Origin of the sequence: Aphanizomenon flos-aquae FACHB-1287 (assembly GCF_014698755.1) — a bacterium.
Taxonomy (GTDB): domain Bacteria; phylum Cyanobacteriota; class Cyanobacteriia; order Cyanobacteriales; family Nostocaceae; genus Dolichospermum; species Dolichospermum flosaquae.
In genome coordinates this window covers 1-57,671 of sequence record NZ_JACJTO010000015.1, presented here as the reverse complement: position 1 = coordinate 57,671, position 57,671 = coordinate 1, and the positions used below count along the sequence as shown (strand labels likewise).

Here is a 57,671-nt window from a genome sequence, read left to right as displayed (position 1 = left end):
TTTTCAGGTATAAAACCATTATATTCAGGAGAGATTCAGCAAAAATTCTCAGTTTTAGATTTGGGTAACTAAAATTAATTAAATTTATGTCTTACCTCATGAGTGTAAAATAAATAGAAATCTGAAATTTAACATCCTAAATCCCCAATTGTCCAACTCTGGAAGTGAAAAATAAGGAATGAGGAATTATGGCTCAATTTCCAACTTCTAGCGATTACGCCCATAGCACCGATAATAAAGGCTATGTCAGCGGTGAACGTAGAAATTATCAAGTATCTGCTAATACTCAATTTTGGCACAACCTGAAATATGCGATTTCTGCTAGTTCGGGTTTTCAAAGATGGCAATTAGAATGTAACGCTCAATTACAAAGTTTACGTTTAGATCAACAAGTACAAATGTATTTAAGAGAGACTTTAGAAACTTTAGCTTATTAACCATTTGGTAAATATAGCAGGAGTCACTGAGTTAGAAGTAAAATCTTCTTTTCAATTCTATAAGCAATTGGTTTCAGCGGAGAAGTTGAGGGTAAGAGATCTTATCCTCAATTTTTATGTGTATCCTCGACTGAATTCTATTCTAACTCTATTATTTGAATAAATTAAGTCACTTATTCACCTAAAACTCGCCCTTCCACGCGCTCATATTCATCCTCAAGTAGCCAAAGTTTTGCTTTTTTATACCTGGAACAAGCAAAAACTATTTTGTATTTTTCCGTAGCGTTATTTATCCAACACACCACGTAAAGGTTAAAAAACATTTCGCTATGTTGTAAGTAGAGAAAATTAGATTGTAGTTTAAGTTAATTGTAAGTATTAGTATACTAAAACAATTCCCCCTGTTCTCCTATATCTTGATTTTCCCTTTGTGCTTTCTTAAATGTCAATTCTCCCTGTTTCATATCAAAAAATTCTGGTCGCTTCTGTCCTGTCAATAATTCTTCAATAGTTAAAATTTGCACTTTCGCGTAATTTCTGCCATTTCCAGCTTTATAAAAACCTGAAGATACTGCTTCTTTAATCATTGGTTGACTGGGAGGTGTGAGAGTCACAAACAATCCTATTTCTGCCTTATTTGTCTCCATTGTACCGCGTAAATCTCTAATCATCGCTGGGTTAAGATTTTTCCCACCTTTAACACTGACAATAATCTTTTTCACAGCAGTTTTATTTGATTTTTTGATATCAATAACATCTTCAAAAAATATCAATCCATCAATACCACCATCTGCACCTTTCTTTTGATCTTTATAGGGTTGTGCATTAACTAAAGAACAAGCCCACCATTGAAATTGATAGGGGTCACGAGCAAATAAATCTTCGGCTGCTGCTAAATCTTGGGGTGTACCTTCTACTTCAAATTCAATCCCTGGAACTAACTTTTGATTTTTATTTTCATCTTCAATAAATTTGTTAGGAAAAGCATCTCTTAATCGTTTTTCTATTAAAGCAATTGCTAAATGAGTAATATCAATACCGATCCAATTTCTACCTAAATTTTCTGCTGCGTGTATTGCTGTTCCACATCCACAAAATGGATCAAGTACAATATCACCTTTATTACTACTAGCTTGGATAATTCTTTCTAATAAAGATAAAGGTTTTTGAGTAGGATATCCTAACCGTTCTTTAGCTTGAGAAGAAACAGGTTTAATATCACTAATTATATCTTGAATCTGTGTACCTGGAGCTTCATCTAAATATCTCTTATATTGTGGTACTTGCCCTTTCACTGGCCAGTAGATTAGATTATTAGCATCTAGAATATCTAGTTTTTCTTGTGTTGATAGTGACTTAGAATTACCATTAATTAAGCTTTCAATTGCTTTGACAGGTAATGCCCAGTGACGACCAACATCTGTAGGGTTAATACCACGCCAAGGTTTACCTGAATCACCTTTTCTGATACCTGCTGCTGTTAATGTTACAAGCCGATAAAACCCTTTATCATCTTCAAATCTATAAAAGTCTTTAATATAGTTTTCGTCGTAGTCTTGATAGACTTTATGCCATGTATAATCTTTCGTTTTTGTGTATAACAAAATAGTATCGTGAACAGGTCCCCACCTTTTAGCACCTCCATGAGAACCAGTCCTTTTCCAGATAATTTCATTTCTAAATTTATCCGCTCCAAAAATCAAATCTAAAATCATTTTTAAATAATGACTTGCTGTAGGATCGCAATGTAAATATAAACTACCTGTAGATTTGAGAACTCGATGTAATTCTATTAATCGAATGGACATCATTACCAAATAAGCTGATAATGAATTTTTACCTAAAGTTCTCACTAATAAATCTAATAATTGATACAATTCACCTTTTATATCTTGAATTTCATCCAAAAATCGTTCTGATTCAATTCCCCATGTCCAAGTATCTTCAAAAGCTGTAATTTGAGCTTCTGAACCTTTACCAGTAGAATTTTTGAAGAAAATATTATAATTAGCTTGAGAATTAAAAGGCGGATCAAGATAGATTAAATCAATACATTCATCAGGAATATTTTCTCTGAGGACTTGTAAGTTATCACCGTAGTAAAGACGTTTCATAGATGTTGACATAACTAATTTATAAATATTTTCAACTAAATATTATAACATATCTCCATAAAAATCCTCATCTAGTAACTGTTCTAAAGTAAAAGGTAAATCAAGAGGATATTCAGATTCATCTGGTTTTCTCACTCCCAAATTAGCATTTTTACTTTCTTTAATTGCCAGTTTTCTAGCATTAGCATAAGCAATAAAAATTACCTCATGAATATAATTTTTTAAAGAAGGATTTTCTTGTAAATCTTTTTTAATTCTAAAGCGATGTTAAGCAATAGAACTGTACCAACTTCTTTTCATTATTTCAGTAATCATCTTTTATCAATCATAATGATATTTACAAGACAGAATAATCAATAAATCTTCTTCTATCTTGTAAACTAATCTATGTTCATCTGTAATTCGTCTTGACCAGTAACCTTGCAATTCATATTTTAGTCGTTCTGGTTTACCTATCCCAGAAAATGGTTCTCTTTGGATATCTTTAATTAATTCCAAGATTTTTTTAAAGACTTTTTTATCTTCCTTTCCCACTCACCCAATTGTTCAAAAGCTTCTGGTTCAAATGCTACTTTTTTCATATTCATCTAAATCAACATAAATTAGGTTGCCTTTGTCTACATTTTCCATAGCTTTGAGTAGATGTTGTTTGTTAGCTTCTGATTTGAGAAGATAGGTAGTTTCATCTTCTTCAATAGGTGATTCAACTAGGATAATAACTTCTACAACTGTCCCTGCTGGTAATTCAGTGGTAGATAGTTCGATTTTGCCATCTTTACCGACAATAGCCTTTTGTTTAATTCCACTGAGCATAATTTTTAATTACTCTGATAATGTTTATTATTCCTTCTCAACCTTTAGAATTACCTGGTTAAAACTGTTCCCCAAACCAACCAACTATTCAACTATATCTCCATAAAAATCTTCATCTAATAACTGTTCTAAAGTAAAAGGTAAATCAAGAGGATATTCTGATTCATCTGGTTTTCTAACTCCTAACTTAGCATTTTTACTTTCTTTAATTGCCAGTTTTCTAGCATCAGCATAAGCGATAAAAATTACTTCATGCAGATAATTTTTAAAAGAAGGATTTTCTTGTAAATCTTTTTTAATTCTAAAGCGATGTTCAGTAACAGAACTGTACCAACTTACTTTCATCATTTCAGGAGCATCAGATTGAACAGTTAATTTGAGTAAGTGAGCAATTAAAATTGTTAAATTACTCAAAAAAGACCGTTTTTCCGATTTACCCATATCATCCAGTTCTAATAGTAAATGTTCCCAATCAATATGATGAAAATGTTTTTCTTTGATTTGTGTAATAAGAGTTTCTCGCCACAGATTAAAATCTTGTTCATAGAGTTGATGGTTCATATATACCCCCAAATAAGTTAAGTTACCTGTTCTGCTAAAACTCGACCTTCCACACGCTCATATTCATCCTCAAGTAGCCAAAGTTTTGCTTCTTCATAGCTGGAACAAGCAAAAACTATTTTGTATTTTTCCGTAGGATCTAAAATACAATAATTATTTTTATCGTCACCAAGCAACATCAAAATATAGGGAGGTACAGAGGTAGGGTCAACCCATATTTCTGTAAACTGCCAGTTATTGGCTAGGTCGAGTGCGGGGAATGACATGATATTTATCTCCAGTGAGTTTTATTTCACCATAATGCAGAGGAATTTGACTGCCATTAATATCTATTCTATAGCCAATTGCGCTGGCAAGATAGAGCCCATATAGTTCATGATTACGAATGATAGCTGTTTGTATAATTTGATGATACATTAAAAAATGATATTTATGCGGATTTTAAATTTGCAAAATATAATGTATAATGTATTGTCAATTTACATTTCAATAATACAAATGTGTTATTAGGTCTACAATTTTACTTATGGAAAAACTAACAATTAAAAACTTTCTCAACATCAATGATATTGAATTTAATTTATCCAAGATAAATATTATTATTGGGCAGCAAGCGAGTGGTAAAAGCGTAATTGCCAAATTAGTTTATTTCTTTAAAGATTTTTTTATTAAATATCGTTCTTCAATCCAGAATAAGCAAAAGAAAGCAGAATTTGATAGAAATATAATTATAACTTTTAAAATCATATTTCCTGAATATTCTTGGAAAAATCAGGAGTTTCAAATTTTATATGAATTTGATAGTTATTCCGTAGCTTTAAACAACAAAAAATCAGATGATAAAAAGTTTAAATTATGTCTGACATATTCTGAATATTTAGTTAAAATTCGCAGAAAACTCCTGAGTGAATATGATAAAAAAACTATTGAATATGCAGAGAATAATCCTGAAAAAATAATTGAAGAATATTACAACACAATCTTTCCTGAATATGTTCTGAGAAATAATCATGTTAATAGTCTTGATTTAGTAACTTTTATCCCTGCTGGCAGGTCATTTTTTGCTAACTTACAAAATAATATTTTTTCCTTTTTATCAGAAAATATAGTCATAGATTATTTTCTAAAAGAATTTGGTTCAGCTTATGAAAGAGTAAAAAATTTGTATCATCTTAGAAAATTTATTCATCTGTTAAAACCAAATGATTCAATTGATGAATTAATTAATCAGATAATAGTTGGTAATTATTCCTATGAAAAAGATCAGGACTGGATATTATACACTAACGAAACGAACAAAAACAGAAGGACTAATTTATCATATTCATCTTCTGGACAACAAGAGGCTCTACCTATGACACTTATATTAGCTATTTTGCCTTTTATTAGCTCAACAACACGCCTTTTCATTATAGAAGAACCTGAAGCACATTTATTTCCTACATCACAAAAACATATTGTAAGTTTAATCAGCCAGGTTTTTAATATAACTGAAAAAAAGCATAAATTTTTCATTACTACTCACAGCCCTTACATATTAACAGCTTTTAATAACCTCATTCAAGCAGGAAATACCCTTAAAGTATTAAAAGAAAAACCTGAACAAAATGATTTACTCAGAGAATTATTTAAAATAGTTCCAGAAAATCAAATGTTAGATATTAATGATATTGCTGCTTACACTATCAAAAATGGCATGATTGAAAGTTTAATTAATGAAGAAAACCATTTAATTGATACAAATATAATTGATGATGTATCGAACGAATTTAGTAGAGTTTTTGAAAAATTAATAGAACTTGAATTTGGAGAATAAAATCAGTGAATTTAGATAAATGTTCTGAAAAAATTACCCATAAAAATATTTTAATAGAAGAAAAGAAAAGTAGTAAAATAATTTTTGGTAATGAAAACTTAATAGAAGTTACGAAAGTTCAAGTAGACGGCTGTTTAGATATTCAAGGTGTTAAATGTGATTGGTTATTAATTATCTATGAACCTTATATTGAAATATATATAGAGTTAAAAGGTTCTGATGTAGAACACGCATTTATACAAATTGAAAATACAATTAAAGTTGTATCCCAAGATTATAAAAATGTTCCTAAATATTGCTATATAATTACCACTAGATGCCCTCTGGACTCTACACAAATTCAAGTCAAGAAAAAATCGTTTAAAAGTAAATATAATGCAGTCCTAAAAGTTAAAAAAACAGGATGTAATGAAAATATTAATGTCTTCATTCCTCAATCAAACTAATCAACATTAAAGTATATCCATAAAATTCAAACCTTCAAAATATAACACTAATCTACTAATCTAAAATTCCTGTTCTCTTCCTTTGCGTCTCTGCGTGAGATAAAAACAAAAAAAGGACGAACCCAAAAGCCCGTCCTGAATATTTCCGAAAAAACCTAAATCTTCGCTTCTTCTCTTACCAACTTATCCCAACCCAAATCCTTCAAATTATTATTCCTTCTTAAAGGACGAGTTACCAACTCCAAAACATCACGCGCATTACCAAAACCGTGAATTTGAGCAAAAGTAAACTCCACAGACCACTTAGTATTAATACCTCGTGCTTCCAGAGGATTAGCATGAGCCATACCAGTAATTACCAAATCTGGTTTTAACTCATAAATTCGTTGCACTTGATTGTAATTATCTGGCTTTTCGACAATAGTTGGTAAAGGTGAACCCATTTCCTGACAAGTCTTTTCTAACAAAGCTAATTCCGCAGCTTGATAGCGTTTATCCATGTAAGGAATCCCAATTTCTTGAACAGTCATACCACAACGAACCAAGAACCGGGCTAGGGAAATTTCTAATAAATTATCGCCCATGAAAAACACAGATTTACCGCGAATTAATTGCACGTATTCTTCTAAATTTTCCCACATTTGCGCTTCTCTTGCATCTAAACCCTGGGGAGTAATTCCAAACACAGAGCAGATTTTTTCTACCCAAGCCCGTGTTCCGTCAGGACCAATGGGGAATGGTGCGCCTATGAGTTTACACTTGCGACGACGCATCAAAGTTGTAGCGGTACGGCTGAGGAAAGGATTAACACCAGCAACATAATACCCTTCTTCAATTACCGGTAATTCTGTAAACCGTTTTGCCGGTAGCCACCCAGAAACCTTTATACCTTGCTTCTTCAATTCCAAAGTTAATTGTGTAACTACTGGGTCAGGTAAAGAACCAAACAGCACCAAAGGTGTATGATTTACATACTCAGATTCATCTTGGGCTACATCTTCTTTTTTCTTACCGAAATTCATCAGCTTCTGAATGGCGTTACGCTCGCCTTTTTCAGTTTCCGATATAGGAGACTTTTCAGGACAACGATGAGCCATAGCGGCTAACACAGTGTCCTCTCCTTGGGTAAATGCGTAGTCGAGGCCGTTAGCACGAGCCACAACAATAGGAATACCAATTTCCGCTTCTAACTTAGGTGCTAAACCTTCCAAATCGGTTTTAATAATTTCCGTAGTGCAAGTACCAATCCAGACAATTACACTAGGATTGCGATCGCGTTTAATTTGCTGGCACAATCGTTTTAATTCTTCATAATCATTCAACTGTGCCGAAATATCCCCCTCTTCTAATTCAGCCATAGCATAGCGAGGTTCAGCAAAAATCATCACCCCCATGGCATTTTGCAGGAAGTAACCGCAGGTTTTTGTGCCAATAACTAAAAAGAAACTATCTTCAATCTTTTGATATAACCAAGCCACACAACTAATCGGGCAAAAAGTGTGATAATTTCCGGTTTCACATTCAAAATTTAAAGCTTCTGGCTGTTGAGCAACAGTCATATTAATATTCTCCTCTGAAATTTTTTTAGCTTGTAAAGCAGATGATTGGTGATTGGTAACCCCCATCTGTCACCTGTCACCTGTCACCTGTCACCTGTTTTCAACAATTAATGGTTAGGGAAGAGACGATCCATTTCTGATTCATCAAAAACCTCAGATGTCAGTCCTTCCAAACTTTCCTCACCAGTCAGCAACGAATTTTCATCGCCCCATACATCCGAAACTAAATTATCAAATCCAGTTTCTTCAGATAGATTCAGCCTACTAAAATCACTTTCATCTATTTCCTCAAAAGAACTTTCACCCACTAAATTTAAGCTATCAAATCCCTGATTATCGCTTTCATCAGTTAAATCATTAACATTAAAAGAGACATGACCGAAATCACCTATTACCTCTGGACTAGATAACACTTCTGAGTCACTAGCAATATCTTGAGATAAAGAAACATCATCAAAGCCATAATTATCTTCTACTGCGGCCCAACTAGCTTCTGACTTGTTTTTCTCGTTCAAGTCACTAGAATTGGTAGCTGGTGTTGGTTCAGAGACATCTGCCTTAACCACAGACATTTCACCGGAGTAAATTTCTGGCTCTACAGTGGGGCTAAGACGATTACCCAAGGCAATATCGGGGTCAAAATGTAAATTCAGAACTTCAATCAAAGTATCCGCATCAGGATTCAATTTAGCAAAGGGGAACATTAGCTGGGCTAATTTCGGTTCTAGAGCATTGATGACTCCCAGGATGAGGTAAGAAGAGGGACGCTTGCCACCATCAGGCGTATAAACTGATTCAACAGTCATCTGGAGTACAATCCATTCACGATTTGCCTGAAAGAATTGCAACCACTTTTGTTTGATCGAATCTGTAAAACTATCAAAGAAAGCCATAAATCCATCCTGAGAGGTAAAAGGTTTTATACAATCATCAAGTCTAATTCCTCTTCTGCATTTGTGGCCTTAACTTTTACTGGATTGAGATAAAAATCTGATAATAGTGAGAAAAGTTCACGGTCAGGAGAGTCATTGGGAACAACACCTTCCGGTTGAGCGAGAATTTGATCAGCAATATTCAGGTAATAGTCGCAAACATAGCTCAGAGAAGGATCTGACTCTGCCATTTCAAATAAAGTTTTACCTTTAACCCGCGAAACGCGGATATCCTCAATCAAAGGTAATACCTCTAAAACAGGCATGGGCACTGCTTCTATATACTTCTCAATCAGGTCGCGCTTGGAAGTACGATTACCGATTAACCCTGCTAAACGCAAGGGGTGAGTCCGAGCTTTTTCCCGCACAGAAGCCGCAATCCTGTTAGCAGCGAATAGGGCATCAAAGCCATTATCTGTAACAATTAGGCAATAATCCGCATAATTCAACGGTGCTGCAAAGCCACCACAAACAACGTCACCAAGTACATCAAATAAAATTACATCGTATTCATCAAAAGCATTAAGTTCTTTTAATAATTTGACTGTTTCCCCAACTACATAACCACCACAACCAGCACCTGCTGGAGGTCCACCTGCTTCAACGCAATCAACACCACCATAGCCTTTGTAAATTACGTCCTCTGGCCAAACATCTTCGTAGTGATAATCTTTTTCTTGCAAGGTATCAATGATGGTAGGAATCAAAAACCCGGTCAAAGTAAAGGTACTGTCATGTTTGGGGTCACAACCAATTTGTAGCACCTTCTTACCCCGTTTAGCTAGAGCCACAGAGATATTACAACTGGTTGTAGATTTGCCAATTCCACCTTTTCCGTAAACTGCTAGTTTCATTTTTTTTCCTCTCTTATAGTTTCTTTACAAACCCTTTGTTTCCAAATTGATTCGGCAACTTGTGAGCTATGTAAGTGCAATTATTGTCTAAATCCCCTCAAAAGAAAAGGGGTCTATAATCTGAAAAATGGTGATATCAGCCATTTATGGAAATAAATCTACTATTTTTAATCTATTAACCTAATAATTCTTCTAAAAAAAACTAAAAAATTATATTTTTAAGGTTTTATAAAACCATTTTTATAAAAATAGTTTCAAAAGACAAAAAAATATAATAAATAAAAATTTATTGATTCCATAATATTTGCTTATGGCGTTGTTATTGAGGATATTGGGAGTATTTAGGGTATTTGCAACCAGAAAACCCTTGTCAGCAATAGGTTGTAAGTAAAGATGAGATATTGGAATGCAGATCGATCAGCAGTTTTAATCAAGGAGTAAAATTGGCAATAAAGGAATTTTATTAGAGATCCCTCTTCCCATAGTTATCCTTACCTATTGATTAGTAAATATTTATTAAATTATAAAATCCCTGATATAAAACTTAATAGGAATTGGTAGCTAACAACTAACCACTGACAAATGACCATTGACAAATGACCACCGACTACTGACCACCGACCACTGACAAATGACTAAAAAACAAAAATTTCCCTACTTATTAGGTTCTAAATGGACAGCACAACAGAAAGTTGATGGCTGGAGACATTTTCAGGTTGTTAACCGTAAAAATCAGGGTAAATGGGTATATGCGGAAATGGTAGCAGCTTGTGATCCCCAAGTACGCTTTTGGTTAAATGCTAAATTATTACAAGATAATTCCCAGTGGTACGCTGGGTGGCAAACTTTACAAGAAATTAATTCTATTGATAGCCATTAATTCCCCATTCCCCCAAATTTTAACCCATCAATGGTTTTTGATACAGTGATTTAATCATTCCACTCACCACGGGGGGGAACAGGTGTCCGTAGAGGAGCCCGTGTTAACTCATCATCTCTGGTGAAATCACCCCGTAACCACTGACGGACAGCCACCTCAATCACCTTACTAGGATCATTAGTGAGATGTTGAATTTGCTCTATTAATTCTGAATCTAGATTGAGAGCGATTTCTGTCTTGTCAGCGCGTTTGTTATCTGTACTTTTAGGTTGTTCTTGCATATTCATGGGTTTAAATACTCTGAAATAGTTTTATTGAAAGTGCCGTCAAGCAGTTATGATATTTATAGTTCGGTCTATTTAATTGTAAGCTGCTAAGTCATAAATACCGGGAGTTGGAAATAGATTTTAAATAATAACGTAAGTTGTGATCACAGCAATACCCGCACCAAAATCCTCAAACCCTATTACCCTATTAGTGTTCTCACGATTTTATACTGAACAGAAAACAGAAAAATAACCAGTATAATTAATTTTATCTGATTACCTCTTCCTTGCCCTTTGCCTTATTACCGCAGAAAGCATTAAAATACATGAAGTAAATAGCTTTCATTTTGGCTTGCTTTAGAGCAAAGATAGTATATGACTGACGTTCCCGCAGCTCGCATTCGCAATTTTTGTATTATTGCTCACATTGATCACGGGAAATCAACTCTCGCAGATCGTTTACTACAGGCGACTGGGACTGTAGAAGATAGACAGATGAAAGAGCAGTTTCTTGATAACATGGATTTAGAACGGGAGCGCGGCATTACAATTAAGCTGCAAGCTGCCCGGATGAATTATACTGCTAAAGATGGTCAGCAGTACGTTCTTAATTTAATTGATACTCCCGGTCACGTAGATTTTTCCTATGAAGTCTCCCGTTCCCTTTTAGCTTGTGAAGGAGCGTTATTGGTTGTGGATGCGTCCCAAGGTGTAGAGGCGCAAACATTAGCAAATGTCTATTTAGCCCTAGAAAGTAATCTGGAAATTATCCCTGTTTTAAATAAAATTGATTTGCCAGGAGCAGAACCAGAACGAGTAATTGGCGAAATTGAAGAAATTATTGGTTTAGATTGTAGTGGGGCAATTTTAGCCTCAGCGAAAGAGGGAATTGGCATTAGTGAGATATTAGAAACAATTGTCGAACGAGTTCCCCCACCAGCCAACACCATCAATGATAGCTTGCGAGCCTTGATTTTTGATAGTTACTATGATAGTTACAGAGGTGTAATTGTTTATTTCCGTGTCATGGATGGCACTGTAAAAAAAGGCGATCGCGTCTACTTAATGGCCTCAGAGAAAGAATATGTCATTGATGAATTAGGCATTCTCTGTCCCACTCAAAAGCAAGTTGAAGAACTTCATGCTGGAGAAGTAGGTTATTTTGCCGCAGCCATTAAAGCCGTAGGTGATGCTAGAGTAGGAGACACCATTACCCTATGCAAAAACAAAGCCACAGAAGCTTTACCAGGTTATGCCGAAGCTAACCCCATGGTATTTTGTGGGATGTTCCCCATAGACGCGGACCAGTTTGAAGACTTGCGGGAAGCTTTAGAAAAACTGGAACTCAATGATGCTGCATTACAGTATGAACCAGAAACCTCTAGCGCCATGGGTTTTGGATTCCGTTGCGGGTTTTTGGGATTGCTGCACATGGAAATTGTCCAGGAGCGTCTAGAACGTGAGTATAACCTAGATTTAATCATTACCGCCCCCTCAGTGGTTTACAAAGTTGTCACCAACAAGGGTGAAGAACTCTACATTGATAATCCTAGTCGCTTACCCGGACCCAATGAGCGCGATAGAATTGAAGAGCCCTATGTCAAAGTAGAAATGATTACTCCAGAAATCTACGTTGGTTCTTTAATGGAGTTGTCTCAAAACCGACGGGGAATCTTCAAAGATATGAAATATCTCACCCAAGGACGGACGACACTCACTTATGAGTTACCCCTAGCGGAAGTTGTCACTGACTTTTTTGATCAAATGAAATCCCGTTCTCGCGGTTATGCCAGTATGGAATATCATCTAATTGGCTACCGAGAAAATCCTTTGGTAAAATTGGATATTCTCATTAACGGTGATCCTGTGGATTCCTTAGCCATGATTGTCCATAGGGATAAAGCCTACAATGTCGGTAGAGCAATGGCGGAAAAACTCAAAGAACTCATTCCCCGTCATCAATTCAAAGTCCCGATTCAAGCTGCTATTGGTGCAAAAGTCATTGCTAGTGAACAGATACCAGCAATGCGGAAGGATGTCCTCGCTAAGTGCTATGGTGGGGACATTAGCCGGAAGAAAAAACTATTGCAGAAGCAAGCTAAGGGTAAAAAACGGATGAAGGCCGTGGGGACTGTAGATGTACCCCAGGAGGCTTTTATGGCTGTATTGAAGTTAGATCAAAGCTAATTAGTGGTTAGGACAAGTTACGTGAAGATTTGTTAAAAATATCATGCGTTGGGGAAACCATCTGATTATGTGTTCTCTGACGCATAGACTTTGTTAATGCTAAATCTGCAATAATTTAGCTAGAAATTGAGGTAATGGTAAAATAATTAATAATAACAAAGCCATGGACATTAATCCCATAAAATCCCGTTGATTATCTAATTCCGTGACATCATTTAAAGCAGGTTCATCAACTAAGGGAATGAATAATAAAATAATTGCCCATAGTAAAAATTCTTCCCTGATAAACGTAAGTATGAGTAATAATAATCTGGTAATTTGACCAATGAAAACAGCAGTACGTTGTCCAAACATAGCATGAATAATGTGACCACCATCTAATTGTCCCACGGGCATCAAATTTAAAGCTGTGACGATTAATCCTAGGAACCCTGCTATAGCAATTGGATGTAAATCAATAGCAGATTTTGCAGTTAATTCACTTCCTAAAGCTAATTTTGAGAGTAAAGCTAATAAAATCGAATATTTAGGATTAAGTGCATTAAGATTTAAAATTTCAACTTTCTCCGGTAAAGCCACTATTTGTGAATGAGCTAAACCCCATATCAATAAAGGTATAGTTACTATAAATCCCGCTAGAGGTCCAGCAATACTCACATCAAATAAAGCTTTGCGGTGAGGTATGGGACTGCGTATTTTAATAAAAGCCCCAAATGTTCCTAAGAAAAAAGGTACGGGAATAAAATAAGGTAAAGTGGAGCGAATTTTATAAAATCTTGCTGTTAAATAATGACCTAGTTCATGAGAACCTAAAATAGTCATTAAACCTAAAGCATAGGGTAAACCATGGAAAAATAATCTGAAATCAGATTCCAGTTGTGTAAATTGAAGACCCGCAAATTTCCAGCCCACAAAAGTAGTGCTAAATAAAGTTGCTACTAACAATAGTAATGCTAACCCTGGTTGAGTAATTTTTTCCGATTCCTGTTGGTTATTTTGTTTAACTGCTTGAGGATTGGGAACTAAAACAAAAAAGGGTTTACCATTTATTCCTTCTTGAAATATGACTAAAAAGCGATCGCCAAATTGCCTCTCAATATTAACCTTAATTTGCTCGTAAGCATTACTAGAAGTAGTTCGTAACTGTCCCCGAAAAATTATCGCTTGGGGGCGATATTCAATATTTTGAACGTAATATACAGACCAGGGAAAACAATTTCGTAGTTGGGTTTCTTCTGCTAAGTTAATAGGGCGGATTGGTGTTTCGACCGTCGAATTATTATTTAATTGTCCTTGATTTTCTTCAGATTGATTTTGTGAATCTATAGGCAATTCTCGTCCCCTATTAAACAATAACCAATATAATAATAAACAGCCCGCTGAAACCACTGCTACCAAAGGAATTAGGGCTGATGGAGGAGCTTGTTTGACACCATATATCAGTGTCAAACCAGTTAAGATAAATGCAGGTGTCATTAAAACCAACCACAACAACCACACAGGGGTTCTTGTTGCTCGTGCAACACTGTATTGCATCATTAAATAAGTCAATAACCCCAGAAAAAGGAGAAACCAAAATTCCATATTATTTTCACTATATTTGATAGGATGCCTTACCTGTAATTTCTGTTACAGATTTTGATCATAAACAAGAGTGTACACCTTAACTTTTCTATCACAGTTCACAGTCATAGTAAATACACTGTAACCTGATTGTTTACCATTGCTATTACCTTAGTTTTTTCATTTATGTCGTTTTTGCCTCAACAGTCCATTCACAAAACTAAACCACCGCGTTCTATATTGGCAAAAACCACGTCAACGGCGGAAAATCCTCTGATTTTGACACCTAACAGTATTTTTGCCTTTCCACCGAATCGGGACACTTTAGGAGGGACATCCTACTTCATTGTTAGAAATGAAGGGAATGTTCTCATAGATTGCCCAGCTTTAGAACAGACAAACCGGGATTTTTTGTCCTTGTATGGGGGAGTCAAATGGTTTTTTATCAGTCATCGTGGTGCTATTGGTAAGGCCGCAGAATATCAACAGATCTTAAATTGCGAAATTTTGATTCAAGAACAAGAGGCTTATTTATTGCCGGGTTTAACTCTTACCACTTTTACTGATCAGTTTACTCTTGATGACACAATAGAAATAATTTGGACACCCGGCCATTCTCCAGGCTCATCATGTCTATACTATCGTGAATTTGAAGGCGTGTTATTTTCTGGACGGCATTTACTTCCTAACCAATATGGTGAACCTGTGCCAATACGTACGTATAAAACTTTTCATTGGCCACGACAACTTAAAAGCATTCAGTCTTTGAGCGATCGCTTTACAACACAAACTTTAACTTATTTATGCCCCGGTGCTAATACAGGCTACCTCAGAGGTAAAACCTGTATAGACCACGCTTACGAAAAAATCAACAATTTGAATTTAGGTGACAGGTGACAGTTAAGAGGGAATAGGGAATAGGGAAAGAAATTCCTACCAATTACCAATTACCAATTACCAATTACCCATTACCAATTACCAATTACCAATTACCCATTACCCATTACCCATTACCCATTACCCATTACCCATTACCCATTGCCAAATTCTTACTCAAAAGTTCTATAGCCCCTTGATATTGAACATCTGCCTTTGTGCCGATTTGTTCACGGTTAATTGCTGGTTGGGGAATAATTTGATCTGGCTTAATTCCCAATTTGTTAATATCTCGATGGTTGGGAGTTTCATATTTAGCAATTGTCACCGCCAAACCAGAACCATCGGATAATTCAAACAAAGATTGAATTAAACCTTTACCAAAGGTAGTTTCCCCAACTAACTGGCCACGATGATTATCTTGCAATGCACCGGCTAGAATTTCGCTGGCGCTGGCAGTTCCTTGATTAACTAGAATTACTAAAGGATCTTTTGTGAGAGCCGGATCAAAAGCCTCATAAGTGCCTTGAATACCTTGACGATTGGCAGTATAAACGATTGTGCCTGATTCTAGCCATAAACGAGAGATCTCAATTCCGGCTTGCAAGAGGCCACCCGGATTATTTCTTAAATCAAGAATATAGGCAGACGCGCCTTTTTTTTCTAAAATAGAAATAGCCTGAGCCAATTCAGTAACCGCATTGGCATTAAATTGACTCAGACGAAGATAGCCAATTTTGTCACCTTGGGAGGATAATCGTAAATCAGATACAACAGGATTAAGAGTAATGCGATCGCGCACCAAAATAACTTCTATATCCTTTTCTCCTTCTCTGCCAATTAAAAGCGTAACAACGCTGCCCAGGGGTCCCCTTAGCCGTGTTGCTGCTTCATCAAGAGTTAGATTCTCTGTGGATAAACCCTCAATCTTCAAAATGCGATCGCGTGGTTTTAAACCCGCTTTCTCGGCTGGAGAATTTTCAATAGGTGTAATTACTTCCAGCCCACCACGGGAATTGAGAGCAATTTGTAAACCCACACCAATTAATTCTCCAGAAGTGCTAACCTGCAAACTGCGGTATTTCTCAGGTTCAAGAAAACGAGTAAAAGGATCATCCAAGGTCTTAAGCATATCCTGAATTGTGGTATAAGCGGCTTCCTGGTTGGGAAAACGACTTTTTAGCGCCTTTTGTCGGACATCAAGCCAGTTTTGATGGTTAAAAGTCCCATCCAGATAAGAACGGTTAACAATTCGCCACACTTCATAAACTAGCTTCTGTTCCCGCGTTAAAGCTGAAGCTGGAGAAATATATCCTCCAAATACCAGGGAAAAAAGCAATAGTAGTAAACATCCTAGCCGCCAAACCCGCTTGTTAACGAACCCTAATTTTAGTGCCATCTCAGACTCAAATTCCCTAAAACTTTCTGTAATGCTCAGTTGCTGATGAAATCTATCTCTCGACTATGTTACTTTTTTTATAGAAGAAGTGCATTCTTCTCATAAAGTTGCCAGTCCAAATTTATGAGGACTAGCATTTAAACTCAAACAAAATTTGGAGTCATCCAACTACGGTAGGGCATACCGGAAGTTAAAGCTTGAGGAGAGAACCACCTCTAAACTAGATACCGTAAGGGGTTTAGTTTAAGTGGACTCGTTGAACCAAGAATCTCCGCGTCCTTAGACCGGAGAGTGTCAAGAGATGTCCATTCTTCCTGATCAACGATAAAATCTTCTTTGGAGTCAACATTGTTAGCGTTGACTAGCAAAGACGAAAAACAGGAAGATTTCCTAAAAATAGGGTGAGTTACACCCAAATTGACGCTCGTGGACAAATAGAAACCCATTTGGACGAAGCGAGAAGCAAACCCTCTAACTGAGGTTAGTTGAGTAGTCATAATTGACTACAGTTCGCATAACAAAACTTATCAACCGCAATCTATTTTTAGGACCTTAAGATTGTATGGCTAACGTCTATGACTGGTTTGAGGAACGCTTGGATCTCCAAGAAATTGCTGATGATATCACCACCAAATATGTTCCTCCCCACGTTAACATCTTCTACTGTTTAGGTGGAATTACCCTAGTATGTTTCCTGATCCAATTCGCCACTGGATTTGCGATGACATTCTACTACAAACCTACAGTTGCTGAAGCTTTCTCCTCTGTCGAGTACATCATGAATGAAGTCAACTTCGGTTGGTTAATTCGCTCCATTCACCGCTGGTCAGCCAGCATGATGGTATTAATGATGATTCTCCACACATTCCGCGTTTATCTAACCGGTGGCTTCAAAAAGCCCCGTGAATTAACCTGGATCAGTGGTGTAATTCTCGCCGTAATCACCGTTTCCTTTGGTGTAACAGGCTACTCTCTTCCTTGGGATCAAGTTGGTTACTGGGCTGTAAAAATTGTTAGTGGTGTACCAGAAGCAATTCCCGTAGTCGGTGTTCTCATCTCCGATTTACTCCGTGGAGGTTCTAGTGTTGGTCAAGCGACACTTACCCGCTACTATAGTGCCCACACCTTTGTTCTTCCTTGGTTAATTGCTGTCTTCATGTTGTTCCACTTCTTGATGATTCGCAAACAAGGTATTTCTGGACCTTTGTAATCAAAGTTATTAGCAAACAGGCATAACTTGTGTTTCCAGATCATCGTAGTTTGTTTTAAACTGAGAGAACATAAATTGTAAGTTGTAGACCTAAACTACTAACGGAAACTTGAGCTAGTTGTATAGCTGATAGCTTTCACCAATGCTTTAACTTCACTTCAGCCGGAGAGCGCATTTAGAAATGTCAACGCAAAAAAAACCGGATCTGAGCGATCCCAAATTAAGAGCTAAACTTGCCCAAGGTATGGGTCACAATTACTATGGTGAACCTGCTTGGCCCAATGATTTACTCTATATATTCCCAGTTGTAATTATGGGTTCTTTCGCCTGTATTGTCGCTCTAGCAGTTCTAGACCCCGCGATGATTGGTGAACCCGCTAATCCTTTTGCTACTCCTTTGGAAATTTTGCCAGAGTGGTACTTGTATCCTGTATTCCAAATTCTTCGCTCACTACCCAATAAATTATTAGGTGTGTTAGCAATGGCTTCCGTACCCTTGGGATTAATTCTCGTTCCCTTTTTGGAAAATGTGAATAAGTTCCAAAATCCTTTCCGTCGCCCTGTAGCAACAACAGTATTTTTGTTTGGTACTCTTGTTACTATTTGGCTAGGTATTGGTGCTGCTCTCCCATTAGACAAATCCTTGACTTTAGGATTGTTCTAAGGTAGTTACAGTTAAAATTAAATCTGGTAACGTCTGTGATTTTCAAGAGTGTATGCAGGACAATATCTAATCAGCAAATAGCCGCAATTATTGATGGTCTAATTGCTACTGATATTTTAAAGGAGATATACTTTTGAAGATCAACAGACGTTAACTAAACGGGAATTGCGGAAAGATATCCAACCTCATCATGACTATTTCCGGATGTGAAATTCTCAAATTACAAAAAAACTACTTTCTATTCGAGTTAAGGTCAATGCGTAGCATAGTGCAGCAAGACCATCGGACAGTAAGGAGCGATCTTAAGCTCTTAAGCCCAGTGCAACAATGGTTTGAAGAATTCTGTCAGCAATATTTACCGAAATATGGCTGGTCAGACAGCCAACTTTATCGTCTCAATCTAGCATTAGCAGAAGGCTTTACCAATGCAGTCCGTCATGCTCATCATGCTTTACCACCGGAAACAACTATAGAAATTCAAGTCAGTTTATGGATTGATAAACTGGAAATAAGAATTTGGGATTATGGAAAACCATTTAATCCTGATGTCATTACTGAACCAGAACCAGGGACTCTACAAGTCGGTGGATATGGATGGTTTTTACTCCGTCGCTTGGCTGATAAAGTTGTATATCAACGCGATTCAGATAGTAGAAATTGCCTGTTGATTGTTAAGTATTGTTTAGAAGAACAACAACATTAGAAATTGGTCAGCTAATCGGCTTTTAAAAGTCAAAAATCAAAAGTTGAAGTAATTATAGCTAGAGCTTACAGTAATTGTGTGATGTTTGTTATCATCAGAGGAAGCTAAAAAACTTTTTAAAGAAGAATAATATTTTATTTTCGTCTAGCTAATACCTGTATTATGACTTCACAAGTAAGCTTGTTGTATAACCAACAATGAAAATCGCTATCCTAGGGTCAGCAGCACAAATTTGAGACATGACCTTTAAAAACTTGCAATTCAATTTTGAAAAAATCCGCCCTTGGCTGACCCTGTTAGCAATTACCTGGTTATTAGCATCATTAGGTTTGGGCTGGTTAGTTAATTCCTTAGTAATTATTTTGGGTTTATTGTTTTTTTTACCTGTGGTAGCATTTTTCGGGTTTCGCTGGTGGTTACAAAAGAATCTGGTGAGTGGTCAGTGTCCTGTATGTGGATATGAATTAACAGGTTTAAATAATAGTCAAACACAGTGTACTAACTGTGGTGAACCATTGTTAGTCAAAAACAGTCAATTTCAACGCTTCACACCAGAAGGAACAATTGATGTGACAGCGGTTGAAGTTCAAGCCCAATCATTGGAAGATTAGTCGGTTGTCAGTGGTCAGTGGTCAGTTGTCAGTGGTAAGAGAAAAATAAATATCTTTCTATAGGCGACCTTATCCTCAAGTCTCTTACCTATTCCCTATTCCCCAGTTGTCAATGGGAATCTAGAAGGGTGAATTCATTAGACTAGCCCATTGATCCAGATTTTTGAGAAAATGTGGCTGCTGTAGTTCAGAAAGCCAAAGAATCAAAGCGTCCTCATTGTTATCTTTGTAATAACCCCGTCGTTTTCCCGCAGTTTTGAACCCAAACTTCTCATACAAAGAAATAGCAACGAGATTAGAATCCCGGACTTCCAGGGTAGCTCTCTCCAAACCAAGATCGGTAGCAGTTCGCAGTAGGGAGTACAATAAAGCTTTTCCTAGTCCTTGACCATGATATTGGGGATGAACTGCCAAAATTGTAATGTGTGCTTCTTCTAAAATTGACCAAAAGCACCCCATTCCTAACAGTTCAGAGTGATTAAAAGGTGAAAATAAACCCAAAAAATGACTATTAGGACTTTCTAACTCCCGGAGGTAGCCTTGCATAGTCCACAAACCGTCAAAACAGGCTTTATCCAGTTCTAACAGTTCAGTTAAATTGTCCGTGGTTAAAGATTGAATTTTTAAGTCAGATGAAATCACAGTTTTCGAGGATTGAAGAAGGTTAATTATCCATTACCCATTACCCATTAGCAATGAGAGGGTAAACTGGAGATGAGGACATATACTCATGCCCTGATTTTTCACAAAGACAACTCTTATTAGTTATGGTATTGACTCACCCCGTCGAAGTTGAACTTTCTGGCCGTCAATATTTACAGCCAAAAAATGGCAACAGTGCTGATATTTCCCCCAACCAACAACTCTTACCCTTGACAGCTAGAGTTAATCATCATGACAACCTAGAAATCGGTGAGTGTGATGTAACAACCCTAGTTGAACAATTTGGTTCACCTTTGTATATTTTAGATGAGGAAACCCTGCGGACAGCTTGTAGACAATATCGAGATACCTTTAAAGAATACTATCAAGGAGAATCTCAGGTACTTTATGCCTCTAAGGCGTGGAATTGTCTAGCAGTTTGTGCCATTGTTGCCTCAGAAGGGTTAGGAATTGATGTGGTATCTGGTGGCGAACTTTATACTGCGGTAAGTGCAGGTATGAGTCCTCATAAAATTTACTTACATGGAAATAACAAATCTCGTGATGAGTTAGTTTTAGCAATTGAGTCTGGCTGCACTATTGTAGCGGATAACTGGCACGAGTTGGACTTACTGGTAAATATAGCAGAGGAGAAAACAGAAAAGTATTTCCTTGCGCCCATTCGGATCATGCTACGCTTAACACCGGGAATAGAATGCCATACTCATGAATATATTCGCACTGGACATTTAGATAGTAAATTTGGTTTTGACCCCAATGATTTACAAAGGGTGTTTGCTTTTGTGGGTAAACAGCCGAGTTTAAACTGTGTGGGGTTACACGCTCATATTGGTTCACAAATTTTTGAACGTCAACCACATAGAGATTTGGCTGCTGTCATGGTGCAGTGGTTGAGAGATGCGGCTAAACATAACTTAAAAATAACCGAATTAAATGTTGGTGGTGGTTTAGGGATTAAATATACAGAATCCGATGATCCCCCTAGTATTGTGGAATGGTCAAAGGCGATTTGTGAAGTAGTACAAGCCGCTTGTTTATCAGAAAATTTGCCTTTACCAAAGTTACTCTGTGAACCAGGGCGATCGCTCATTGCTACATCTTGTGTTACTGCTTATACTGTTGGTACTTCTAAAGTCATTCCCGAAATTCGTACCTACGTAGCCATTGATGGTGGAATGTCAGACAATCCCCGTCCCATAACCTACCAATCAGTTTATCGGGCAGTAGTGGCTAATAAAATGTCTATTCCTTGTACGGAAACAGTGACATTGGCTGGTAAACATTGCGAATCAGGAGATATTCTGATTAAAAATGCCCAACTGCCAAAAACTGAACCAAATGATATTCTCGTAGTTATGGGAACTGGTGCATACAATTACAGTATGGCATCTAATTACAATCGTCTTCCTCGACCGGCGGCGGTTGTCGTGGCAAATGGCGAAGCAAATTTAATTTTGCAGCGCGAAACATATCAAGACCTGATTCGACAAGATTGCCTACCGGAAAGACTTAAATAGTTCCTAGTCAGTTGTCAGTGGTCAGTGGTTAAAAAATCACAAATCACAAATGACAACTGACAAATGACAACTGACAAATGACTATAAGAATCCAGATGTCATGAGAGATTGGTGGAAGCAATGGCTGATAAACCTGGGAGATTGGTCGCAGTCCTTGCTCCTTGGGACTCTGGATATGATGTTAGTTCTGGCACTAACATACATGATCCTGGTAATTATTAGTGAACGGCGCACGTTATGGATGGTGCGAGGATTTATAATCTTAATGCTCTGCTCGGCACTCAGTGGCAAATTAGGATTACCACTGCTAAATTTTGTCCTGGAAAAATTAGTGATTGGCTGTGCTGTGGCTATGGCTGTAGCACTTCAATCAGAATTTCGCCGCTTTTTGGAACAATTGGGACGTGGTGAATTTTGGCAGTTATTTCGCAATAACGCCAGCGCGATTCCTAAATCGGATAGTGTAATTGATGAAATTGTTGATGCAGTTAAAGAGTTATCAAAAAACCGAATTGGCGCTTTACTAATTTTAGAAACCACAGGACCTATTGAAGAGCAAGATTTCTCCGTCCCAGGGGTCAAGCTAAATGCCGAAGTGTCTAAAGAACTAATCCAAACTATTTTTCAACCCAAAACCCTGTTACATGATGGGGCAACGTTAATTCGTGGTTCACGCATTGTATCATCAGGGATAATTTTACCACTTTCAGGGCGTACAGCGTCGCGCCAGTTGGGAACACGCCATCGGGCAGCCATGGGAATTACCGAAAGAGTCGAAAACTGTATTTGTGTCGTTGTATCTGAAGAAACGGGTTCTATTTCCCTAGCGGAACAGGGAACTCTCTATAGACCACTAACTATTAAAAAGCTCAAAGAGTCTTTAGAGGCTCGATTTTCTCCAACTGTAGATCGGGAAGCTGTAGCTCCTGGTCTTGTGAGTTTAGTTCGTCAGCTTGGTAATCAATCACTAAGACTAATTTCCCGATTACCTGGATTACCTTGTCTTCGACACGCTACCCGTAGCTTATTTCCCCGTAGGGATACGACCGCTTCTCAAGATAAAAAATGAAACCACAACAAACTGAATTGCAACATTTACCCCTTGACTTAAACAGAGAATCACTACCCCAGCACGTTGCGGTAATTATGGATGGTAATGGCCGATGGGCACAACGTCAAGGTTTACCCCGGATTATGGGTCATAAAGCTGGTGTGGATGCTCTCAAGGATTTACTTCACTGTTGTAAGGACTGGGGAATTAAAGCACTAACGGCCTATGCTTTTTCAACGGAGAATTGGAAAAGACCACAGGAGGAAGTGGAATTTTTAATGAATCTATTTCAGCGGGTTCTACGACAAGAACTGCGGGAAATGGTAGAGGAAAATGTGCAAATTCAGTTTGTTGGCAATTTATCGGCTTTACCACAGGCTCTTCAGACGGAAATTTCCCGTTCTATGGCAGAAACTAAGGATAATCATAGTATCCGGTTTACCATAGCTACTAATTATGGAGGTAGACAGGAAATCTTACAAGCTTGTCGGGCAATTGCCCAAAAGGTTAAGGAAGGTTCTTTAAACCCTGATGATATCTCTGAAGAGGTATTTGAAGCCCATTTATATACGGCCGGAATAGCAGATCCAGATTTATTAATTCGTACTAGTGGGGAAATGCGATTATCAAATTTCTTACTTTGGCAAATGGCTTATGGTGAAATTTATATTACTGATACTCTCTGGCCTGATTTTGATCGCAGTGAGTTTCATCGGGCTATATCTGTTTATCAACAAAGAGAACGTCGGTTTGGGAAAGTCTAACAATTTTTGATTTTACATTGTGAGTTTAGATAGGTCATGATTGAATTATGGTCCAGAAAACACGGCTTCCTCGATATCTTCCCTGCTCAGCGAGTATTTAAAGGAACGTTGAATATCTTGATGGTTTTCTCCTGATTGAAGATAGCGAACTGTTATTTGTTCAGTATCTAACCAAAGTTCTGCTTCCCAATTAGCTCGTTGTACACGCCAATAATGTAAATGGGTATCGTCTTGTTGACAACCTTGGTTTTTTAGCCATTGTTCGATTTCTGGTAAAGGATGACTATAAAGGGGCATATTGGCGGGTAGCATAGGCAATTCAACTCAAATCAAAAGTATAAAAAATATCGGCTTATTTTAGCGGTGGGAAATTGGATTTAACCAATTGTCTCTCCACGTAGAATAGCTATGGCAATCGCTAATAGCATACAACTAATAATGGTCAACCCCAAAATAAATAATACAAATATTTCTCCAGAGGACAAGGAGCGATCGCTTGCATCCAAATACATCGATTTTGAAAAGTCATAGGGTTTATGTACGGAATGATTTAAATCTGGTGGGGATTGAATAACGCTAAAACGGGAATACCCAATTTTTAAATCATAGTTTAAGCGTCTTTCTGGATTACTCAGGGTAGCGTAGGCTGTATTAATTTGCTGAAATTGGGCAGTAGCAATATTAGCAGGTAATTCTGTCGTGTCTGGATGATAGATTTTACTTAATTCTCTATAAGCGCGACGAATATCAATTACTGATGCTCCCGGATTGAGTCCTAGCAGGGAATAATAGGTAATATTGCTGCTGTGTGGGAATTCCCCATTGTGGTTCACGGTTTTTTGAGTCACTTTGCTCAAATATCTTTTTTTGTATTCTAAGTCTTTTGTGAATAAGAAAGAAAGTACAAGAAATGGTAATATTTCCTAACATCAACCCAACCTACACAATGTGTATTATTACTTATGAAATGCCAGGTTCAATATTCAATTCTCTGAGTTTATCTGCTAATTGTTCCGCGCTTTCCGTTGCCTTTTCTACACGTTGTTTTGCTTCTTCTCCACGTTGTTTTGCTTCTTCTCCGAGTTGCTTTACTTCTTCTCCACGTTGTTTTGCTTCTTCTCCGAGTTGCTTTACTTCTTCTGAGCTTTGGTTTGCTTCCTCTGCAAGTTGGGTTTGTTGTACCCCGTATTCTTCTGGTGTTAGCATTATCTTTCCTTATGGCATAAAATAACGTAATTTAGGTCTAAAGCGGGGTCAATATTTTGGATAACCGTCATAACCTATTTTCAGGGTAACAGATCCCGGAGCCTAAAATTCTCTCCCCACGCCGTATCTTTCATCTGTGTTCTTTGATCTTTTCTGTAATTTATTTTACCGTTAAATTAAATCAGCCCGTGGTTTAAAAGTTTCTATTTCTCGCAACTTTTCATAAAGTTCCCGTTCTTGGGGTGTAATACTTTTGGGAGTTACTATCTGAATTTCTACCAATTGATCACCTCGTTGACCATTTTCACCAGGGTAGCCCTTATTACCAAGACGGAATCTTTGTCCCGACCTGACACCAGGAGGAATGGTCATTTTCACCGGACCATCAAGGGTAGGCGCTTCGACTTGTCCGCCCAATGTTGCTTCACTGGGAGTTACAGGGACTTGACAAAAGATATTAGTACCTTCTAGCTTAAACAAAGGATGGGGATCGACGGTAATTTTCAAGTATAAATCACCACCACTAATTCCTTGATTTCGCAAGCGAATTGTTTGCCCTGTCACCATAGCCGGGGGCATAGTCACTTCGAGCGATCGCCCATCTTCTAAGCGTATTCTTTCGCTACCACCTTGATAAGCTTTTTCTAAAGGTAAGGTTAATCTAGCTTCAATATCCCGACGGGTAGCACGAGGTGGGGGAGTATTGACCGTATATGCAACTTTAGTTCGTGGACTGCGGAAGGGGTCGCTAGTGGTGGTATTTTCCGAACTAGTTCTGGGTTCTTTGCGGTTGCTGACACCAATTACCTGATTAACAAAACTCTCAAAATCGTTAAATTGGCTGGGGTCTACTTCTTGACCAGAACGCCCGTTAGGGCGGTTATCCCAACCTTTTGGCTTAGGAGTTTGTTTATTGGCAACAAAGCCGTTTTGCTGCCAATAGCGGCTAAATTGATCATATTGCGATCGCCTGCTAGAATCAGAAAGGATTTCATAAGCCTCACCGATGGTTTTAAACTTTTCCTCAGCTTCCTTATTTCCAGGATTCAGGTCAGGATGATATTGTCTAGCTAAACGACGGTAAACCTTTTTAATTTCCTCGCTAGAAGCATCTTTAGAAACTCCTAATATCTCGTAATAATCCCGAAAATTCTGCAAATTTTGCATAATCTGTTAAGTGTTAGTTGTCAGTGGTCAGTGGTCAGTGGTCAGTTGCGCTTCTACTTATGACTGACCCTGCAAATCAAATTATTGGGAAAGATTTTTGAATGTAGATCAAATCAAATATAATTAATCTAAAATCTAAAATCGAGATTATAGCCAATCATCATCATCATCCCAGTTATCTTGATAACTAGGGCGTTTACTGCGAGTGGGACGACCTTCATAATTGGGAGAACGACTTGAGTTGCCATAATCCCTGTTAACACCTCGATTAGATGAATCTTGCTGATAGTTATTTCTGTAAACATCTCTTTCCGGCTCTTTTTCTTTTTCACCTGCAAAGATGTCACGGATAGCACCAAATAAATCTTCGTCTTCATCCTCAGCATAATACTGACGGACTTCTCTATTCAGTTCATACAGAGCATCTTGTAAATCAGCATAAGCCTGATCAATACCGCGATCTTCGTCAGCTTGTAAACTTTCCCGTAAATTTCGGCAAATATTATCAATGCGTTGACGACGGTTACGGGCAAATTGCATTCCCATTTCCAAAGCGACTTCTCGCAATTGCCGTTCTGCTTGCAATATTAACGCTTCAGCACGGGTACGCTTTTCAACTCGTTCCTTCCGTTTTCTGTCAACGTCAGCATATTTTTGAGCATCCTGAATCATACGGTTAACTTCCGACTCACTTAAAGTAGAAGCGCCTTGAATAGTAATGCTTTGTTCTCTGCCCGTGGTACGATCTAGGGCTGTTACCTGTAAAATCCCATTAGCGTCAATATCAAAAGATACTTGAACTTGGGGAATACCCCTGGGTGCGGGAGGAATGCCATAAAGTTTAAACCGGCCCAAAGACTTGTTATCTGTGGCCATGTCCCTTTCACCCTGAACAATATTGATTTCTACGCTATTTTGGTTATTTTCAGAGGTGGAAAAAATGTCAGAACGACGGACGGGGATAGTTGTATTGCGGGGGATCAGTTTTTTCATTACACCACCGATGGTTTCTAAGCCCATAGATAGGGGTGTAACATCTAAGAGGAGTACATCCTTGAGTTCTCCAGCGAGAATACTGCCCTGAATGGCTGCACCCACAGCAACGACTTCATCAGGATTGACGTTTTCACTGGGTTCAATACCAATTAAGTCTTGAACTAGCTGTTTCACCATTGGTATTCTCGTCGAACCACCGACTAATACAACTTCTTCGATATCTACAGGAGAAAGTCCGGCATCCTTTAAAGCTCGTTTAACTGGTGCTTTTAATCTACTCAATAAGTCTATACATAAACCTTCAAATTGCGATCGCGTGATGGAAGTTTCTAAGTGTTTTGGACCATCCTCTGTGGCGGTAATGAAGGGTAAATTAATATCAGTGACACTAACGGCAGAAAGTTCAATTTTCGCCTTTTCTGCGGCTTCCATTAACCGTTGCAAAGCTTGTCGATCTCTTCTTAAGTCTACACCCTCTGCTTCTAAAAACTGTTCTGCTAACCAATCAACTACTTTTCTGTCAAAATCATTACCACCAAGTTGAGTATCTCCACTGGTAGATTTAACCTCAAATACGCCCTCACCCACTTCTAACAAAGAGACATCAAAAGTTCCACCACCCAAATCAAAAACGAGAATAGTTTCTGTGTAACCTCGATCTAATCCGTAAGCCAAAGATGCCGCTGTAGGTTCGTTGAGAATGCGTAAAACATCTAAACCGGCAATTCGGCCTGCGTCACGGGTCGCTTGACGTTGGGAATCATTAAAATAAGCCGGAACAGTAATCACAGCCCCAGTCACAGGTTCACCTAAATAACGACTAGCATCATCAGCTAATTTTTTCAACACCATGGCGGAAATTTCTTCTGGAGAAAATTCCTTATTTAAACGGGGACAAGCAACTTTAATATTGCCAATTTCATCTTTACGGATAGTGTAAGGAACACGCTTAGAATCCGGGTTTAATTCGCCATATTTGCGCCCAATGAAGCGTTTTACTGCAAAAAAGGTATTTTGGGGATTAAGGACGGTTTGCCGTCTGGCCATTTGCCCCACAACCCTTTCCCCTTCTTTACTAAAGCCAACTACGGAGGGGGTTGTTCGCATTCCTTCTGCATTGGCAATCACCACCGGCTTGCCACCCTCCATGACGGCGACTACTGAGTTGGTTGTACCCAAGTCGATGCCAACTACCTTGCCCATGCGTTACTCGTCTCCTGTTGCGTGTTTTGTAAATTTATTATGATATAATAATACTGCTTTTAGCTTGGTACTAAATCAGGTCAACAATCCAATAGTATAATAGTCATTATTAAATCAGAAACTAAAGGCATTTTAGCAACAGCAGCGCTACTTGCTAAACTAGGATAGCATTTTAGGTCAGTTGTCAGTTGTCAGTGGTCAGTTGGAAAAGGAAATATTGATCTTTACTCTTGCCCATTAAACATTATCTTTATCCACTTTGAATTTAAAACAGCGGTTAGAAAACCATCTTCAGGAAGTAGCCAGAGAACGCAACCCATACATGGACAGTGCGGCGCATTTCTTTGTTCAAGAATACATTCGCCAGCAATTAGGACAATGGGGAAGTGTGGAAATCCACACCTTTGAAGTCAGAGGTAAAAGCTGTAGAAACCTGATTTTAAATTTACCCGCTGCAACCACAAAACAAAAGGCAGATTTACCACCTATTTTAATTGGCGCTCACCAAGCTATATGATGGTGTATTAGGAACTGTTGGGGCTGATGATAATGCAACGGGTGTGGCGGTTTTATTAGAATTTGCCAGAAGTTTTGCCGAAACTCCCGCTAGATATCCTTTGCGGCTGGTGGCTTTTGACATGGAAGAATATGGGTTGTTGGGTAGTGCTGATTATGCAGCTTTGTTGCGCGAACAAAAGCAACCTCTTCGCTTGATGATATCTTTGGAAATGTTGGGATATCGGGATTCTACTCCTGGTTCTCAAAAATACCCATTTCCTTTAGAGTTATTTTACCCAAATCGTGGTGATTTTATAGCTTTAATTGGCAATTTAAAGACTTTGGGTGATTTAATTAGTTTAAGTAAAAGTATTCACAAAGTTGGTATACCTAGTCAATGGCTACCAGCACCAAATCGCGGTTTATTAGTTCCCCAAACTCGCTTAAGTGATCATGCACCTTTTTGGGATCAAGGTTATCCGGCAATCATGGTGACGGATACGGCGTTTATGCGAAATCCCCATTATCACAAACCAAGCGATACTATTGCTACTTTGGATTTAGATTTTCTCACGGGTGTCTGTGAGGGTTTGGAACAGGGAATTAGGAGATTGTAAATTAAGATTATTGTCTGAATCAGGATATCCAGGATTTAAGGATTAACAGGATTAAAACTTCTTTTGTTCGTCAATTCGGACGTTTCTGCTGTAAATAAGCGATTCCTACGGAGTGCTTCGATATCTCACTCAACAACAAATACTCTCAAATAATTTGATGTGTTCTTAGAGGGCGAATTTACTCAACAATCATCTTCTAAAATTTACGGTTAAGCACATAATTTTCTATTATAAAGTGTTAGCTGTTATTTAGACGTGGATAGACATACTGAATTAGGGAGGTTCTTCCTTGAATAAACAATACCCTTACTTGCATCACTATGCCGTTACAATCCTCAAGCTCAAATGGCTCATCGATAATAAAATTTCCAGGTTGTTGAACACCTCCATTAATCGCAATGTTGTCCGCATACAGATAAGTTCGACCGGATGTATCTAGAATTGGATTAAGCCGTCCTTCAAGGCTAGGTACATAGCAAGTGCTGTCACAGATCAACGAACCAGTATTTTCTGACTCAAACAAAGTTACCTTTAAGTCATCGCTTGGGTTCCAGGAGTTAATTAGGACACCAGGATACTGTGGATGAGCTACTAGCAAGCGATATAAACGTCTAGTAGGAATTTCGATCACGGCTTTTCCCTCGGAAGATGTCACCACACTTTTTGTCGTACTGTTATCGGCAATCGCTGTTATCGAGGCATGGTCAACTGGTAAACCTTCAGATGAACATACAGTGATCTGGGCATTTATTGGATTGGCTTGTGGAGCTTCAGAAAAAATTACTAATTTCTGATTTGAGTTAGTGTGTTGCTTTTGTATAAGATTCTGTTTTTCGACTTCTTCGACTTTTTCTAAAATATCTTTGTCAAGATTAGCATCAAGCATTATGTTAGCTTTATACAAAAAATCTGAAAATGTATACATCCAGAATTCTACTTTTGCAGCATCATAAAGTTCCTTAACTAATTCTTCTCGCGGACTATCAATCCTATTATTCTTATCATCGCTCTTGTAACACCAATCAGGTTTGATATCATTTATAATTAGAACAATAGATTTTCCTCTCTTTTCAGCATAAGAAATAATCTGTTTCCATGCGATTAAGTCTCCGTAAATTTGTATTCCTTCTTTTTTTCGCTTTCCTCTACTATCTTCATAACCAGGAGGAATATCTGAGCGATAACGTAGTTCTCCTTCTTTGACAATTTCCATCAAATCAGAAAAGCTATATCCTTCTCCTACTTCAAAATATTTGCTAAATCCTTCTAAAACAGGATCGTTTTTTGACAACTCTGTGATATGTTTTTCTCTATTGGAAATTTCCTTCTTTACTTTATTTTCAAATTCTTCAAACTGATTTTCAAATTCACGTATTTTATCTCCAATTTCGTTAAATAATTCCTCAAATTCGTTTATTACAAGTTCAAAGTCATCAATCAGGTTTTCTCCTAAATAAGGATGCTTCTCTGATTTTTTAGTTTTATCTTTTAAATCATTGAATTTCCCACACAAAGTCGCCAATTCATTTTTTTTAATATTTTTCTCTAATAGGTCATGTATATTTTTAATACTTTTCCTAATAATTTCTAAATGACCACTATCTTTATTGTTCTGATCTATTTTAATTAAATTTTTATAGGACTGGATAGGTTTTGTTGTAACTTTTTCTCTATTCTTCAAATATTCATATTCTACTTGTTGAGGAATCCATAAGCGATTAACTAACTTTTGAAAAATATTTGTAAATATCTCAATCCTTACATGATCAGAATAATAGTAAAATTCCAATAATGCAGATGTATCAAAAATGAAGATGCAATCCTTCCATAATCGTTCCTCTTTAGTTGGGGTAAGATTATAGAGTTCTATGTTTTCCTTTTTTATCATATTTCAGAGAGATTCGCTAACGGGTAAATTGAGCAACAGTAAAATATTTTCACTCTCGACATAGAGTATCACAATAATATCCACTCTAATGATTTGTTATGCCTTGATCGCCTTAACAATGATCTTCTCATGTTTACGATTATACTATCCGAAGGTCATCTCTGCCCTCACTTGTAAGCAAGCAGAAATCGCATCTTGAATATTCTCTAAAGCCTCTTCTTTTGTCTCTCCCTGACTAATGCAACCAGGAATACTAGGACATTCAATAATCCAGACACCATCTTCGTCTCGATCAATCGTGACATTGAATTTCATACTAAGTTGTAGTTAAGTAATACCTGTATTTTAGCTTTGAAAATTTCGATTATTAGTCTTAATGGAAGATTATCGCAGATTCTCGAAAAAAGTCAATTGCTGGTGTATTTCACAAACTACCATAAACGGGAATTGCTGCACCACGGACATCCTTGGCCGCTTCTGAGGCTAAAAAACAAATAACTTAAGCGATAGATTCCAGTTTTACCCATTTATCAGCGATTTCTGCGGGTGTACCTACTCTGTTAGCGGGGGTATCAATGACACTGGGGAGAATGGTATTAGCGGTAATGTTAGTACCTTTGGTTTCATCTGCGATTCCTACGGAGCGCTTCGCTATCGCTTTCGTTAAGGCTATCACCCCAGCCTTAGCCGCAGAATAAGCCGCTAAATTTCCCGCAGGTTTAGCCCCAGCGCGAGAAACGGTAAGATTCCCTATTCCCTAAATTTGGACTTTATTCGCTCCAATCCGTTGGTACAGATTACATTAGTCTAAACTGGTGGGAATTTTCGCGCCTTGCATCATAGCTGTAAAACTTGTCAGGGGGTGTTATCCTAATGGTTAACTTGTCATAATATTAATTTTAACCCTAACTTTCTCCGGCAAAAACTAGGATCATCAGCGATTACTAATGTTAAAAAAATTACAGAAAACACAAATTTATTTGCTTGCTGGTGCTGGGCTTTGTGCCTTTTTAGCTGGGGGAATGGTATCAGCCCCGCAAGCTGGCAAAACTCTAAGTCGGTGGTTGAAAGTGAGTCAGAGTAAGCAGGAAAGCCCCTCTGAGACTGGAAAAGTCAAGTCGGTTGTATTTGCTTTGTTGTCTCAATCTGTACCAGAAAGATTAACAAAACTTACGGAAATCGCTGAAACAGGTAGTTATCCAGACCGGGAACGGGCTCGTTATCTGTTAGCTAGTGATTACGTGGAAACTTCTCAAGGAAAAAAAGCCCTGAGTCTGTTAACAGGACTGGAAAAAGATTTTCCTGTTTTAGCACCTTATATTTTACTTAAACAAGCCCAGGCTCATAATATTTTGGGTGAAGATAACAAAGCTGCGGATTTGCGCCGCAAGGTCCTAAAAGAATATTCTCAAGATGCAGCGGTGGTTAAAGCCATTTATGCCGTTGCTCAACCAAGATTATATGATCAAGCGATCGCTAAATTTCCCTCCCACCCCCTGACTTGGGAAATTATTCGTAAACGTTTAAAAGATAATCCTAATCAACCCAATTTACAATTAATTTTGGCTAAATACGCATCTGATGAGCCAGGAATTGTGGGTATATTAGATCAGTTGGTAAAACAGCCACAACTTGAACCCGCTCATTGGGAAATCATTGGTTCAGGTTACTGGGATAACAATCAATTTACTAAAGCTAAAAATGCTTATATTCAAGCACCAAAAACTGCCACTAGTCTCTACCGCATTGCCAGGGGATTACAATTAAATAAAGAACAAAATCAAGCAGTTGTAGTTTATAAACAACTACTACAAGAATTTCCCACTGCTAAAGAAACCCCAATAGCTTTATTAAGATTGTCGGATATCGCTAAAGGTAAAGACTCTATTATTTATCTTGACCAAATAATTAGTAAATTTCCTGATCAAGCGCCTCAAGCATTAGTCAAAAAAGCCAAGATATTAGAATCTCTCAAAGATAATCAATCAGCTAATACTACAGAGAAATTATTGCTAGGAAAATATAGCAACTCTGAAGAAGCGGCAGAATTTCGCTGGAAAATTGCCCAAGCTAAAGCTAAAAATAATGACTATTTAGGAGCATGGCAATGGGCACAACCAATTACTATTAATAACAAAACTAGTATTTTAGCTCCTAGAGCCGGATTTTGGATAGGCAAATGGGCAATGATGTTAGGAAAACAACAGGAAGCTATTACTGCTTATCAATCTGTAATTAATGAATTTCCTCAGTCTTATTATGCCTGGCGTTCGGCGAGTATTTTGGGTTTGAATGTTGGTAATTTTGACGATTTGCGGGGAATGAATCCGACAATTATTTTCCCTCAACGTTCTGTTCCTCCCGCTGGTTCTCAGACTTTCCATGAATTGTATTTACTGGGACAAAATCGTGATGCTTGGTGGCAATGGGAAACAGAATTTAAAAATAAAAATCAGCCCACTGTTTCTGAACAATTTACCGAAGGATTAATGAGATTAACTAAAGGTGAATATCTCAGTGGTATTGACAAAATTTCTAAATTAGAAGACCGAAAAATACCCGCAGAAAAAGCCGAATATGCGGCTTTAAGTCAACAAGTAAGTTATTGGCAAGCCCGTTATCCTTTGCCTTATTCTAAAGAAATTGAAAAATGGTCTATTTCCCGGCAACTTAATCCCTTACTAGTTACGGCTTTAATGCGTCAAGAGTCCCGCTTTCAGTCGAAAATTAAGTCACCGGTCGGTGCAACTGGTTTGATGCAAGTTATGCCCAGTACGGGAGCATGGATAGCTCCACAAATTGGTTTAGATTTTAAAAAACTTAATCTAGAAAATCCCAATGATAATATTATGTTGGGGACTTGGTATCTTGATCATACTCATCAACAGTATAGCAATAATTCTATGTTAGCGATCGCTAGTTATAATGCAGGTCCTGGTAATGTTGCTAAATGGTTGCAAACCATACCGAAAAAAGATCCAGATGAATTTGTCGAGGAAATTCCTTTTGATGAAACTAAAAATTATGTCCGTCAAGTTTTCGGTAACTACTGGAATTATCTACGACTTTATAACCCGGAAGTTTCTGGTATAGTTACCAAATACTCACAAAATACATCCAAAATTACCACCAAATTAATTAAACCTTAGGAGAATCATTGTAATGTGTATTTAGCAAGTGTAGATTTTCATTGTCCTATAGGTGAGGCGTATGATCAATTCATTGGTCAATTATTAATTGTTTACCGCACCTTTTACAAAATCCCGCATCTCCATCATGGAATGCTAAACCACATCTTTGACAAACAGTTTCCACCTGATTGGCAGTTTTTACTAATCGTCTAATTAAGTCGCCAATTTGCCAGGGAATCAGGGCTACTCCTGTTAAAATCATTAATACCGTTAGTAAACGACCCAACTCAGAAATTGGTATCACATCACCAAATCCTACTGTTGTCATAGTCACGATAGAGAAATAAAAAGCATCTAAAAAGGTGTCAAAACTTTTTGGATTAACTGGATGTTCAACTTGATAAATTAACCCAGAAAAAACAAAAACTATGGCAAATAGAGTAAATAATATTCTGGCAAAGATGATACGATCTTGATTAATGATACTAACAGTTAAAAACTTTTTATCAATAAATCTTAGTAAACGTAAGATTCTAAACCAACGCAATAGCCGGATAAAACTAATATTTACTAATCCTATAAAAGATGGTAAAATTGAGATTAAATCAATAATTGCATAAAAACTCAGAATATATTTAATTCTATCTTTTGTACTCCATAAGCGGAGTAAATATTCCCCGGCAAAAATTATTAATACACAATTATCTAATACCCTTAACTCTAAGCGGGTATCTTCAGAAATATCATAGGTTTCTGCTACAAAAATTCCCGAAGATACTAAAACCAACAAAGAAATAGTTATACTAATGATTTTGCCTACAGTAGTTTCTAGGTCTGTTAAGTAAAAATCTATTTTCTCTCGGTTTGGTAGCATTTTTTTCAGAATTAAAAATTAAAAAATTCTTACTAATGAGCCATGACAAATTCAGAATTAAAACCTTAAACCGACTCCACCTTGCAAAGATAAAGCCGTACCACCAGTATTTCGGTAGGCATCAAAGGCAATAATAGCATTACCAAAAATTACGGTACTACTATTAGGTATAACATAGTCAATCCCTGGTTGTAAAGCAAAACTAATTTTATTACCGACAGGAGAAGGTGTATCACCACTAGTTAAGACTAACCCAGCACCCAAATAAACATCAGTTTGCCAGTTGAGGGGGAGGTCATAGGAAACAGTCGGAACTATTGCTGTTCCCTTACCAATTAAAGCTTGAGTGCGGAAAGAAACAGGTGTTTCCAGTAATTTGTAGCGAAAAGCTAGAACTCCACCCACTTGAGTACCATCTGTCAATCCTACAGTCGGACCAATACCAACATAACTACCATAAGCTACTTGCGCCGGTGCTGGTTGAGAGTTTACCGTTAAACTTAAAGCTGTTGCCATTCCCATTACCCCAAGCCAATACTGAAAGTGTTTCATTTGTCCGTTGTTATTACTCTTGCCTTTCCCTATTCCCTGCATTATCCCCTATTTCCGGCATTATGGACAACGAGAATGTAGTCCACCTTGAGTACAAATAAATGCTAATTGCTGCTGATCTAAATTTTTAGCTTTACTAAAATCTACTCCTTTGATTGAGGCATTTTGAGAACCAATATCCGGTGTTTCCACAAACTGGTCTGCTGGATTTTGTTTACCGACAAAGAGAATTGTACCTTGAAAATCTGCTCCAGCGACATTTGCTTCCCGTAAATCAGCGCGACTTAAATCAGCATCTCGCAAATTAGCGTTTTCTAGATTAGCCGAGCGCAAACTAGTGCCAGTAAGCCGTGTAGAACTTAAATTAGCATAACTGAGATTAGCATAATCTAAATAGGCTTCAGATAAATCTGCACCTTGCCAATCAGTTTTACTTAAATTGGCATAAGCTAATTGTGTACCGATGGCAGAAACACGGACTAAGCGAGCAGAGTATAAATTTGCTTCTGTTAAATTAGCATTGCTTAAATCTGCATTTGTCAGGCTGGCATTTTCTAAAATTGCATTTCGTAGATCTGTACCTACTAGTTGGGCACTACTGAGATTAGCAGCAAATAAACGGGTGTATGATAAGTTGGCTTTATTAAGATTAGCCTGACTTAAATCACTTTGGCTCATGGAAACACGACTTAAGTTAACATTAATTAAGTTAGCTTGTTTTAATTGAACATTATTTAGATCTGCTATTACATCATCATAAGTATCCCAACGTCTATCTTCACCGACACTGCGAAACTGACTATCCTGGAAATTAGCTTGGTTAAGATTTGCCGATTTTAAGACAATTCCTGATAAATCAAGATTGTTTAATACAAACTTAAATAGGGACTTTCCTCCAGACTGTTGGCCACCTAATTGAACGTTGCTCAAGTCAATGTTCCTAATTTTACCATGGATAGCCAGAATTTTATTAATTACCTGCTGGGTGAGAATTAACTGATTTTGTCTAATTTCGCTATGGGAACTTTTACCCAGAGATACCAGTTCTCCAGCGAGAAACTGATTCATACGGTTTAATTCGGGAATAGCTTTAAAACCACTATTAATTAAAGCTTGTTGAATGGTATTCAGGATTTTGGGGTCTGTTTCTTTGGCTAACAAGTCAATTAACAATTGAATAGATTGCTGATTATCAATGGTTCCTAGGGCTAAAATGGCTCTTTGTCGATCTTCATTGGTAACACCGTTAGTATTCAACCCTTTGAGGAGTTCAATAAACTTTTGACTATTAATTTGTTCGGTTCTGCGTTGGCTTTCTTGGGTTTGGATATAAATTTGTGTACCTATTAAGGTTGATAACACAGCAATCATGCTAGTTAGTCCTACTAAAAATAATTTAAAGTTGCTATTTTTTGAGGAAGGTGTAGAACTTGCTGGTTGGGTCGAGGGGCTATTTCCATCATTTTGGGCGATTGTTGACTGCTCCCCAGGATGATTGACAGTGCTGGTTATATCTATTGTGTAAGTTCCTGCTAGTTGATCATGAAATGATCGGGGATGCTTTTCAACAGGCCAGCCCTTTGATTCTGCTAAGATCATTAATATGGTTAATGATGTAAACAAAGTTAGATTTGGGAAAGTAAAGCTGTAACGCCAGAGTAGATAGGCTGCGGAAACTGGTATTGTCCAACGTCCTAATCCTTCTCTAACTAGCACCGCGCCTAAACCTGGGGCTGCGCCAGCAACGTTTACTACTCGGACACCAAACCACCGTTTGGGAATTGTACTACCGGTTTTTGCTAATAAATATAATTGCCAGCTAGAAAAGCTTGTGGGTAATAATAGGGCTAATATCCATAAGATATTAGTCGGCCATGCTACGTGGCGAATACCGTAACTTACGGGTAATGCTAAGGGTCTAGCGATCACTTTTTCTGTAACTACGAGGACAGGATTAAGAGGAACTCGCCGGATATTACTATGAGAATTTACGTATACACCTAGATTATAAGGAACTAACCCGCTGGCAATAAAGAGTGTTATTTCTACAGTCCAAGCCATAAAACGCCTGGTTGTTAATGGTATAATATTAGCTTTTTTCGGTTTTTTTGGGCGGCTAGACTGACTAACACTCTTGCTGATCATTGGATTCGCCATTGAATAATTACCTGTGATTTTTTACACCATCATTGGCATGATTAAATAGATTATTGCTTATTGTATTTTTCGATTAGCAATAAAAAATTTGTATCCAAGATACACTAACACCGCCAAAACTGCCAGACTGATTATAGAAGCAACTAAAGCAAATACTGTTTGCACCATCCAAACAGTTAGTAACATGACTACACCTGTAACTGCCACTTTTTTGATTGTTGATAAACTATTAAACCAATTTCTGGATCTTTCTAAATATAAGTTCCATTGAGCAAACCTAGTTACAGGTGTTTGTGCTTCTGGTTTGGGAGTATTTACACTGGTAGATTTGATTTCTGCTTCTAGATCTTGGAGACGACGTTGCCAATTTTCTTCTGGTTGAGATTTCATAAATCTTTATTGACCTTTTATCAACAGTAGATGGGAACATTTTCGCAAAAAACTGGGCGCTACTGCATCAGCATCTTGATAATTCATTGTGCTAATTTTACCGTTTCTGATTTTTATATACCAGTTCCTAGGCTCGTAAGTTAGAAGGTCTTTTAGTTTTAGGGAACAGGGAATCAATTGGTTTGTACTTCATTAGACTGAGAAACGATATGTCATCAGTAATTTTATTGATACTAATATCTTAACAAAAATGGTAATCTGAAAATCAACGAACAGAAAGTTTTTACCTATTGCCATAAATAATTTATTGTGCTACTGTAGGTTACAGATGCGGATATGGCGAAATTGGCAGACGCGCTAGATTTAGGTTCTAGTTCCGAAAGGAGTGAAGGTTCAAGTCCTTTTATCCGCACTTGTAAACTTATGGTGAGCTTGAAGACACTGGGAAAAATGAAATCCTATCAGTGTCTTTGTGATATTTTGTATTAAAACTTTCTGAATTTCTTCCTATTTTCAATATTTCTTTCTGTATAACTTAGTATGTGTTGAACTATATCATGCTAGAGCGTCTTTGTAAAGAAGACATATTTGTTAATCTAATTAGAAGAGATTAAACTGACTTGTACTTGCTCTATGAATTTCTGAAAATATTAAAGTTCAAATTAATTATCTCATGTATTTCATGTAATCTAATAAATTAATTTTCATAATACTTGCCCATGAAAAAATTACACCTTGACTTTAACAATCAAACCATATACAACAGCGGAGAAAATGGTTATATTAAATTTCAACTGAATCAACAAACTGGTGCTGTTTTATCCATTGCTCATACTCAAGAAGTAATTGTTGTCCCTGTGACATCAGTTACAGCTATTCCGAATATGCCCGCTTGTATATTAGGATTAATGAATTGGCGTAGTCATATAATTTGGGTAGTTGATTTACCAAAGATGTTTAATTTAGAATGCCTTGATCATCGGCTGCATCAGTATAATATCATTGTTATTCAGATAGAATCAATGATTTTGGGTTTAGTTGTCCAAGAGATTAAAGGTACAACTAAGTTTATTGTTGATGATGTTCGTTCTCCGATAGGACAAGTAGCATCTAGTTTAGTACCGTACTTATGCGGTTGTGTAGTACAACAGGAACAAATATTACTAGTATTAGATGCAGTCCATATTTTACGTTCGGGTATTCTTGGTATTAACGAATAATTAATACTTAAAAAAATGTGTTAATGTTTTTATTTTATAGGGGTGATAGAAGAAATATATGTTGAATAAAACTGATATTAAACAAAGTAATAGTTCTCCAAATAAAGGATCTTTAATTTCTCAAGGGCAACTTGTTGATATTAGAGGAGGAAATTCAAGTTATAATAAGGTATGGAATCATATATTAGAATATTTGAAAAAATTTAAATTGAGAACAAAATCTATATTTTTGTCCATAACTATTGGAACTTTACCAGTTTTAGGAATTGGGGTAATAACTTATATGTTTGGTAGTAAGTTAATTATAAAGCAAATTATTACATCTCAAGAAACTACAGCAATTAATTTAAGTGATAAAGTTAATAACTTTATTGGAGAACGTTATGGAGATATTCAGTTATTATCTAATATATTGTTTTTAACTCCTCCTAATCCAGTTAAAAATGTAATCAAAAAAGTAGAAATAGGAAAATTTAGAACAACGCGCAAAGTTAATATTAGCAAAATAAATATAGAAATACAAGCTTCCTTAGATCACTTGATAAAAAGTAGTAAAGTTTATGATAGTGTGGCTATATTTGATCTGAATGGACAAGTGATTATTCAATCAGCAGGAGAATCTTTAAATTCAGAAGAACAACGTTTATATTTTCAAGAGGTAATTAAACAAAATATCCCTATTATTAGTGAAGTAGAAATAGTTCAAAATGTAGGTGCAGTAATTTATATAGCTGCACCAATTAAAAATGTAAATGATGGTAATACTATTGGTATAGTCAGAACCCGTATACCTATAAAGGCTTTAGAAGAAGTAGTAAAAGGTTATATGGATAGAAGTTATAAATATTATTTTTTAGATGAAAAAGGGAGAATTCTAATTAGTTCTTATAAGAATTTATTTGGTAAAAAGTTGATAGATGTATATCCATATCCTAGTTTACCTAATATTTTGAAAACTAAAAATATTGATACATTTACAGCGGTTACTAAAAATAATCAAAAGCAGCAATTAATTAGCTATATACCATACCAAAAATCATCAAATTTACGGGATATAAATTGGCAGCTAATTCTAGCAAAAGATGGAGTAATTACCTTTCAGCAAGAAAGAGAATTTTGGAAATTAACCGTTGGTATAACATCATTAATTGCATTGTTAATGACATTGTTTGTAGTTTGGTTAAAACAAAGTATTAATGCTAAAATTATTAATAAATCTATAACAGAAGAAAAGGAGAGTAAAAAGCCAATAAATCTAAGTGTAGTCAACAAACAAAACATTTTAGAACTCCAGGATTTTCAGGATAGTATTCAGCCAATTGTGAACCAAATTCAACAGACGGTTAGTGAAATAAATATTTATTTGAAAAAATTCATAGCAGAAGCAGTGATAGAACCTGAAAAAATACAGGGAAACTTAGAAACAATTAACAATATAACTGTTGCTATTCAATCTATAGCTGATATAGCACAGCAAGCTGTCACCATTGTTAATAATACTAACTATACAGCTACTAAAACTGAAGAAGCAATGGATTTAACATTGCGAAATATTTTTTTGCTTCAAGAAACACTGGATGAAATAGCGAAAAAAATGAGAAGTTTAGGAGAATCTTCTCAACAAATTTCCCGTGTAGTTTCTATAATTAATCAAATTGCTATGCAAACTAATTTATTAGCAATTAATGCAGGAATTGAAGCTGTAAAAGCTGGGGAAGAAGGTCAAGGTTTTGCTGTAGTAGCTGAAGAAGTGGGGGAATTAGCGGCCAGAAGTGCAGTAGCAACTCAAGAAATTGAGGAAATAATTACCAAAATTCAACGAGAAACCAGTCAAGTATTAAAAATAATGACAACGGGAACTAATCAAGTTGCTGAAAGTAGCCATATTATTGAAAATGCCAAATATAGTTTACAACAAATTGTTGATGTATCACAACAAATAGATATCTTAGTTCGGTCAATTTTGAGTTGTAGTACATCTCAAGTCGAAGCATCAAAAATAGTTAGTGAAACTATGAAGGATATTACTATTATATCAGCAAATAATATTAATAATTCTCGTCAAATTTGCGAATTTTTACAAAAAACAGTAGATATTTCTCAGGAGTTAAAACAGACTATTGAGACTTTACCCGCTAATTAATATTCTCATTTGCTCTGAATTAATAATAACTCATGAATAAGGACTGAGGACTATGACTAAAGATAAAGAATTGGAAATCCAGATACAATTCCTGGAAGAAGCAACTGATTATCTCAATACTTTAGAGAGTCTATTACTGGAAATTAACACCAGCAAACGTATTGAGTTAGAATCCATTAATGCTGCAATGCGAGCTGCTCATTCCATTAAAGGTGGAGCAGCAATGATGGGATTTCGTGTATTAAGTGATTTGGCTCATAAATTGGAAGATGCTTTTAAAGTTTTAAAAACTCAAAAAAATTCCTTAGAACTGGATAATTATTTACAAAGTTTATTACTATCTAGTGTTGATTGGTTGCGACAGATTGTTGAATTACTGGCAAAGGGTAATAATCTAGATCATAGTTGGTTAAAACAATTTTGTTACCCGGTTTTTGACGAACTACATGAGCGTTTAGGTGAACCTACTCCAGAGGATTTTACAACTTTGTTGTCGTCAGAAGATGATCAAGAAATTATCCGTTTATTATTTGAAACTGAAGTTGAAGAGTATTTAAAAAACCTGGAGGCTCGATTAAAAAGTAGTAATAAATCGAGCTTAGGATCAGAGTTATTAATGATGGCAAATGAGTTAGGTGGGTTAGGAGAAATGCTGCAAATAACAGCATTTAACCAATTATGTAAATCAGTTAATTCTTACTTAAAAAGTTATCCTGATAATTGTGTGAAAATCGCCGATTTAGCATTAAAAGCATGGCGGAAATCACAGATGTTAGTATTAAGTAATCAGCTAGATAATTTACCGACAGAAATTGATTTTGAGGAAGGCATTAATGATAGTTATTCTGCAAATTCTCAAGATTATTTATTAAATGAATCAGTTATTTCTGATGTTCAATTATTGGAAACTGTCCAATTATCTCCAGAAAGTGCTGATAAAGTATTAGCTTCTGAAAATCCAGCAATAGATTATAGATATACTGAACGGAAAAGTGATATTAATTCAATTCCGAAAGAAAGAGAAAACCAGGAAAATACAGTGAGAGTTCCTAGTAAACATTTAGATAAAATTAATGATTTATTTGGAGAAGTTATTATTCAACGTAATGGGTTGAATGTGCAAATGGAAAGATTACGTAAATTGGTACGAAATCTCAGTCAAAGAGTCCAAATTCTTGATCAAGAAAATCAAGAACTGCGAACAGCTTACGCTAAAATGATAACTCATAATCATCTAGGAGAGAAATCAGCTAATTATAGTTATCAAGAGACGGAAAATAATTTTCTAGAACAAGATAACTATCAAAAATTAAATTTTTTATCTCAAAATGTGATGGAAACTATTGTCCAAGTTGCAGAAGTTACCAGTGATATTCAATTAAGTGTAGATGATACAGACCAAATAGCGCGAAAATTGAATAAAACTTCTAAACAATTACAAAGAGAATTAACTCATGTCAGAATGCGTCCTTTTTCTGATTTAGTGGAACGTTTTCCTAGAGCTATTAGGGATTTAAATGTAGAGTATGGAAAAAATGTACAGCTAAAAATTGAAGGTGGAAATACTTTAATTGAAAGAGGGATTTTAGAGGCTTTAAATGAGCCTTTAATGCACTTATTACGCAATGCTTTTGATCATGGAATTGAAGATCCAACTACCCGTAAAACCCAGGGAAAAGCCGAACAAGGGTTAATTGAAATTAAAGCGGCCTATCACAGTAATCGGACAATTATTACTATTCGTGATGATGGTCAAGGTATTTGTTTAGACAAAATTCGTCACCGCGCTTTAAAAATGGGTTTAGATGATTTTTTATTAGATAGTTCCAGTGATGAAGAATTACTATCATTAATTTTTGAACCTGGATTTAGTACATCGGAACAGGTAACAGCCTTGTCAGGTCGGGGAGTGGGAATGGATGTAGTCCGTAATAATCTGAAATTAGCGCGAGGAGATGTGAATGTTGAAACCCAAGCAGGAGTGGGAACAAAGTTTACTTTATCAGTCCCATTTACTTTGTCAGTAGCGCGGGTTTTATTAGTAGAAAGCGATAGTTTGATCTTAGCATTTTTTACGGATGTAATAGAGGAAATTTTCTTACTAGAAAATGAGCAAATTTTCTGCCAAAATGGAAAAGAATTTCTTAATTGGCAAAATACTCAATTACCATTTCTGCGCCTAAATAGTTACTTTGAATTTAATTGTTCTCGCTACAATAATCTAGAATTAGAAACTTTGCCGATAATTAATGCTATAAGTGTCTTGATAGTCAAACATGATCATCAACGGGTCGCTGTTCAAATAGAACGCTGCTGGGGTGAGCAAGAAGTGGCTATTCGTCAAGTGGAAGGTAATATTCCCCTTCCCAGTGGATTTAATAATTGTACAATTCTTGGTGATGGTCGAGTAGTTCCTCTGATTAATACTAATGATTTAGTATTATGGATTACAACTGGTGAACGTCCTCAAATTAGTAATAAGTTACTAACTACAAGATTACAAACTGCATTCTTAAAACCACCAAAAGTACCAACTGTAAAACAACTTATTCGCCAAAAAGAGGTAATTTTGATTGTTGATGATTCAATTAATGTCCGGCGTTACTTAGCCCTAACCCTAGAAAAAGGTGGGTATCAAGTAGAACAATCTAAAGATGGTCAAGATGCTTTAGAAAAGTTAGCAACTGGGTTACAAGTTCAAGCGATAATTTGTGATATTGAAATGCCCCGTATTGATGGTTACAGCTTTTTAGAGCAGATTAAGAGCAATCCAGAATTAAGAAATATTCCTGTCGCTATGTTAACTTCTCGTAGTAGTAGTAAACATCGTCAGTTAGCTATGCAATTAGGAGCAAAAGCTTATTTTTCTAAGCCGTATAATGAGCAAGAATTATTACGGAAATTAGAAGAAATAATTTTCCAGATTGCAGAAACAACAACATCAAATTAATTCGTAATTCTTAATTCATAACTAATCTGATGAGGTACAAAGTTAAATCATAAAACTCTTATGGTGGGGCATCTTGCCCGCTTACTATAACTGATAACCTTGAGAGTCAGAAGCATAAAACGCTTTAACTTTGTTAAAACTATATAGAGTACAATCAAGCCATTTTAAATTTGAACATTTTTACTTTTTTTACACCAATGATTCAGTCTACACGGAGCTTATGGAACTTTGGACAAACGGTACTAGGTATCATATTCCGCCATCCCATTACTGGTACAAGTATTATCCCCGTTTTACCTAATGGTCAGATTGTCCTCATTAGAAGAAAGGATGATGGTTGTTGGTCATTGCCCGGTGGTATGGTAGATTGGGGAGAAGATGTTCCCCATGCAGTCCATCGGGAATTAATGGAGGAAACAGGACTAGAAGTAGTCAAAATTCGCCGTTTAGTGGGAGTTTACTCCTCCCCAAACCGTGATCCTCGTATTCATTCTATCTGTATTGCTGTTGAGGCTGAAGTTCAAGGAAAAATGGCAATCAAAGATACCTTAGAAGTTCTAGAAATCCAAGCTTTTCCCCCTAGTTCTCTACCGCAACCAGATATGTCTCATGATCATTTTCGTCAGTTACAAGACTACTTAAATGGTTTAACAACACTCGCATAAAAGATGGAAAATTAAAGATTTTGGGTTTGGAAATTAAATCCAAAATCTCGAATTAGCAATTGTCAAACTTAGATAACTTAGATAACTAAATCAGTAAATTAAAATGAATTTTTTATTTCGTAATTCCCGAATAAAACTTACTCAAGGAATATTATTTTGGCGTGAAGTTGGTACAGGAATACCCATGATTTTTCTCCATGGTGCATGGAATGATGGTAGTGAATGGGTATCAACAATGGAATTATTAGCTGAAAATATCCATTGCTTTTCACCAGATTTGTTAGGTTTTGGTGAATCGGCAAATCCTAATATTCACCATTCCATAGATTTGCAAGTTGAGTGTTTAGCTGATTTTTTAGAAGCTTTAAAATTGGAAAAAGTCTATTTAGTTGGTAATTCTCTAGGAGGTTGGATTGCAGCTAGTTATGCTTTAAAATATCCAGAACAAATAGCTGGTTTAATATTGTTAGCACCGGAGGGCGTCGCAGCGGAAGGACAAAATCAGGAATGGCAAAAAAGACGGCGTTTATTTAATTGTTCACCATTGATAATTAAATTTTTACGCTCAATTATGCCCCTGACAAAATTAATTCGCTGGGAAGAAAGAATTGCAAAAGATTTAGAATTAAGAAAAATCTTGTTACAATCCTCTACAGCTTGTCAATTACTTTTTAACCGCAAGCAATCAGAAATAGCAGCAGAATTATTAGAAAAACACTTACCAGAAATTACAGTTCCCTGTTTAATTTTACAAGGTGGTCAAGATACACAAACTGCTATATCTAGAAGTAATACTTATGCTCAACTAATCCCTAATGTTCAGTTATACAATATTGCCCATGGAGAGAGCAATTTACCAGAGTCTTGTGCTGGTGTTATCGCTGAAGCTATTCGAGATTTTATCGGTAATTAATCAATAGCTAGATTGACTCTAAATACCGACGTAACTTACTACTAAATAAATCAATAATTGTGACTACTACTAATAGCACTAACATCATAGTTGTGGCTTTAGTATATTCAAAACCATCTATATAGCTTTTTAATTGAAATCCTATTCCCCCAGCACCAACTACTCCTAAAACCGAAGCAGCACGAATATTATATTCAAACATCCATAGGGTATAACCCAATCCTAAAGGCAATATTTGCGGCAATATCCCATACTGAACAATCTGTATTTTTGATGCTCCAATTACCCCTAAAGATTCTAAAGAATGATAATCTACAGATTCTATCGCTTGTTGATAAAATTTAGCAAGATAGCCAATAGTATATATTGATAATGCTAATGTTCCCGCAGGTGCACCCAAACCTGTAGCAGCTACAAATATTAAACCTAAAATAATTGAAGGTACGGAACGAATAGCATTTTGTAGTAGGTTTGCTATCCATCTTAACCATAAGGGGGCAATATTACTAGAACTAGCTATGGCAATTGGTAATGATAAAACTGCACCTATAGATGTTCCCCAAACAGACATTTGTACAGTTTCAATTAATCCTTTAACAGCAATATCTAAAACTTGCAAATTGGGAGGAAATAACCGATAAATAAAATCTGTAATAAAAGGCCAGCTATCTTTTAATAATTTAAAATCAACTTTTAATCCTTGTAATGACCAACTATAAACTCCTATGATTAATAGAAAGATAAGTGAGGGAATTAGCCAAGAATAATGGTGGAAAATTTGTGAAGTAGATTTTTTTTTCATGGTTTTTAATAACTAAATATAAGTTCAATTTTCTTTAACAAAATGTGATGAAAATTGCCCTTGTAAATTTTCACATTTACCATCATAAACTACCTTCCCACCATCTAAAATTATCGCCCTTTGAGCGTATTCTGTAGCTAGTGCTAAATCATGTAAAACGGTAATTATGGTTAGTCCTTGTTGATGCAATTTTGATAAAGTTGTCATTACTTGTTGTGAGGCTAATACATCTAAACCCGTAGTAGGTTCATCCGCTAAAAGTATTTGTGGAAATTGCATTAGTGATCTAGCGATCGCTACTTTTTGTTGTTGTCCACCACTCAATTGACTAGTTTTTTGATATGCTTGCTCTTTTAAACCCAATTGTGTTAATAATTCTAAAGCTAACGTGCGATCACTTTGCGGAAATCCTAATAAAGTTTGTCCCGTCTTTCTCATTCCCAACCTTCCACATAAAACATTATCGAATGCTGATAATTGGCGAATTAATCCCCCTCCCTGAAATAACATTCCCACATCTCGACGAATTTGCGGTAAGTTTTTATGAATTGCAGACAGACCATTAATTTCAACTTCTCCTTTCACCAAAGGAACTAAACCAACAAGTGATTTTAATAATGTTGATTTACCTGCTCCATTCAATCCTAATAATACTACAAATTCACCCGGATTAATTTCGCAATTAATATCATTTAAAATCGGTCGCTGTAGAGATTCAATATAAACTGTTTCCAAATGACTACATTTAATTAAACTCACGTTACTTTTAGACGAACTGTAATTGGTAGCTAATTCTGGGTAAGTATTCATGGCTATAAGACTAACTTTGATTTTTAAAAGCTTGTTCAGTATTGCCCATAATTATATTATAATTATAATATATTTATTTGGGTAGGCAATACTAGATTTTTACATTGAAAGCTAAGGACTAAATACTTAACTTTAACTTATTATTCTATTCCCACATTTTTTAATGCTTCCCGCATTGGTTGAAGGTGACGATCATGATCAACTCTGACCAATTCTGTGGAATTATATAAATTGGTTAGTAATTGCTGATTTTCAGATTTATTCAACTTTAACAAGGCATTAATTAGTTTTTCTCTAATGACAACTGGAACATCATCATCAATAGCAATACCATGAGCAGGAACACCAGAAATTTTATGTAATATTCTCACCTTATCTCTATTTTCAGCCGCTAAATAGGGAGGAAAAAGAGCATATTCTGATACTACAGCTACATCCGTTTGACCTCTAACTACAGCATCTAAAGCTTTACTATAATTACCACCATAATTAACTTTACTAAAGAAAGTATCTAAGCGATCACGGTTAGGTACAAAACCCTGTTTTACTAACTCACTCACTGGAAAAATAAACCCAGAACCAGATGTAGGAGAAGTAAAAGTAATAGTTTTTCCTCTGAGTTGTTCTAAGGTTGCTTTCGGAGAATTTTTACTTTTTAATTGGCTGTTATTGGGAACAACAAAAACAGAATTATAAGTATATCTGCCAGAGTAATTTTTGCGAACTTCAGCCAAATATAAGCGAGAATTTGCTAATTGTTCAGCTTTTAAAGCCGGACGACTACTTAAAAACGCTACATCAGCCCGATTTGCTCTTAAAGCTTCTACTGCGGCTGTTTCATCACCTACTTGCGCTTTAATGGGTATACCTACCATCTTAGATAAAAAAGCAGCTACATTATTAGCTTTATTTTGTAAGTCAGTAGAATCAGACCGACTAGGAAAAACTATAGTTAAAGATTTAATATTTTGAGCAACTAAATGTCCTCCTGATTGATTTTGCGAGTGGTCAGCTATGGCTACTTGTATAGAACTAAAACCGCTTATAACTACTCCTGTCAAGGTCAAAACCCCTACAGCCATACCCAATAAACCCTTATTACTGACGATCATTTTTCTACTCCACTAGGAATTGTTTTTAGTATTTCTGCAAATTACTTGCAATTAGTCCCTTTAAAAAATATAACCTTTTTAAGAATAAAAGTCAATAAGCAAAATTTTTTGCTCAGAAAAATCTTGAAACCACCTCTAAGAGTGGATTTCTGATCAATATACGTATTATCACGGTATTTTTGTCTCGTTTTTTACAAATATTTAGGATAACATAGTCTCAAAAAGAGTAATTAAAACACCGATTTATTAGAAAGATCGGTGTTTTTATGATCAGAGAATGATTAATACTTTTATGGACAAACTAAAATAAACTATCTAAAGTTTCATAGTCGTATTCCTCTAAAACTTCATTAAATAGTTTTGTAGCCCTATCTTCATCAAACTCTAAATCTTGTGCTAACTTAGTCCAATATTCGTATTCTTCATCACTAAAACATTCATCAGCAAGAGCAAATTCAACAGACATTTGGAAAGTTTCCTCTGCGGCATCTTCTGCTAAAATAATTTGTAAAGCCGCATTGTAAAGGAGTTCAAACCCGCCAATTTCCATTAAACCCTGGATTTTCTCCTCCAGAAGTTCAGTATCAATTTCATAAGTTTCATAAAGTCCAGTTAATAACTCTGATTCTTCATCAGATAAACCATCTATAGAAGCACCACACAAACAAATGACAGCAATAGATTCTACAAGAGTTAAATAATAATTATTTGTTTCTTCTGCGTCGTCCTCTTCATAGAAATCTTCATCAAAATCCTCATCTTCTTCAACCCAAACATCCTCCGTTAAATCGAAATCAGTTGTTCCTTTAATTTTCCAGCATTCAAAACATAAATCTGGGTTAGTCATATACTCATAGGGAATATAGCAATAGCCTGTTTCTCCCCACTCTTCACCCCATGAATTACGGACAATAAAGACTTCAGCACTATCCTTATAACCCACGCAAAGCATAGCGTGTCTACCATGTTCTTGCCTACCTTCATCACTGCCCAAATCTGGCATTGGTACTCTTCCTTTGCTGTTAACACGATCAAAAGAATTAAACAAAGTGAGTCCAAAAACAAAAGGATAACCTTCTGCTAAACAATGTTTCATAGCATGGAGATCCACAGGGACTTGTTCTGGTGTTTCCCATTGGAAATCAGGAACACTTAGGAGTCCAGCAGCCTCTTCATAGGCATTATAAATTGGTTTAGTATTAACGTTTTTGACCTTGCCATTATCTGTAACTTCATAAGCCCAGGTTGATTCGTGACAAATACCTTTTTCCTGTAAACTGATTAATGCTAAAGTAATGCTGCTTCCTTGGTCTTGAATTTTACTTTCACCGCTGTGTTGTAGTCCTAGCTCTCGGGCATTGTAATAGACAAAAAGACGACTAAAATCAACTTCTGCTCCTACACGGTTCATAATATACTCATACCCGCCTACCACCGCATTGGCTGTACAACTGTTAGAGCCGGCTTGATTTTCTACAGGAGTCATGAAAGGACGCAAATCAACCTGTGGTGGTAATTCTGTATCCGTAAATCGCTCACTATTGTAAACTTGAGAATCCGAAATTTCTTGTTGGGAAGCACTACAACCGCTTAATGCTTTCCATAAACCAGTATTCCGATCTACAACGTAAGATAATAAAGCTTGTTTAGGCATGGAATTTTATGTGGATTATCCACAGAGCAGAAGGTATAAAAATTATAAAATATCCTCGTAACATAGATTCAGGAATTTAATAATTACTAAATTATTCTTGACACCCCTTCTGATTAATGAAGGGGATATGGGGTTTTTACTTACATCCTAAAGATACGCGAGTATTTATACCAGTTTTAGAATTGACACCACTGGCATTAACACAGAGTTTTTTGACCTCTATCATATCTAAAATTGAATTGGTAAAATCAGCACCAGTGACATCAACCTGATCAAAGCTGGAACGTAACATCATCGCATCTGTAAAGATTGCATCACTTAAATCAGTATTTTTGAATTTCGACAAATAAGCAATACCTTGACTAAAATCCGCACCGTGAAAATTTACAGTATCTAATAAAACACCATTAAATAAAGCACCGCGTAAGTCAGCATTGCTAAAATTAGTGTTCTCTAATTTCACACTTGTAAACTCAACCCTAATTAAACTTTGTCCAGAAAAGTCCTTTTCATTGATTCCCTTGTTCATAAGAGAGTTAGTAACACTAGAAGAGCTTGCAGCTTGCGCTGATAAGGGGAACACCAACAACACCAAGGCTAAAATCAGACTAGCTACTACTGAACGATATTTCATAATCTTTGCTTAATAAATCTCAACAATTCCACTATTAATCATTAAACCGCAGGAGGGAATTCTCTGCTAAATTAGCAGCTATCACGTAGGATAGATAAATGTTGAGGCACTATCCTATTCACGTATAAATGATCACCTGTGGCTAATCAAGAAAATATTACCTCGTCGTCGGTCGCTCAGGGGGGAAACTCCCAAGACCGCGCGACCTCCCAATCTCTAGCGCGAACCCCTTTATATCAAATGGGTGTAGAACTGAAAGCTAGATTTACCAGCTTTGGAGGCTGGGAAATGCCTATACAGTATAGTAGTATCACCCAAGAACACCACGCCGTTAGAAATACGGCTGGGATGTTCGATATTTCTCACATGGGCAAATTTACCCTCCAAGGTAAAAACCTGATTTCCCAACTTGAGTATTTAGTTCCCTCCGATTTAAGTCGCTTGCAACCTGGACAAGCGCAATATACAGTATTACTCAATCAGCAGGGTGGAATTATTGACGACATAATTATTTACTATCAGGGTACAGAAAACACTGATACGCAACAATTAGTAATTATCGTTAATGCTGCAACTACTGACAAAGACAAAAAATGGCTATTGGCACATCTTGATACTAAAGTAGTCCAATTTCAAGACCTGTCACAGAGTCAGGTATTAATTGCTATTCAAGGACCAACAGCTACTCATCATCTGCAATCCCTATTTAAAACAGACTTATCACCTATTAAAGCCTTTGGGCATTTAGAAACAACCATTTGGGGAAAACGGGCATTCCTCGCCCGCACAGGGTACACTGGTGAAGATGGTTTTGAGGTGATGGTAGATTCCTCCATTGGTATAGACTTGTGGCAAAGTTTATATAATGTTGGTGTTATTCCCTGTGGACTTGGTTGTAGAGACACTCTTCGCTTAGAAGCTGCAATGGCACTTTATGGGCAAGATATTGACGATACTACCACACCTCTAGAAGCTGGCTTGGGTTGGTTAGTACATTTAGATACTAAAGGTGATTTTATTGGGCGGGAAGTTTTAATCAAGCAAAAAGCCCAAGGAATGCCTCGTAAACTCGTAGGTTTACAAACACAAGGCCGGAATATTGCCCGTCACGGTTACTCTGTATTATCATCGGATAAAGTCGTAGGAGAAGTAACAAGTGGCACTCTTTCCCCTACCCTTGGTTATCCCGTAGCTTTAGCTTATGTTCCCGCGCAGTTAGGAAACCTGAAACAGCAGCTAGAAGTGGAAATTCGTGGCAAAGCTTACCCTGCTGTAGTTGTGAAGCGCCCATTTTATCGCTCAAACAATCGTCCTACTAATTGATAACCTTTGAGGTTTTTGAGGAATAATGTCTTTTAGGTTACTGTTGTAACACTATTTTTGTTAACGTAGAAGAGAAAATGATATGTCTTTTGAATATCCCCAGGATTTGCGATACTTAGACTCTCATGAATATGTTCGTGTAGATGGAGAAATTGCCACCATTGGTATTACGTCCTTTGCTATAGATCAATTAGGTGATATTGTCTTCTTGGAACTGTCGGACATTAGCGAGGTTATTACCAAGGGGGACTCATTTGGATCTATTGAATCAGTGAAAGCTGTTGAAGACCTAAAATCACCTATTACTGGTACAGTCGTAGAACGCAATGAAGCTTTGATAAATAACCCAGAACAAGTAGCTGAAGATCCTTACGGGGAAGGTTGGTTTTTAAAAGTCCGTATTAATGATCCTGATGAAGCTAATGAGGATACATTGACAGCAGATGAATATAGTGGACAGGTAGAGGGTATGTAAATAATTTCCTTTATACATTCCCGAAGATGAAAAGAAACTGTATCAATTAAACTATATCTCAGCTTTTTGAGCAACTTGAAAGGCTGAGATATAAGTGGTTTGAATGTTTACTCCATAGTTATTTGCGATCTTTTCTCGTAATTCTATAAATAAACAATTTCTGGTTTCTATATCTAGTTTTAAATAAGCTGTATAAGTGCTTAAAATTAGGAGAAATTCATCAATATAATAATCTACTTTACAGACAACTTGTTCAGAAACTAGATTTTTAAATTTACCTGAATTAATGGCTTTTTGTCCTAAAGCTTGAACTATATGTTTTTGAGTTTCTATATCTTCATATCTATCTAAATATGGAGCATATTTTCGATAAATTTCCCGACAATTTTGATAAACTTCATATTCTGGTTGAGGAGTCATATTCCACAGCAAAATTAAAGCCCCATTATTCCGTAAAGCTTCAGCAATTTTACTATTACCAAATTCAGGATTAATCCAATGGTAAGAAGTTGCTGCTAAAACAGCATCAAATTGTCCAGGTTTGAGTTCCCATTCTTCAAAGGTAGTCTGTTGAATTTCTATCTGTGGATACATTTCACAGTTTTTTCTTGCTAAATGATAAGTTGCTAAACTTGGTTCTAGACAGATCATAGAAAAGCCTAATTGAGCAAATGCTAAAGTTGCATTTCCTGGTCCACAACCTAATTCTAGAATATTAGCATTTTGGGACAGTTGAGCTATTTCTATAGCGCCATTAATAATTTCCTCTGGATAGCGCGGTCTGAGTTTATTATAAGCTTCTGCTACAGGAGAATACCAGTTTTTTCTAGTTTCTAAATTTTGAGAATATAAGTCGTTTAGTAGTTCAAATTCTTGCATAATTTATTTCTAATTTGCATAAATCAGGAGTTTTTCAGATTTCCTAAAGCTATCACAGCATTTTGTCCACCAAAACCAAAGCTCAAACATAGCACTTGTTGAATTTTACTTTCTTGTGCTGATATGATAAAGTTTAAATTATATTCTGGTTGCTGAAGTCCTACACAGGGTGGTAAAATTTGCTCCTGTAGTGCCATAAGCGAAAAAGCTACACCTAAAGCTCCTGATGCTCCTAATGTATGACCCGTGCTACCTTTAGTAGAACTAATTGCTAATTTTGCGGGAAATAAGCTTTGGATAATTTTGCTTTCCATGCGGTCATTTAACTGGGTAGCTGTACCATGAGTGTGAATGTAGTCTATATCTGTTGGTAAAATGTGACTACGTTCTAAACATTGCTTAATTGCCATAATCGCACTTTTGCCTTCTGGTTGTGGAGAAGTGCCATGATATGCGTCTGCTGTTAGCCCAAAACCTAATATTTCTCCATAAATCCTGGCTTGACGTTGGGTAGCTAACTCCGCAGATTCGAGAATAAAGACAGCACCACCTTCACCTAGTACCAAGCCTTCTCGCTGCAAATCAAAGGGATAAGCCCCTGTTTTAGCTAAAGCCCCCATTTGCCTAAATCCAGCAATTGTCAGGGGGGTAATGGGTGTTTCTATTGCTCCTGTAATTACTTGTTGATATTGCCCAGTTTTAATTAACATTGTCGCTTGAGCAATTGCCGAAATTCCCGTTGCACAAGCCGCCATTGGTGCTAAAACTGCTCCTGTTGACCCAATTTGTCGCGCTACAGCGATCGCATTCATCTGGGGTAAAGTATTTAACCAATCGTCTAAATTTAATCCGGCTTCCTGCTGATAAACCTGTTGTGCCATTAGTTCCCAAGAGGCTTGATAACTACGACTTGAACCAATTACCACCCCACAATCTGGTAAAGGTGCTACTAATTGAGCATCTTGTAAAGCTGAGGTAACAAGTATTTCCGTAAGTGTATTTAATGAAAAGGGTTTTTCAGCAATTAATCCTAGGGGAATGATTCCCAATTCTGGAAATGGTTGATGTAATTTAATCCCTGTTTTTCCTAATAGTAAATTTCGCCAACAAGTCTCTAAGTTTTTACCTAAAGAGGAAACTAGAGCAATACCAGTAACAACAACCCTAACCAATTTTAGATTTTATGAGATTTTATATAATCACTGGGGAGTCAGGAGTCAGAATAATTGTAAAATTATGAATCAAGACAAGGCTAGTTATCAATTATTTTGCAACTGACAACTAACCACTGACAACTGACCATTGACAACTGACCACTAACTACTGAGGAGTTTTCAGATTTTCCGCACCCTGAGTAACTTTTGCAGACTCAATGCGATCGCCTTGCTGAATTTTGTTCACTACCTCAAAACCTTTGGTGACATGACCAAACACAGCATAGTTACCATCTAAAAAAGATAAATCTGCTAAAGCAAAGTAAAATTGCGAAGAAGCAGAATCAGGAGATTGTGATCTGGCCATAGCGATCGCCCCCTGCTTGTGTTGTAACTCAGACTTCTCAGTAATTGTCTTGTTGTAAATAGGCTGAACTGCGCCCTTTGGCCTAATTTCTAGGGGTATCCGCCGCTCATTCCCAGTTTTAACATCTATAAAACCACCTGTTCCCAGTCTATTTTCCGGGAATTTCGGGTCTTTACCTTGTGGATCTCCACCTTGAACTACAAAAGGTTGCGGTTCACGCACAACCCGATGGAATACCAAACCATCATAAACGCCTTTTTGTACCAAATCGACGAAATTACCAGCAGTAATTGGTGCATTTGTGCCATCTACTTCAATCTCAATTGGTGCGCCATTAACTGTCATCACCACCGTAGCTTTACCTTCAAGGCGTGGTAAATCTTTTATTCCGGGAACACTCTCACTTGCATCTGGGGATGGAATAGAGGATGCTGTACCGCTGGTACATCCTCCCAAGGTCAAAGCGCCAATCATCAATAGAACTACAAAAAATTGTGAAAATTTTAACCGCATTGTTAGTAACTGTATTAGCCCAAGTATCTTTATGTGTTATTGCCAATTCCGGAATTTGGGATTTTAGGGCATGATTATTAATGAATATATTTCATAGATTAGAAACAATTGATTGATCACCAATTCCAAATCCCAAATCCCAAATTTCTAGAGTCCTTCTAAGGATACTCCCAAAAAACGAGCTAATTGGGCACCTTGAGTTTCTAAATCTGCTAAAGATAAGGGTTGACCCACTCTAGTCAGGGGAATATCCCTTCTACCCTTAATCCTAAGATACAAAGCCCGTTGAGGATTCAGACCTTCTTTAATCACAATCCTGACCGATTGTACATCTTGGATACGTCCGTCAATTTGGATTTGACGGTTTTTTCCTGGAAAACCCCACCGAAAAATTTTTAGTGTCCCCGTTTCCTGGTTAAACTCATTATAGCCCCCACCTAAATCCCATAGAACTACTAACCACAGATATGCAGCTAATAGCAAACCAGCAGCACCATATAATCCCATCACCAATCCTTGGGGGACAAAAATCAGTTGTGTTGGATCGGTAACTATGAGTAAATTAACTTTGAGATAACTAGAGATACTGGCTAAGAAAAAACCACTGGCTCCCATAGTAACAATAGTTGCCCACCAGTAGTTGCTAAACCGACGTGAACCAAGAACCTTTTGATAGAGGAGGCTCTTGCTTGTGTTAACTGTTGTTGATACCGTCATTAAACTACCTTGGACTATCTTTCTCAAGTCTGCCATTGAAGGAGTGTGGATTGCAAGTTATCAAGGAAATAAGCCGAAATTTTATCTTCAATTCAGAACCTGGGGGGGCCGGTGCTGCACCCCTAAAAAGATTTCTGAGAAAATCTATGTCCAAATGTTAAAATTCTGATATTCATAGTATTGAAGATAGTAGATATTTAACTTCCTGTTTTACTATCCGGTGCAAACCCTACCCAAAAATAAGGGACACAAGCTCTGTCCTTCTATGTGGTAGAATTTTGTGTAGTCGCCTTATGGCATTGGGAGACTTTAAACGAACGTCGAGGGATGGTAAGACTATGTTAATAGCACAGCCCAAGGAAGCGTTAAGGAATCCTCTCTCATGAAAGAAAGAGGAGATATGTCAAGAATGTGATAAATTAAGAATCATTAAGCTACCAGAATCTAGATTACTAGTTAATGATAGCTAAACATGGCATAATTTATGAGAAATGATCACTTTGTCAAGTAGTCAGTTCTCACGGTCTTAGCTTCTGTAAGACTGCTGGGTTTGTAAAAAAAACGTTCAATTGCTCATAGCAGATGATATAAATCGGTAAAACCGCTGAAACACTGCTTCAAGAGACGTGGCGATTTTAGTAAAAAACGAGGATTTTAGTTAAATGACCATCGCAGTTGGACGCGCCCCCAGTAGAGGGTGGTTTGACGTATTAGACGACTGGTTAAAGCGCGATCGCTTTGTATTCGTAGGTTGGTCAGGAATCCTATTATTTCC

The 57,671-nt window shown here is 36.7% G+C and carries 54 protein-coding genes, 1 tRNA gene and 4 pseudogenes; 24 read left to right on the top strand and 35 right to left on the bottom strand.

Going from position 1 to position 57,671, the window contains the following annotated elements:
* The first annotated feature begins 188 nt into the window (after positions 1–188).
* Positions 189–437: a hypothetical protein gene (locus tag H6G44_RS09415; protein WP_190386205.1), complete on the top strand. Its 249-nt coding sequence runs from the start codon at positions 189–191 to the stop codon at positions 435–437.
* A gap of 386 nt (positions 438–823) precedes the next feature.
* Here H6G44_RS09415 and H6G44_RS09410 read toward each other — a convergent pair whose 3' ends face one another.
* The 7 genes and pseudogenes from H6G44_RS09410 to H6G44_RS09380 all read right to left on the bottom strand — a co-directional run bounded on the left by H6G44_RS09410 (position 824) and on the right by H6G44_RS09380 (position 4,342).
* Positions 824–2,563, bottom strand: a complete 1,740-nt coding sequence (locus H6G44_RS09410; RefSeq protein WP_242031696.1) for a DNA methyltransferase — start codon at positions 2,561–2,563, stop codon at positions 824–826.
* 30 nt (positions 2,564–2,593) lie between these two features.
* Positions 2,594–2,806 carry a DUF29 family protein gene (locus tag H6G44_RS20255; protein ID WP_311138959.1) on the bottom strand — a complete coding sequence of 71 codons (213 nt, stop codon included), beginning with the start codon at positions 2,804–2,806 and terminating at the stop codon, positions 2,594–2,596.
* Between the two features lie 66 nt (positions 2,807–2,872).
* Positions 2,873–3,132 (bottom strand): annotated as a pseudogene (locus tag H6G44_RS09400) (Txe/YoeB family addiction module toxin).
* Positions 3,113–3,364 (bottom strand): hypothetical protein, encoded by a 252-nt coding sequence (locus H6G44_RS09395; RefSeq protein ID WP_028091509.1) that lies wholly within the window; start codon positions 3,362–3,364, stop codon positions 3,113–3,115. The pseudogene H6G44_RS09400 and the gene H6G44_RS09395 overlap by 20 nt, the downstream one beginning before the upstream one ends.
* 84 nt (positions 3,365–3,448) lie before the next feature.
* Positions 3,449–3,925: a DUF29 domain-containing protein gene (locus H6G44_RS09390; RefSeq protein ID WP_190386206.1), complete on the bottom strand. Its 477-nt coding sequence runs from the start codon at positions 3,923–3,925 to the stop codon at positions 3,449–3,451.
* A 17-nt stretch (positions 3,926–3,942) separates the two neighbouring features.
* On the bottom strand, positions 3,943–4,191 hold the full coding sequence (locus tag H6G44_RS09385) for a hypothetical protein (RefSeq protein ID WP_190386207.1): 249 nt from the start codon (positions 4,189–4,191) through the stop codon (positions 3,943–3,945).
* Positions 4,160–4,342 carry a DUF6972 family protein gene (locus H6G44_RS09380; RefSeq protein WP_190386208.1) on the bottom strand — a complete coding sequence of 61 codons (183 nt, stop codon included), beginning with the start codon at positions 4,340–4,342 and terminating at the stop codon, positions 4,160–4,162. Before H6G44_RS09380 ends, H6G44_RS09385 begins: the two co-directional genes overlap by 32 nt.
* 109 nt (positions 4,343–4,451) lie before the next feature.
* Here H6G44_RS09380 and H6G44_RS09375 point away from each other — a divergent pair, with 109 nt between their 5' ends.
* Both H6G44_RS09375 and H6G44_RS09370 read left to right on the top strand, forming a co-directional pair.
* Positions 4,452–5,741, top strand: a complete 1,290-nt coding sequence (locus tag H6G44_RS09375) for an AAA family ATPase (RefSeq protein ID WP_190386209.1) — start codon at positions 4,452–4,454, stop codon at positions 5,739–5,741.
* Between the two features lie 5 nt (positions 5,742–5,746).
* Entirely contained in the window at positions 5,747–6,187 is a 441-nt protein-coding gene (locus H6G44_RS09370; protein WP_190386210.1) for a hypothetical protein, read from the top strand.
* Between the two features lie 155 nt (positions 6,188–6,342).
* On the opposite strand, the gene H6G44_RS09365 is transcribed toward H6G44_RS09370, so the two are convergent.
* The 3 genes from H6G44_RS09365 to bchL all read right to left on the bottom strand — a co-directional run bounded on the left by H6G44_RS09365 (position 6,343) and on the right by bchL (position 9,532).
* A complete protein-coding gene (locus tag H6G44_RS09365) occupies positions 6,343–7,746 on the bottom strand; it encodes a ferredoxin:protochlorophyllide reductase (ATP-dependent) subunit N (protein WP_190386254.1) in 1,404 nt (467 codons plus the stop codon).
* 107 nt (positions 7,747–7,853) lie between these two features.
* Positions 7,854–8,639 carry a DUF5331 domain-containing protein gene (locus H6G44_RS09360; RefSeq protein WP_190386211.1) on the bottom strand — a complete coding sequence of 262 codons (786 nt, stop codon included), beginning with the start codon at positions 8,637–8,639 and terminating at the stop codon, positions 7,854–7,856.
* A 26-nt stretch (positions 8,640–8,665) separates the two neighbouring features.
* A complete protein-coding gene (gene bchL / locus H6G44_RS09355) occupies positions 8,666–9,532 on the bottom strand; it encodes a ferredoxin:protochlorophyllide reductase (ATP-dependent) iron-sulfur ATP-binding protein (protein WP_190386212.1) in 867 nt (288 codons plus the stop codon).
* 631 nt (positions 9,533–10,163) lie between these two features.
* On the opposite strand from bchL, the gene H6G44_RS09350 reads away from it, so the two are divergent.
* Complete coding sequence (locus H6G44_RS09350) at positions 10,164–10,412, top strand: TIGR02450 family Trp-rich protein (protein WP_190386213.1); 249 nt, start codon at positions 10,164–10,166, stop codon at positions 10,410–10,412.
* A 50-nt stretch (positions 10,413–10,462) separates the two neighbouring features.
* Here H6G44_RS09350 and H6G44_RS09345 read toward each other — a convergent pair whose 3' ends face one another.
* A complete protein-coding gene (locus H6G44_RS09345) occupies positions 10,463–10,699 on the bottom strand; it encodes a hypothetical protein (RefSeq protein ID WP_190386214.1) in 237 nt (78 codons plus the stop codon).
* A gap of 354 nt (positions 10,700–11,053) precedes the next feature.
* On the opposite strand from H6G44_RS09345, the gene lepA reads away from it, so the two are divergent.
* Entirely contained in the window at positions 11,054–12,865 is a 1,812-nt protein-coding gene (gene lepA / locus H6G44_RS09340) for a translation elongation factor 4 (protein WP_190386215.1), read from the top strand.
* A gap of 99 nt (positions 12,866–12,964) precedes the next feature.
* Here lepA and H6G44_RS09335 read toward each other — a convergent pair whose 3' ends face one another.
* Positions 12,965–14,449 carry a site-2 protease family protein gene (locus H6G44_RS09335; RefSeq protein ID WP_190386216.1) on the bottom strand — a complete coding sequence of 495 codons (1,485 nt, stop codon included), beginning with the start codon at positions 14,447–14,449 and terminating at the stop codon, positions 12,965–12,967.
* A 165-nt stretch (positions 14,450–14,614) separates the two neighbouring features.
* Between H6G44_RS09335 and H6G44_RS09330 the strand changes: the two genes are divergently transcribed.
* The gene (locus H6G44_RS09330) at positions 14,615–15,325 is read left to right on the top strand and encodes an MBL fold metallo-hydrolase (RefSeq protein ID WP_190386217.1); all 711 of its coding nucleotides are present in this window, start codon (positions 14,615–14,617) and stop codon (positions 15,323–15,325) included.
* A gap of 127 nt (positions 15,326–15,452) precedes the next feature.
* Here the strand turns inward: H6G44_RS09330 and ctpA are convergent, their stop codons facing one another.
* On the bottom strand, positions 15,453–16,703 hold the full coding sequence (gene ctpA, locus H6G44_RS09325; protein WP_190595363.1) for a carboxyl-terminal processing protease CtpA: 1,251 nt from the start codon (positions 16,701–16,703) through the stop codon (positions 15,453–15,455).
* A gap of 562 nt (positions 16,704–17,265) precedes the next feature.
* Between ctpA and petB the strand changes: the two genes are divergently transcribed.
* The 4 genes from petB to H6G44_RS09305 all read left to right on the top strand — a co-directional run bounded on the left by petB (position 17,266) and on the right by H6G44_RS09305 (position 19,891).
* A complete protein-coding gene (gene petB, locus H6G44_RS09320; protein ID WP_015083377.1) occupies positions 17,266–17,913 on the top strand; it encodes a cytochrome b6 in 648 nt (215 codons plus the stop codon).
* Between the two features lie 181 nt (positions 17,914–18,094).
* Positions 18,095–18,577 (top strand): cytochrome b6-f complex subunit IV, encoded by a 483-nt coding sequence (gene petD / locus H6G44_RS09315; protein ID WP_190386219.1) that lies wholly within the window; start codon positions 18,095–18,097, stop codon positions 18,575–18,577.
* Positions 18,578–18,833: 256 nt separating this feature from the next.
* Positions 18,834–19,280: an ATP-binding protein gene (locus H6G44_RS09310; protein ID WP_190386220.1), complete on the top strand. Its 447-nt coding sequence runs from the start codon at positions 18,834–18,836 to the stop codon at positions 19,278–19,280.
* A 239-nt stretch (positions 19,281–19,519) separates the two neighbouring features.
* The gene (locus H6G44_RS09305; RefSeq protein WP_190386221.1) at positions 19,520–19,891 is read left to right on the top strand and encodes a DUF2614 family zinc ribbon-containing protein; all 372 of its coding nucleotides are present in this window, start codon (positions 19,520–19,522) and stop codon (positions 19,889–19,891) included.
* A 120-nt stretch (positions 19,892–20,011) separates the two neighbouring features.
* Here the strand turns inward: H6G44_RS09305 and rimI are convergent, their stop codons facing one another.
* Positions 20,012–20,533 (bottom strand): ribosomal protein S18-alanine N-acetyltransferase, encoded by a 522-nt coding sequence (gene rimI, locus H6G44_RS09300; protein ID WP_190386222.1) that lies wholly within the window; start codon positions 20,531–20,533, stop codon positions 20,012–20,014.
* Between the two features lie 125 nt (positions 20,534–20,658).
* Here rimI and lysA point away from each other — a divergent pair, with 125 nt between their 5' ends.
* The 3 genes from lysA to H6G44_RS09285 all read left to right on the top strand — a co-directional run bounded on the left by lysA (position 20,659) and on the right by H6G44_RS09285 (position 23,886).
* A complete protein-coding gene (lysA, locus tag H6G44_RS09295) occupies positions 20,659–22,071 on the top strand; it encodes a diaminopimelate decarboxylase (protein WP_190386223.1) in 1,413 nt (470 codons plus the stop codon).
* Positions 22,072–22,171: 100 nt separating this feature from the next.
* Positions 22,172–23,140, top strand: coding sequence for a diadenylate cyclase CdaA (cdaA, locus tag H6G44_RS09290; RefSeq protein ID WP_190386224.1), 969 nt, complete (start codon positions 22,172–22,174; stop codon positions 23,138–23,140).
* Positions 23,137–23,886, top strand: coding sequence for an isoprenyl transferase (locus H6G44_RS09285; RefSeq protein WP_190386225.1), 750 nt, complete (start codon positions 23,137–23,139; stop codon positions 23,884–23,886). Before cdaA ends, H6G44_RS09285 begins: the two co-directional genes overlap by 4 nt.
* Before the next feature lie 45 nt (positions 23,887–23,931).
* Here H6G44_RS09285 and H6G44_RS09280 read toward each other — a convergent pair whose 3' ends face one another.
* The 5 genes from H6G44_RS09280 to dnaK form a co-directional block, all read right to left on the bottom strand.
* Entirely contained in the window at positions 23,932–24,204 is a 273-nt protein-coding gene (locus H6G44_RS09280; protein ID WP_190386226.1) for a DUF3143 domain-containing protein, read from the bottom strand.
* Positions 24,205–24,263: 59 nt separating this feature from the next.
* The gene (locus tag H6G44_RS09275; protein WP_190386227.1) at positions 24,264–24,734 is read right to left on the bottom strand and encodes a DnaJ domain-containing protein; all 471 of its coding nucleotides are present in this window, start codon (positions 24,732–24,734) and stop codon (positions 24,264–24,266) included.
* Positions 24,735–24,846: 112 nt separating this feature from the next.
* Positions 24,847–25,092 (bottom strand): hypothetical protein, encoded by a 246-nt coding sequence (locus H6G44_RS09270; RefSeq protein WP_190386228.1) that lies wholly within the window; start codon positions 25,090–25,092, stop codon positions 24,847–24,849.
* Between the two features lie 171 nt (positions 25,093–25,263).
* Positions 25,264–26,259: a DnaJ C-terminal domain-containing protein gene (locus tag H6G44_RS09265; protein WP_190386229.1), complete on the bottom strand. Its 996-nt coding sequence runs from the start codon at positions 26,257–26,259 to the stop codon at positions 25,264–25,266.
* 147 nt (positions 26,260–26,406) lie between these two features.
* A complete protein-coding gene (gene dnaK, locus H6G44_RS09260) occupies positions 26,407–28,458 on the bottom strand; it encodes a molecular chaperone DnaK (RefSeq protein WP_190386230.1) in 2,052 nt (683 codons plus the stop codon).
* 259 nt (positions 28,459–28,717) lie between these two features.
* Between dnaK and H6G44_RS09255 the strand changes: the two are divergent.
* Positions 28,718–29,573 (top strand): annotated as a pseudogene (locus H6G44_RS09255) (M28 family peptidase).
* Positions 29,574–29,811: 238 nt separating this feature from the next.
* Here H6G44_RS09255 and H6G44_RS09250 read toward each other — a convergent pair.
* The 3 genes and pseudogenes from H6G44_RS09250 to H6G44_RS09240 all read right to left on the bottom strand — a co-directional run.
* A complete protein-coding gene (locus H6G44_RS09250; RefSeq protein ID WP_190386231.1) occupies positions 29,812–31,461 on the bottom strand; it encodes a PIN-like domain-containing protein in 1,650 nt (549 codons plus the stop codon).
* 144 nt (positions 31,462–31,605) lie between these two features.
* The gene (locus tag H6G44_RS09245) at positions 31,606–31,776 is read right to left on the bottom strand and encodes a type II toxin-antitoxin system HicB family antitoxin (RefSeq protein WP_190386232.1); all 171 of its coding nucleotides are present in this window, start codon (positions 31,774–31,776) and stop codon (positions 31,606–31,608) included.
* 109 nt (positions 31,777–31,885) lie between these two features.
* Positions 31,886–32,197: pseudogene (locus H6G44_RS09240) on the bottom strand (SDR family oxidoreductase); the annotation flags it as partial.
* A 211-nt stretch (positions 32,198–32,408) separates the two neighbouring features.
* Here H6G44_RS09240 and H6G44_RS09235 point away from each other — a divergent pair.
* On the top strand, positions 32,409–34,610 hold the full coding sequence (locus H6G44_RS09235) for a transglycosylase SLT domain-containing protein (protein WP_190386233.1): 2,202 nt from the start codon (positions 32,409–32,411) through the stop codon (positions 34,608–34,610).
* 70 nt (positions 34,611–34,680) lie between these two features.
* Here H6G44_RS09235 and H6G44_RS09230 read toward each other — a convergent pair whose 3' ends face one another.
* The 4 genes from H6G44_RS09230 to H6G44_RS09215 are packed head-to-tail and all read right to left on the bottom strand — an operon-like array spanning position 34,681 to position 38,565.
* Complete coding sequence (locus H6G44_RS09230; protein ID WP_190386234.1) at positions 34,681–35,466, bottom strand: ion transporter; 786 nt, start codon at positions 35,464–35,466, stop codon at positions 34,681–34,683.
* Positions 35,467–35,523: 57 nt separating this feature from the next.
* On the bottom strand, positions 35,524–36,018 hold the full coding sequence (locus H6G44_RS09225; protein WP_190386235.1) for a hypothetical protein: 495 nt from the start codon (positions 36,016–36,018) through the stop codon (positions 35,524–35,526).
* Positions 36,019–36,078: 60 nt separating this feature from the next.
* Entirely contained in the window at positions 36,079–38,175 is a 2,097-nt protein-coding gene (locus tag H6G44_RS09220; protein ID WP_190386236.1) for a pentapeptide repeat-containing protein, read from the bottom strand.
* A 57-nt stretch (positions 38,176–38,232) separates the two neighbouring features.
* Entirely contained in the window at positions 38,233–38,565 is a 333-nt protein-coding gene (locus H6G44_RS09215; RefSeq protein WP_190386237.1) for a hypothetical protein, read from the bottom strand.
* Positions 38,566–38,895: 330 nt separating this feature from the next.
* Here H6G44_RS09215 and H6G44_RS09210 point away from each other — a divergent pair.
* The 6 genes from H6G44_RS09210 (at position 38,896) to H6G44_RS09185 (ending at position 46,456) form a co-directional block, all read left to right on the top strand.
* A tRNA-Leu gene (locus tag H6G44_RS09210) sits at positions 38,896–38,977 on the top strand.
* Positions 38,978–39,284: 307 nt separating this feature from the next.
* Positions 39,285–39,785, top strand: coding sequence for a chemotaxis protein CheW (locus tag H6G44_RS09205; protein ID WP_190386238.1), 501 nt, complete (start codon positions 39,285–39,287; stop codon positions 39,783–39,785).
* A 58-nt stretch (positions 39,786–39,843) separates the two neighbouring features.
* A complete protein-coding gene (locus H6G44_RS09200; RefSeq protein ID WP_190386239.1) occupies positions 39,844–41,928 on the top strand; it encodes a methyl-accepting chemotaxis protein in 2,085 nt (694 codons plus the stop codon).
* 52 nt (positions 41,929–41,980) lie between these two features.
* Entirely contained in the window at positions 41,981–44,878 is a 2,898-nt protein-coding gene (locus tag H6G44_RS09195) for a hybrid sensor histidine kinase/response regulator (RefSeq protein ID WP_190386240.1), read from the top strand.
* Between the two features lie 197 nt (positions 44,879–45,075).
* Complete coding sequence (locus H6G44_RS09190) at positions 45,076–45,543, top strand: NUDIX domain-containing protein (RefSeq protein ID WP_242031697.1); 468 nt, start codon at positions 45,076–45,078, stop codon at positions 45,541–45,543.
* Between the two features lie 103 nt (positions 45,544–45,646).
* Positions 45,647–46,456: an alpha/beta fold hydrolase gene (locus H6G44_RS09185; protein WP_190386242.1), complete on the top strand. Its 810-nt coding sequence runs from the start codon at positions 45,647–45,649 to the stop codon at positions 46,454–46,456.
* A 7-nt stretch (positions 46,457–46,463) separates the two neighbouring features.
* Here H6G44_RS09185 and phnE read toward each other — a convergent pair whose 3' ends face one another.
* The 5 genes from phnE to H6G44_RS09160 all read right to left on the bottom strand — a co-directional run bounded on the left by phnE (position 46,464) and on the right by H6G44_RS09160 (position 51,468).
* On the bottom strand, positions 46,464–47,258 hold the full coding sequence (gene phnE, locus H6G44_RS09180) for a phosphonate ABC transporter, permease protein PhnE (protein WP_190386243.1): 795 nt from the start codon (positions 47,256–47,258) through the stop codon (positions 46,464–46,466).
* A gap of 24 nt (positions 47,259–47,282) precedes the next feature.
* Positions 47,283–48,068: a phosphonate ABC transporter ATP-binding protein gene (locus H6G44_RS09175; RefSeq protein ID WP_190386244.1), complete on the bottom strand. Its 786-nt coding sequence runs from the start codon at positions 48,066–48,068 to the stop codon at positions 47,283–47,285.
* A gap of 140 nt (positions 48,069–48,208) precedes the next feature.
* A complete protein-coding gene (locus tag H6G44_RS09170; protein ID WP_190386245.1) occupies positions 48,209–49,180 on the bottom strand; it encodes a phosphate/phosphite/phosphonate ABC transporter substrate-binding protein in 972 nt (323 codons plus the stop codon).
* Between the two features lie 301 nt (positions 49,181–49,481).
* The gene (locus H6G44_RS09165) at positions 49,482–50,834 is read right to left on the bottom strand and encodes a C1 family peptidase (protein WP_190386246.1); all 1,353 of its coding nucleotides are present in this window, start codon (positions 50,832–50,834) and stop codon (positions 49,482–49,484) included.
* Between the two features lie 136 nt (positions 50,835–50,970).
* Positions 50,971–51,468: a pentapeptide repeat-containing protein gene (locus H6G44_RS09160; RefSeq protein ID WP_190386247.1), complete on the bottom strand. Its 498-nt coding sequence runs from the start codon at positions 51,466–51,468 to the stop codon at positions 50,971–50,973.
* Between the two features lie 138 nt (positions 51,469–51,606).
* Between H6G44_RS09160 and gcvT the strand changes: the two genes are divergently transcribed.
* Both gcvT and gcvH read left to right on the top strand, forming a co-directional pair.
* On the top strand, positions 51,607–52,791 hold the full coding sequence (gene gcvT / locus H6G44_RS09155; RefSeq protein ID WP_190386248.1) for a glycine cleavage system aminomethyltransferase GcvT: 1,185 nt from the start codon (positions 51,607–51,609) through the stop codon (positions 52,789–52,791).
* 82 nt (positions 52,792–52,873) lie between these two features.
* On the top strand, positions 52,874–53,266 hold the full coding sequence (gcvH, locus tag H6G44_RS09150) for a glycine cleavage system protein GcvH (protein ID WP_190386249.1): 393 nt from the start codon (positions 52,874–52,876) through the stop codon (positions 53,264–53,266).
* A 51-nt stretch (positions 53,267–53,317) separates the two neighbouring features.
* Here the strand turns inward: gcvH and H6G44_RS09145 are convergent, their stop codons facing one another.
* The 4 genes from H6G44_RS09145 to H6G44_RS09130 form a co-directional block, all read right to left on the bottom strand.
* On the bottom strand, positions 53,318–54,145 hold the full coding sequence (locus H6G44_RS09145; RefSeq protein WP_190386250.1) for a class I SAM-dependent methyltransferase: 828 nt from the start codon (positions 54,143–54,145) through the stop codon (positions 53,318–53,320).
* Positions 54,146–54,168: 23 nt separating this feature from the next.
* On the bottom strand, positions 54,169–55,317 hold the full coding sequence (locus H6G44_RS09140; protein WP_190386251.1) for a beta-ketoacyl-ACP synthase: 1,149 nt from the start codon (positions 55,315–55,317) through the stop codon (positions 54,169–54,171).
* Positions 55,318–55,465: 148 nt separating this feature from the next.
* Entirely contained in the window at positions 55,466–56,179 is a 714-nt protein-coding gene (locus H6G44_RS09135) for a peptidylprolyl isomerase (protein WP_190386252.1), read from the bottom strand.
* A 147-nt stretch (positions 56,180–56,326) separates the two neighbouring features.
* The gene (locus H6G44_RS09130; RefSeq protein WP_190386255.1) at positions 56,327–56,896 is read right to left on the bottom strand and encodes a photosystem I assembly protein Ycf4; all 570 of its coding nucleotides are present in this window, start codon (positions 56,894–56,896) and stop codon (positions 56,327–56,329) included.
* A 662-nt stretch (positions 56,897–57,558) separates the two neighbouring features.
* Here H6G44_RS09130 and H6G44_RS09125 point away from each other — a divergent pair.
* A pseudogene (locus tag H6G44_RS09125) lies at positions 57,559–57,671 on the top strand (photosystem II D2 protein (photosystem q(a) protein)); the annotation flags it as partial.

What these genes read in the sequence shown, in the direction of transcription:
- H6G44_RS09415 (WP_190386205.1), top strand. Translation starts at nt 189, where the DNA reads ATGGCTCAATTTCCAACTTCTAGCGATTACGCCCATAGCACCGATAAT.
- H6G44_RS09410 (WP_242031696.1), bottom strand. Translation starts at nt 2,563, where the DNA reads ATGTCAACATCTATGAAACGTCTTTACTACGGTGATAACTTACAAGTC.
- H6G44_RS09395 (WP_028091509.1), bottom strand. Translation starts at nt 3,364, where the DNA reads ATGCTCAGTGGAATTAAACAAAAGGCTATTGTCGGTAAAGATGGCAAA.
- H6G44_RS09390 (WP_190386206.1), bottom strand. Translation starts at nt 3,925, where the DNA reads ATGAACCATCAACTCTATGAACAAGATTTTAATCTGTGGCGAGAAACT.
- H6G44_RS09385 (WP_190386207.1), bottom strand. Translation starts at nt 4,191, where the DNA reads ATGTCATTCCCCGCACTCGACCTAGCCAATAACTGGCAGTTTACAGAA.
- H6G44_RS09380 (WP_190386208.1), bottom strand. Translation starts at nt 4,342, where the DNA reads ATGTATCATCAAATTATACAAACAGCTATCATTCGTAATCATGAACTA.
- H6G44_RS09375 (WP_190386209.1), top strand. Translation starts at nt 4,452, where the DNA reads ATGGAAAAACTAACAATTAAAAACTTTCTCAACATCAATGATATTGAA.
- H6G44_RS09365 (WP_190386254.1), bottom strand. Translation starts at nt 7,746, where the DNA reads ATGACTGTTGCTCAACAGCCAGAAGCTTTAAATTTTGAATGTGAAACC.
- H6G44_RS09360 (WP_190386211.1), bottom strand. Translation starts at nt 8,639, where the DNA reads ATGGCTTTCTTTGATAGTTTTACAGATTCGATCAAACAAAAGTGGTTG.
- bchL (WP_190386212.1), bottom strand. Translation starts at nt 9,532, where the DNA reads ATGAAACTAGCAGTTTACGGAAAAGGTGGAATTGGCAAATCTACAACC.
- H6G44_RS09350 (WP_190386213.1), top strand. Translation starts at nt 10,164, where the DNA reads ATGACTAAAAAACAAAAATTTCCCTACTTATTAGGTTCTAAATGGACA.
- H6G44_RS09345 (WP_190386214.1), bottom strand. Translation starts at nt 10,699, where the DNA reads ATGAATATGCAAGAACAACCTAAAAGTACAGATAACAAACGCGCTGAC.
- lepA (WP_190386215.1), top strand. Translation starts at nt 11,054, where the DNA reads ATGACTGACGTTCCCGCAGCTCGCATTCGCAATTTTTGTATTATTGCT.
- H6G44_RS09335 (WP_190386216.1), bottom strand. Translation starts at nt 14,449, where the DNA reads ATGGAATTTTGGTTTCTCCTTTTTCTGGGGTTATTGACTTATTTAATG.
- H6G44_RS09330 (WP_190386217.1), top strand. Translation starts at nt 14,615, where the DNA reads ATGTCGTTTTTGCCTCAACAGTCCATTCACAAAACTAAACCACCGCGT.
- ctpA (WP_190595363.1), bottom strand. Translation starts at nt 16,703, where the DNA reads ATGGCACTAAAATTAGGGTTCGTTAACAAGCGGGTTTGGCGGCTAGGA.
- petB (WP_015083377.1), top strand. Translation starts at nt 17,266, where the DNA reads ATGGCTAACGTCTATGACTGGTTTGAGGAACGCTTGGATCTCCAAGAA.
- petD (WP_190386219.1), top strand. Translation starts at nt 18,095, where the DNA reads ATGTCAACGCAAAAAAAACCGGATCTGAGCGATCCCAAATTAAGAGCT.
- H6G44_RS09310 (WP_190386220.1), top strand. Translation starts at nt 18,834, where the DNA reads ATGCGTAGCATAGTGCAGCAAGACCATCGGACAGTAAGGAGCGATCTT.
- H6G44_RS09305 (WP_190386221.1), top strand. Translation starts at nt 19,520, where the DNA reads ATGACCTTTAAAAACTTGCAATTCAATTTTGAAAAAATCCGCCCTTGG.
- lysA (WP_190386223.1), top strand. Translation starts at nt 20,659, where the DNA reads ATGGTATTGACTCACCCCGTCGAAGTTGAACTTTCTGGCCGTCAATAT.
- cdaA (WP_190386224.1), top strand. Translation starts at nt 22,172, where the DNA reads ATGAGAGATTGGTGGAAGCAATGGCTGATAAACCTGGGAGATTGGTCG.
- H6G44_RS09285 (WP_190386225.1), top strand. Translation starts at nt 23,137, where the DNA reads ATGAAACCACAACAAACTGAATTGCAACATTTACCCCTTGACTTAAAC.
- H6G44_RS09270 (WP_190386228.1), bottom strand. Translation starts at nt 25,092, where the DNA reads ATGCTAACACCAGAAGAATACGGGGTACAACAAACCCAACTTGCAGAG.
- H6G44_RS09265 (WP_190386229.1), bottom strand. Translation starts at nt 26,259, where the DNA reads ATGCAAAATTTGCAGAATTTTCGGGATTATTACGAGATATTAGGAGTT.
- dnaK (WP_190386230.1), bottom strand. Translation starts at nt 28,458, where the DNA reads ATGGGCAAGGTAGTTGGCATCGACTTGGGTACAACCAACTCAGTAGTC.
- H6G44_RS09250 (WP_190386231.1), bottom strand. Translation starts at nt 31,461, where the DNA reads ATGATAAAAAAGGAAAACATAGAACTCTATAATCTTACCCCAACTAAA.
- H6G44_RS09245 (WP_190386232.1), bottom strand. Translation starts at nt 31,776, where the DNA reads ATGAAATTCAATGTCACGATTGATCGAGACGAAGATGGTGTCTGGATT.
- H6G44_RS09235 (WP_190386233.1), top strand. Translation starts at nt 32,409, where the DNA reads ATGTTAAAAAAATTACAGAAAACACAAATTTATTTGCTTGCTGGTGCT.
- H6G44_RS09230 (WP_190386234.1), bottom strand. Translation starts at nt 35,466, where the DNA reads ATGCTACCAAACCGAGAGAAAATAGATTTTTACTTAACAGACCTAGAA.
- H6G44_RS09225 (WP_190386235.1), bottom strand. Translation starts at nt 36,018, where the DNA reads ATGAAACACTTTCAGTATTGGCTTGGGGTAATGGGAATGGCAACAGCT.
- H6G44_RS09220 (WP_190386236.1), bottom strand. Translation starts at nt 38,175, where the DNA reads ATGGCGAATCCAATGATCAGCAAGAGTGTTAGTCAGTCTAGCCGCCCA.
- H6G44_RS09215 (WP_190386237.1), bottom strand. Translation starts at nt 38,565, where the DNA reads ATGAAATCTCAACCAGAAGAAAATTGGCAACGTCGTCTCCAAGATCTA.
- H6G44_RS09205 (WP_190386238.1), top strand. Translation starts at nt 39,285, where the DNA reads ATGAAAAAATTACACCTTGACTTTAACAATCAAACCATATACAACAGC.
- H6G44_RS09200 (WP_190386239.1), top strand. Translation starts at nt 39,844, where the DNA reads ATGTTGAATAAAACTGATATTAAACAAAGTAATAGTTCTCCAAATAAA.
- H6G44_RS09195 (WP_190386240.1), top strand. Translation starts at nt 41,981, where the DNA reads ATGACTAAAGATAAAGAATTGGAAATCCAGATACAATTCCTGGAAGAA.
- H6G44_RS09190 (WP_242031697.1), top strand. Translation starts at nt 45,076, where the DNA reads ATGATTCAGTCTACACGGAGCTTATGGAACTTTGGACAAACGGTACTA.
- H6G44_RS09185 (WP_190386242.1), top strand. Translation starts at nt 45,647, where the DNA reads ATGAATTTTTTATTTCGTAATTCCCGAATAAAACTTACTCAAGGAATA.
- phnE (WP_190386243.1), bottom strand. Translation starts at nt 47,258, where the DNA reads ATGAAAAAAAAATCTACTTCACAAATTTTCCACCATTATTCTTGGCTA.
- H6G44_RS09175 (WP_190386244.1), bottom strand. Translation starts at nt 48,068, where the DNA reads ATGAATACTTACCCAGAATTAGCTACCAATTACAGTTCGTCTAAAAGT.
- H6G44_RS09170 (WP_190386245.1), bottom strand. Translation starts at nt 49,180, where the DNA reads ATGATCGTCAGTAATAAGGGTTTATTGGGTATGGCTGTAGGGGTTTTG.
- H6G44_RS09165 (WP_190386246.1), bottom strand. Translation starts at nt 50,834, where the DNA reads ATGCCTAAACAAGCTTTATTATCTTACGTTGTAGATCGGAATACTGGT.
- H6G44_RS09160 (WP_190386247.1), bottom strand. Translation starts at nt 51,468, where the DNA reads ATGAAATATCGTTCAGTAGTAGCTAGTCTGATTTTAGCCTTGGTGTTG.
- gcvH (WP_190386249.1), top strand. Translation starts at nt 52,874, where the DNA reads ATGTCTTTTGAATATCCCCAGGATTTGCGATACTTAGACTCTCATGAA.
- H6G44_RS09145 (WP_190386250.1), bottom strand. Translation starts at nt 54,145, where the DNA reads ATGCAAGAATTTGAACTACTAAACGACTTATATTCTCAAAATTTAGAA.
- H6G44_RS09135 (WP_190386252.1), bottom strand. Translation starts at nt 56,179, where the DNA reads ATGCGGTTAAAATTTTCACAATTTTTTGTAGTTCTATTGATGATTGGC.
- H6G44_RS09130 (WP_190386255.1), bottom strand. Translation starts at nt 56,896, where the DNA reads ATGACGGTATCAACAACAGTTAACACAAGCAAGAGCCTCCTCTATCAA.